Source organism: Mucilaginibacter sp. P1_D10 (assembly GCF_056406215.1).
Map to the genome: position 1 here is coordinate 1 of NZ_JBFUAP010000025.1, position 57,671 is coordinate 57,671.

Genomic DNA, 57,671 nt, shown 5'->3' on the forward strand with positions numbered 1-57,671 from the left:
TCGAACACCTATCCATATTGAATCGGATAAAAAACGTCTTGCTAAAGCTTGTATTCAAACTCATTCATTCGGACACACTGTTTAATCAAGAAATCTTCATGAAAAATAAACTATCATGGCAAAAACATTTGCATATGTCATAGTAATCAGCATGACGAGGTTGGTTTTTATTTCTTATCCCACAGCCTTTTAGATACCACCTGTTCTATCACCTGCTCGCGGTAGCTGCGGCTGATGGGGATGCGGCTACTGCCGATGAATATCTCGCCCGCTTCTATACCATCTATCTTCCCGATGGCTGCAATAAAAGATTTATGTACTCGTATAAATGCTGTTTCGGCTAGCTTCTCTTCCAGGCTTTTAAGCGAGAGCATGGTAACGTATTTGCCACGTGTGCTGTAAATGGTGACGTAATTCTGCATGCCCTCTACATACAGTATTTCATCAAAAAGTACCTTCTCGTATTTGCTGCCGCATTTAATGAAGAAGTAATCTTCGGCAGGTTTGGTCGGGTCACGGGCCAGCAGTTTCTGATAATCGCGGGCTTTGGCGGCGGCTTTAAAAAAGCGTTCGAAGGTGATGGGCTTCAGCAGGTAATCAAGTACGTTCAGTTGGAAACCTTCCAGCGCGTAGGAAGGATAGGCGGTAGTGATGACCACCATCGGCGGCTTTTGCAATATCTTCAAAAACTCGATGCCATTCATTTTGGGCATTTGTATATCCAGGAACACCAGGTCGGCCGCGCCGCGGTCTATCAGTGGCAGCAGCTCCAGCGGGTTTTCGCACACGCCGGCAAGGCTAAGGAAATCTACCTCCCTTACATAGTTAGCCAAACCTTCGCGGGCTAAGGGTTCATCGTCTATAATTACGCAATTGATCATATTAGCCGGCTATTAATTGTGCGGAGGGAACGGCATCCACCTGCCTTAGTTCCAATTCAAGTTTTATGCTGAAAGTTTCTGGCCCGTGGTCGATTTCTAAAAGGTATCCATCGGGGTAAATCAAATCCAGCCGGCGCTTTACATTCTGCAATCCTATGCCGCCGTAATTGATTACCTCGGCCGATGCATTTGCAGAGACGCTATTAATTACGCTGAAGTAGAGCTGCGTGCCTTTTACAGCCAGATTTATGCTGATGTGGTTTGGGCCGCCTTTATCCTTAGATACGTGTTTAAAAGCGTTTTCTACAAAGGTCATCAATATAAAAGGGGCTATGCCCGCATCGGGCGGGTAATTATCCCCAAGGCTCAGCTCTACCACCAAACTTTCATTTTGGCGAAGCTTTTCCAGCTCGATAAAGTTTTGGAGATAAGCCACCTCTTTGCTTAGATGGATGAGGTTGTCGTTGCACTCGTAAAGCTGGTGCCGCAGTAGCTCTGAGAATTTGGCCAGCGATGCCGAGGCCATATCCGGGTTTTTATGGATGAGGAAAAAGATGGAGTTGATGCTATTGAACAAAAAATGCGGGTTGAACTGGTATTTCAGGAATTTCAGTTCCGTTTCCAGCTTTTCTTTTTCCAGCGCCTGGTGCCGCCGCTGCGTTTCTATCCAGTTTTTAGTGAGCTTGATGCTCATGGCCAGCGTAATGGCGGCGATGGAAGATTTCAATGGGTCCGATTTCGCCTGGTGATAGAAGCCGTTCCAATCGCTGGTGATGCCAAACATTTTTTCGGCGCTGCTGCCGGCCAGCCGGGCGCTTATAAAATACCCCGGCACTATCAGGAACGAAGAGGCAATAATGGCCAATGCCAGGAAAAGCATGTACCAGCCATACCGCCCTTTTTGCAGGTAACGGGGGATGAGGAAATAGAGGTTGAAATAGACGGCGAACGCCGGAAAGATCATGTAAAAGAAAGACTTGACAACAAAGACAGAAAAAAACATATCCTGTGCCGCCCGGTAAGGGCTGTCGACCGCCAATGCCCATAGCACATAGTTGTACGCCATCCAAAAAGGGATGTGGTACAGCTTATACTTAATAAACCAGTTTTGCTGCGTGGTAATGGATGCCATGATGGTTAAAGTTACAGCAATTGTGTTAATAAACACAGCGTGGTAGTTTAACCGCCGGTTTTAATTGACGAGATGCATGCGGCAATGGATAAGCGGTTGGTTGGGCACTACAGCGCATCCAAACCGGCGCTTTGGGCTTATAAATGCCGGTGGTCAATTTGCTATGGCCGTTCATCAACCCGGTTCGTTTGGGGAGGCTGCAAAAATTTCTTTTGCAGCATGAAAACTTTATTCGCGTTGCTATTAGTAACAATATTAAGCTTCAGGGCTTATGGCCAGGTTGGCGGTAAGTTGGTTTCTGCGGATGGGAGTGCGGTGGGTTTCGCCACCGTGTCGGTTCTAAGGAGCCCGGATAGCGTGGCGGTCCGGTCGGTATTGTCTGATGATAAGGGGGCGTTTAGCCTTACGGCGATACCGAACGGCAGCTATATCCTAAAGGTTAACAGTCTTGGCCATATTACCTGGTCATCTAAGCCTTTTGTGCTTAGTGCTGCGCAACCGGGGTATGATGCCGGCACGGTGGTATTGGCAGCGGCCAGCAAGCAACTGGGCGAAGTAGTCATCCGCTCCAATAAGCCGCTGGTGCAGCAACAGCCCGGCGGATTGGTGGTCAACGTGCAAAACAGCCTGATGGCAAAAGGCAGCACGGTTTTACAGGTGCTGCAGCGTTCGCCGGGCGTGGTGTTAGATCCGCAGCACGGCGGCATCAGCCTGAACGGCAAAAGTGGGGTGATGGTGATGCTTGACGGCAAACTGCTGCGCCTTACTACTGAGCAGGTAACGACACTGCTTAACGGGATGACCGCCGACGACATAGATAAGATAGAGCTGCTAAGCACCCCACCTGCCCGCTACGATGCCGATGGCAACGCCGGCCTCATCAACATCGTAACCAAAAAGAATAAGAAACAGGGAACAAGCGGCTCGGTAACGGCATCCGCAGGCTACAGTAAAGGCCTGAAAGCTTCTGCCGACCTTAACCTGAATCATAACAGCGAAAAACTGAGCCTGCGCGGCTCTTATGATTATGCCCGCGACCGCGGCTACTCCCTGCTGCTGGCCGATGGCACCGAGATAGTGGGCATCCTTGGCGGGCCGGTCGCTTTTCAGTACAACGGTGAGGGCAAGCCCTTCGCTACTTACAACGGCATGGGCGCCGGGCTCGACTATCGGTCCACACCTACGCTTACCGTAGGCGGGGCATTGTATTACGCTATCAGCGCCAATGACAATAACAACCACAACTTTGGCAAATACACCCTGCCCGATACCGTCCTTATGTTCGATTCGCAGCTGGCCGGCAACAGCCGCACGCGCTACCTGCACCCCAGCCTTTACCTGGAGCAAACGATGGGAAAGGACCAAAAACTGAATATCGACCTGGATTATTTCGGCCATTATTACCGGGGACTGACGCAGGTACAAAGCAATTTCAGCAACAGCGTGTTTGGGCAAAGGCAACGCAATTTTGCAAATGCCGATATCAAAGTGGGGGTTGCTAAAATAGATTATACCAACGCGTTTAGCAAGCGGCTGCGGCTGGAGAGCGGCCTGAAAAGCACCTACACCCGAAGCCAAAGTATCGCCGGTATTGAAAAGCTGGTAGATGGCAACTGGTTAAACATCGGCGCCGGCACCTCAAACGATTTGGGGACGAAAGAATTCATCGGCGGGGCATACGCCATCCTTAATTGGCAAGCCGATAGCCTCATCAATATCTCGGCCGGGGCGCGATACGAGTATTCGCGCAACAGTACCGATCATTCGCTTAATGCGCAATACCTGATAGACCGCCGGCTTGGCAAACTGTTCCCCAGTATTTTCCTTACCCGCAAGCTTAACGCTAACGACGAGCTGCAGCTATCCTACACCGAACGGATCACCCGCCCCACCTTTGCCGATTTGGCCTCCTACGTTTCTTATAACGACCCGGTTTCGGTTTTTACGGGCAACCCTGCGTTGAAGCCCACTATAACCCATAACCTTAAGCTGGCTTATAACCGCAACGACTTATTATTCTCTATCCTATACAGCCGGGACATTAACTCCATACGGGGCGTGCAAATTATGACCGGCCCCACCCCCGGCCTGGTGTACCTTAGGCCCGAAAACGGCGATTGGCAAAACAACTTCCTTTTACAGGCCACCGTCCCAATAAAGCCCGCGGCCTGGTGGGAGATGAGCTATGGCTTCGTAGGCGGGCTGCACCAATATAAGGTTAGTTATTTCCCGCAACCCCTGCAGAAAACGTATTTTAGTTATAACATCAATTTTACGGAGAGTTTTAAACTACCGCGTAATTACGCTATCGAACTATCGGGCTATTACAACTCATCGGCTTATGACAGCAATTCCAATTCGAGCTCTAATGCCGCTATCAACCTGGGCTTCAAAAAAGAATTGCCCAATCAAAATGGTAGCTTCCAGCTGAGCATATCGGATGTATTCAGCTCCGTTATTTATCGCGCCAAAATCGGGCAGCTTACCACCGATGCTTTCAATACGGATGTGCGCGTGAGCTACCAGCCCGAATCGCGGTTTTTCCCTATCATCAAGCTGTCCTATTCGCGCTCCTTAGGCGCCAACAGTAAAGCATCCCGCAAAAATAAGGGAACAGACGATGAGCAGAAGCGGCTTTAATAGTATGGAATTATCAGCTCTTACTATATAGCCTTTTCCGCTATAAGGTATTTCCAAACAGGTATGGCCAGTGCCGCCCCCGCAACCGGCGCAACCATATAAATCCAAAAATGCTCTAAATGTCCCGATACAATTGCTGGTGCGATGGACCGTACCGGGTTCATGGATGCCCCGCAGATAGGCCCGGCAAACATAGCCTCCAGGCCAACTACAGCGCCAATGGCAATGCCCGCGAATTGCCCCTGCTCTTTGCTGCCATGCGCCACATTCATAATTACCAGCATCAAGAAGAAGGTAAGTAACAGTTCGAGGATGAATGATTGCATCTCGGTGCCAGCCGGCAGCGTTGCGCCTAATAAAGGAGAGGTGGGGAAAAGGTATTTAAGCGTGAGGCTGGCCAGTAAAGCACCGGCCAACTGGCTGATGATGTAGCCCGGCAGCAGCCGCGCCTTGAAACGCCCCGCTATGGCAAAAGCGATACTCACCGCCGGGTTAATATGGCAGCCGGATATATTGCCGATGCTGTAAATTAACGCCATTACCGTTAATCCCCAGGTGATTGCCACACCTACATGGCTAACCGCTCCGGCTGTTTGCTGGTCTATAACCATTGCGCCCGTGCCGCAAAAAATAAGTATGAATGTGCCAATCAGTTCGGCCACATATTTCTTCATGCCAGATGGGTTTGAACAAAGTTTGCTGCGTAAACCTTAACCATATCCCGCACCCGCCTAAACTCGTCCATCACTTCTTCGGGCGTGCCGCTTGCTTTGGCCGGGTCGGGAAAATTTTGGTGGAAGCGCTCCACTTTGCCCGGGAAGTATGGGCAGGCTTCGTTGGCATTATCGCATACGGTAATCACATAATCGAAAGGAATGTCCAGATACTCATCTACATTATTGGAGGTGTGTTTGGAGATATCGATATGGTCCTCGGCCATTACCTGTATGGCTTTAGGATTCACACCATGGGTTTCTATGCCCGCGCTGTAAATATTTGCTTTACCATCGGCGTAAAAACGCAGGTAACCGTGGGCAATCTGGCTGCGGCAGCTGTTGCCGGTACACAATACTAAAATATTCTTCATGTTATAAAATTGATTTCATCATTACTATTGCCGATGCTGGGCATGCAAGTTTTCCCGGAACCCCATATAATGTTAAATTTAAAAAGCTTTTCTCAACCTGTCTGCCAATTCATCCGGCAAAGGGCTGTCAATAATTGCCTTGGCTGCTTTTTCAACATCGTAATCAAAGCGGATAAATTCTATGTGAACGTTACCTTCCGTTGTAGCGGTACTGTTTTCGTTAATGGTTAGCAAGACGTAGCAGCCCTTTGGGTTACCATCTTTTGGCTTGCCTATAGAACCAACATTTATTGTGCGATAAATTCTATCGCCCGACTGAATAACCCGGCTATATGGCTTATGCGAATGGCCAACGCAAAGTATATCAGCATTTGCCCCCTTCATCATATCCCGTACATAAGTTTCATCAAGATTTTCTAAAACGTATTCATCAATGCTTCGTGGGCTGCCATGTGCCATCACAACATTCAGCTGGTTGTTGTTCAACTGAAACTCCAGCTTTATATGTGCCGGAAGCGTATTTAGGTATTGGCGGTTTTCAGGGGTAACCAATTCGTATGCATAGCCTTTGGATTTGCGGTCGTGGTTGCCCGCTAATGTGGCTATACCACGTTTACGGATTTCATTGATGACCTCGTTGGGCCAAATGTTATAACCAATCAAATCGCCTAAACAATAAACAGCATCGGGTTTACGGTTGTCAACGTCTACCAGAAATGCTTCGAATGCCGGTAGGTTGGCGTGTATATCCGAAAAAAGTGCAATCTTCATTTATGCAGCTGTTAAAGTTCTAGATGTATAGTATTTTTTTACGGAAGTGGAAAGTTGATTTTTTTTGAACCTTATAAAGCTTTTTCCATTACTATCGCCGATACAGGGCACATGTGGCTAAACTCCGATGAGGTTTTTATCTCTGCCGGGGCCTGGTCGCGGCTAATTTGTATAAAACCGTTATTTTTAAAATAATCAGCAGCGGTTTCTGTAAGCAGGTACAAGGCAGATAAGCCTTTGGATTTGCCTGCAGATTCAATTTGGCTGACGAGCCTCAGCGCTATTCCGCGGCCCCGGTAACCGGGGCTCACGGCCACAGAACGGAGCAAGCCGTAATTGCCGTAAACTTCCATGCCCGCCACGCCAATTATGTCTCCGCTTTCTGCTGCCACAAAAAAATCGTCGAGGCGCTCGGGCAAATCCTCCACCGGCAGGTTTTCGGCCCTTAATAGGGCTATCGCTTCGTCTCTATAAGAAGCTGCGGTTTCAATATCCATTTTATTTCGTTTAGCAGCAACCACCACCGGGAGTACAGCATGCTGCCTCCGGTGAAGCCAGGTTTATCAATTTAATTTTTGGTTTTTCGGCAACAGGGGCGCAGCATTCTTCGCCTTTATCATTGGTGCCGCAGCTTCCGCCACGTTCCTGGGCCTTGCATTGTACGGCATCGGGCCGTAAGTCGATAAGCAGATTCTCGCCATCTACGATGAGGTCGTTAGGGAACATTTGCCTGGTATCGAATTCCGAATTGCCGAATTCGATCTTCACCGTCCCATCCGCATCCAATGGCAGCATCTTCTCAACAATGCTTACGATAGAAAGGGCCTTGGCCACTTTCATTGGGCGGGCCTGTACCTCATTATCCGGCACCCATAATTGAACGATGATTTCCGTCCATTTATTCATCACGCCGCCACAATCTACCGATGTTATGGGCGCTTGTTTTATCTCGGTGATGTGATATGCCGCATCCACCAGTTTATCTTCGGCATAGCGAAACTGCAAATACGAATCGGGGTGCTGTACTAACACATCCTTGAAGGTTTTCCAGTTGATAGTTTTTGTCTTATCCATTGTAATATTGCGATTAATCTATTCAAATTTTTTTTAGCAGCAATTATTCTTTTCTCCGTACGAGGCAAACAGCCCGTTCAGCTCCGTTTGCAGCAGCTTCCAGGCTTTTGGTTCAATGCAATAGCAAACGCTTACGCCCTCTATGGTCCCTTGTATCAGGCCGGCATTCTTCAACTCTTTTAAATGCTGCGATATGGTTGCCTGTGCCAGGCCCAGTTCCGTTACCAAATCGCCGCATATACAGGCATTGGCCCTGATCAGTTCCTGCAAAATGGCAATGCGCGCCGGGTGCGCAATGGCTTTCAGCTGCAAGGCAAGGCTGTTTTGCTCTTCGGTATATATCTCTGATTTGGTAGCGCCCATTATTAATCGCAATATTACGATTAATAATAATGATATAAAAAAATAATTATACAATTTTTTGTAACAAGTGTAATTGCCCATCATCCAATTAAACGCTATACAGCCAAGGTCTCATAAAGCTGTAAGTTATTGTGAGGGCCCGCACCTTAAGGGTTCCGTTAATAAAAAAATCACTTAAATAAAATGTCTGACTCAATTCTCCAATTCTGGTGGGTGCTGCCGCTATGTGCCGCCCTTTTTGCGTACAAATTTGTACTGCAGGTGTTTTTTGGTATGATCATCGTTCCTGATGACCGCATTGGTTTAGTTGTTAAAAAATTTACCCTGTATGGCAGCGGGCGGCTGCCGGACGGCCGTATCATTGCCGTAAACGGCGAAGCGGGTATGCAGGGCAAGCCACTAGCCCCGGGTTTGTACTGGCGCATGTGGCCATGGCAGTATGCCATTACCATGGAGCAGTTTACCGTTATCCCGCAGGATAAGCTGGGCCTGGTAAAAGCCAAGGATGGTGCGCCGATGGATACCGGCCGTGTACTGGGTAAACCGGTACCTTGCGATAAGTTCCAGGATTCGCAGGCTTTCCTTGAGAATAACGGGCAAAAAGGCCCGCAAGCCGCGTTTCTGACGCCGGGTAGTTACCGTATCAACACCTTCCTGTTCGAGATTGTGATGGTGCCTATCACCCGTATACAGGAAAACAAGGTGGGTATCGTTACCACGCTGGATGGCGAGCCGTTGGAAAAAGGCGACATCGCCGGTGGCTCGGTTGCGGGGCACCGTAACTACCAGGACCCCATGGCCTTTATACAGGCAGGCGGCCGCAAAGGCTTGCAGGAAGACGTCATCCTGGCAGGTACGTACTACCTTAACCCATGGTTTGCCGTGGTAGAGCAGGTAGAGATGATACATATCCACATCGGTTATGTGGGCGTGGTGAACTCCTTCGTTGGCCCCGAAGGTAAGGATACCAGCGGTGTGGGCTTTACCCATGGTAACATTGTAAAGAAATACGATAAAGGTGTGTGGGACGAGCCTTTAGACCCGGGTAAGCACCCTGTGAATATTTACACCCACTCGGTAGAGATTGTGCCTACAACCAACATCGTGCTTAACTGGGCAAATAGCCGTACCGAATCGCACGAGCTGGATAAGCATCTGTGTACCATAAGCGTAAGATCGCACGATGGTTTTACGTTCAATTTGGACGTATCACAGATCATCCACATACCGCGTAACGATGCGCCAAAGGTGATTGCCCGTTTCGGTAACATGAAAAACCTGGTATCGCAGGTGCTGGAACCTACCATCGCCAACTACTTCCGTAACTCGGCACAAAAAAGTGGTGTGATAGAGTTCTTAACCAACCGGTCCGACAGGCAGGAAGATGCCCGTGCGCAGATTGGCAAGGTATTGGGCGAGTATAACGTAGAAGGCGTGGATACGCTGATAGGTGACATTGTGCCGCCGGAAGCGTTGATGCGTACCCTTACCGATCGTAAAATAGCCGAGCAGGAACGCGTTACTTACGAGATACAGAAAAGTGCCCAGATAGAGCGTAAGGAATTTGAAAGCGCCAAAGCCGGTGCCGATATGCAGCCTGAGGTTGTAAAATCGACCCGACAGGTAGAAATAAACACCCAGATGGCTGCTTCTAAAGTGGCTGCTGCAAGGGGTGATGCCGAATCGAGGGTGATTAACGCTAAAGCGGACGCGGAAAATAAAACCATTATTGCCCGTGCCGATGCCGAAGCCAAAACCATCAACGCCAAAGCCGATGCGGCCGCTACCGAAATGAACGGTAACGCCGATGCCGGTAAAATTAAGGCCATAGGTTTGGCCGAAGCCGAGGTTACCAAACAAAAAACCGAAGCCATGGGTACCGAACAATACGCCATAGTGCGCGTAGCCGAAACACTGGCTATGAACGGTATAAAACTGGTACCTGAGATATTGATAAACGGCCAGAATGGCGGCGGCAACGGTATGATAGATGCCCTGATAGGCAGCGAAATGCTGAAAAAGCTGCAACGCGAAGCAGGCGTAGTTGATATTAAACCAACTAACGATGCGGTGTAGTTAAAGCTGTAGGTTATTGACAAGCCCGAAATGTGGCGCGCAGGAAACTGTGCGCCACATTTCGTTTACCACCACGCCTTTGCCACTACGTCTTTGCGAGCCGCGGCGGGTAGGGGGCGTGCGGACTGGCGGCGTGGCAATCATCGGCACTAAGGTCAGACTTGCATAGCGGCCCTGCTCACCGAGGATTGCCACGCTATCGCTCGCAAGGACGTGGTGGTTTTACCCAAACAGCAACCCAAATTCCGCTACCGCGAGATTAGCGTAGCGTATCTCGTGGTGGGCATTGGGCAAGCTTCCAGCTTGCGTCAGCTGAAAGCTGACCATGTGCGCACCACGGGCTGGAAGCCCGCGGCAGCCAGGAATTTTACCCAAACAGCAACCCAAACACCTCCTCTATCCTACCCACTACCTTCACATCGATGGTGTAGCGCGATAGATCAAGCCGGTTTTTGTCTTTTGCGCCGGAGGGCATGTTGTATTTGGAAATGAATATCTGCTCGAAGCCGAGTTTCTGTGCTTCGGCAATGCGTTGTTCCACGCGGTTTACGGCGCGTATCTCGCCCGAGAGGCCAATCTCGCCCGCGAAGCAGGTTTTTGCAGGTATAGGGATATCCTCGTGTGAGGAGATAATAGCTGCTGCCAAGCCCAGGTCGATAGCCGGGTCTTCCACCCGGATGCCGCCGGTGATGTTGAGGAACACATCCTTTGCGCCCAGACGGAAACCGCAGCGTTTCTCCAGCACGGCCAGCAGCATGCTCATCCGTTTAGTGTCGAAGCCGGTTGCGGTACGTTGCGGCGTACCGTATGCCGACGTACTCACTAGTGCCTGGGTTTCTATCAGCATAGGGCGCATGCCTTCTAAGGTGGCTGATATGGTGATGCCGCTCAGTGGCTCATCGCGTTGCGACAATAATATTTCTGATGGGTTAGAAACCTCGCGCAGGCCCTCGCCTAGCATCTCATAAATCCCCAGCTCCGATGCCGAACCGAAACGGTTTTTGATGGTGCGCAATATGCGGTACACGTGGTGGCGGTCGCCCTCGAATTGCAGCACGGTATCCACCATGTGCTCCAGTATTTTGGGACCGGCTATCATACCATCTTTGGTGATATGGCCAATCAAAAACACAGGAGTTGACGTTTCCTTTGCAAAGCGCAGCAGCTCGGCTGTACATTCCCGCACCTGCGATACGCTCCCCGGCGTAGATTCTACATGCGCCGAGTGCAGCGTTTGGATGGAATCTATCACCACCAGGTCCGGTTGTAATTCCTCTATCTGCTTAAATATATTTTGGGTGGAGGTTTCGGTGAGGACGTAGCAAGTCTTTCCTGTCTCGAATTGATTGTCACTGCCGACTGCTAACTGCCCACTGCCTACTGTGCTCAACCTTTCCGCCCGCATTTTTATTTGGTGGTCGCTTTCCTCGCCCGATACGTAGAGTACTTTGATACCCGGCATATTCAGGGCCAACTGCAGCATCAGGGTAGATTTACCGATGCCCGGTTCGCCGCCTATCAGCACCAGCGAACCTGCGACGATGCCGCCGCCCAGCACGCGGTTGAATTCTTTATCGGGCGTAAGCAGGCGGTGCTCTTCTTTAAAGGTAATATCAGCCACCTGCACCGGCTTATTGGCCCGTACGGATGATGCCGGACTAGCCTTCCAGGCGGGTACGGATGCGTTGGCCTTCTCCAAAACCTCCTCAACCATGGTATTCCACGATTGGCAGGCAGGGCATTTGCCCAGCCACTTAGGCGATTCGTAGCCACAGCTCTGGCAGAAATATGCGATTTTGGTTTTAGCCATTGTTGTTCGGATGTGTCCCGAAGGTTCGGGATACAAATATGCAGATTATTATTGAATGCTAAAAAAAATAGCAATCAATTAAGGGTGTGCTGCGCTTATTTCGGCAGAAAAAAATTGATCCCTATGGGCCTTAGATGCGGTTGTTGGCAACGGCTAGTATCGATTCAATTAAAGCACCATAGAACTCTTCCATAAGCGCCTTTAAGGCAGCCGTGTTTTCTGGTTTACGGAACTTAATTTTCCATAAATCTTCTTCATGCCCAATAAAAGCAAGCAGAGTCGCATAAAGCACCTGCCTTACAGGTAGAGACGAGGCCTCATTTTTAAGTAATCCCTCTTTTAACACTGAATGTGGCTGCGGGCTATCGAGGGTGTTAAAAGCAATGCTAAAGATATCTGCCCACTTTAAGAAATCATTATCCGCGGCATACGAAATGCATCTTTTTAGCACATCGTGCAATCGCTTTTTGGCTCGTTGCAAGTCAACTTTTTCATCTATCGTCTCTTCAAGCCTGTAGGCGAGGAAGTATCTTACGTTCCAACTTTCCTCTCCTGATGAATTCTTTTGTTTAAACCACCTTTGAAACCAGAAATTGGAATAACTTTTATAGATGGCTTCGATAAATAAAGTCCCCCTCAGCGCAACCGGCGTTTGTATTTCGTTGGCTGGGGCGGCCTCGGGCAGCCGGTAATGCAACGATAATTTTATACAATCTTCTTTTTCCAGGAACTTAAACCATCTGATGGGGTTCGCAGCCGCGATTTCGCCATCGAGCCCCCCACGGTTAACGTAGTTCCTGAGCAAAATATATCCAACGGTTTCGCAGTTCTCAAATACCATACTATCGAGATAACCGGGAGGGATCGTCCCGCTTTTTCTATACTCGTTGTAGTTATAAATTAATGAAATGAGTTGTGCGGCGTGAAGGTTCATGGCTTCACAAATTTAAGATTTCAAACTTATAAATAAAGAGTCTGCATAGTGCACGGCGAACCGCGCATCGAGGCTACGCGCCTTTTGTGCCTTTACCGCTGCAATCCCGCGCTCGCCAAATCATCTACATTACCAAACATAAACACATTGCCGAAAATGCCCATGCCCACTACTTTGGAACGCTCCTGATAGCTCATTTTGGTGAGGGAAAAGAAAAGGTAGTTGTCGCTGCTTACCAGAGTGTCTACCGCGCGGCTTATCAAGGCGGTGCCAAACAGTGCGCCAAGGCCGCTGCTATCATCTTTCACTTTGTCGTTCACGTATGCGGTGAGCTTTTCTTTTACGGCCTCTTTGTGCCGCTGCGTATTGGGGTTGGTAAGGGCGGCGATAATCAATATCACGGCGATGATGGCAAGGATAATATGCGACTTCTTCATATAGCTTAGGTGGGTTTATTGCTGTAAGCTACAAAAATCTTTAATCTTTTAGCTTATTTAATCAATTCTTTCAGATAGGCATACTTATTAACCGGCAAATCCATTAGGACACAGCATTGTTCTACCGTATCATAAAGCTCTGCACTTATCGGGATAGAAAACTCATATAGCTGCTCCGCGATTTGCGCTAAAGCGAGGAGGAGTTCGCTATATTCGACATATTCTTCGGCACAAATAATGTCCTGCTTCGGCAATGCGGTTTCCCTTGCCATATCTATTAGCGCTCTTAATGCCCGATTAGTTTTTCTATAGCCCAACATAACATAAAGCTAACAAAAAGAGCAGATGCTAATTAAAACATCTGCTCTTTTTCATCTGCATATCTGCAAATCTATAATCTGCACATCTACAACTTAATCTCTTCGTCTTTGCCCGAGAAGAAGTGGAACTCGGTTATCTGGTAAGCAGGGTTGCTTTTTACCTTTATCCACTGGTTGTACTTAAAGTACCATTTCATCTGGCGGTTAAAGAGGCCTTTTTTGATGAATGCTTCAATGTACGGGTGTACGCAAAGGGTAATGTTTTTCTCGTTCTGCTCCTCCAGGATGAAGTTGAAATTGTTTTCAATATCATCCAGCAGCAATACCGTTGGGCGTATGGTGCCCGTTCCGTTACAGGCAGGGCAGACCTCGCTGGTAACGATGTTCATTTCGGGCCTTACGCGCTGGCGGGTGATCTGTATCAGCCCGAACTTGCTTGGCGGCAAAATGGTATGCTTGGCGCGGTCGTCGGCCATTTGGGCCTTCAGGTAATCGAACAGTTCCTTGCGGTTGTTCGGCTTGTGCATGTCTATAAAGTCGACAACTACGATGCCGCCCATATCACGCAGGCGCAGCTGGCGGGCAATTTCTTTGGCCGCTTCCTTGTTTACCTGGTAAGCGTTATCCTCCTGATTTTCTTTATTAGCCGTGCGATTGCCGCTGTTTACGTCGATAACGTGCAGGGCTTCGGTATGCTCTATAACCAGGTAAGCGCCGCCAGCCAGGTTAACCGTTTTACCGAATGCGCCTTTTATCTGCTTATCCACGCCGTGGTGCTCAAATATAGGCTCTTTGTGTTTGTGCAGGCGTACGATGCCTTCCATCTCTGGCGAGATTTCGTGGATATACGATTTTACATCATCGTACATGCTCTGCTCGTTCACATAAATGTGCTGAAAATCCGGGTTAAGGATATCTCTCAGGATAGTTGATGTACGGCCAATCTCGCCCAAAACCTTTTTAGAAGGCTCGGTGCCTTGCAGCTTGGTTACAAAGACTTCCCATTTGGATATCAGATCCAGCAGGTCCTTTTGCAACTCGTCAACACCTTTACTTTCGGACACGGTGCGTATAATTACGCCGAAATGCTTTGGTTTGATGCTCTCTACCACCTTGCGCAGGCGTGTGCGCTCGGTATTGCTCTTAATCTTTTTAGAGATGGATATCACCTCAGAAAAAGGCACCAAAACAACATAGCGGCCCGCAATAGACAGGTCGCTGCTAAGCCTGGGGCCCTTTGTTGAGATAGGCTCCTTGGCAATTTGTACTGGTACAAGCACTCCCTTCGATAAAACATCAGAGATTTTGCCTCCTTTGTTTATATCCGCCTCGAGCTTAAAGTTATCTAAAAGCTTCGATTGGTATCCCCCGCTACGTACTTGTTTGGTTAGCTTAAGCAGGCTTTGTACCTGCGGCCCCAAATCAAGATAATGCAAAAAGGCATCCTTCTCGTAACCAACATCCACAAAAGCAGCATTCAGGCTCGGCATAATTTTTTTAATGCGGCCTAAATACAAATCGCCAACAGTATAATTATTGGTGATGTGCTCTTTATGGAGTTCTACAAGTTGTTTGTCCTGTATTAATGCAATAGTAGCCCCGTTGGGGGATGAATCGATAATTAATTCTTTTATCAATTGCTACTCCATTTCTTAAAACGGCGCCATAGGCACCGCGGGTTGGGAAAAAATAAAACATAAATAGTCCCGCAGGTTTTGTGCGGGACTTCATAAGCTATCGCGATAGCTTATTTTTTCTTATGCCTGTTTTTTCTTAAACGCTTTTTGCGTTTGTGGGTAGCCATTTTATGTCTCTTACGTTTTTTACCGCTTGGCATGATAATAATTTTTAAGTGTGATTTATTTTTTTAATTCTTTTATAAATTCGTCGATACGCTGTGCCTCTACAGGGTCGCCTATCAATTCCTTGCATTTTTCATAAGCCGCAATAGCTTCTTTCTTTTGGCCCAGCTGTTTATAGCTTTCTGCCAGGTAAAAGTAGGGCTCAAGCTCTTCTTTTATGGCAATCATGGTTTTAAACCTTGCTACGGCCTTATCGTACTGCCCGCTCTTCATGGCAAACATGCCTAAGTTGAGCAACGCCGAGTGGTTCTTAGGGTCCTGCTTTACTACCTCGAGCAGTAAACCAATACCCTTCATTGGTGCGCCGCCGCCGTTTACGTAGGCAACGCCCAGGCCGGTTTTGGCTTCCAGATCGCTTGGCTTAAGCTTGGTGGCATTGGTGAACGCCGTTGCAGCTTTTGCGCTTAAAGCAATCTGTGCCTGTGCATCCTGCGATGCACGGGTAGCTTCGTTAAAGCGGTTGCCGGCGTTTACCCAATCATCAAACGCGTTTGTGCGCTGGGCAATGTCCTGGTAATAAAACGCCGCCGGTGCAGGTTGCCTTGCGGCATCCCAAAGGGCAGCAATTTCTAGCTGTAAGTTTGCTTTGTCTGCATCAGATGCTGTTTTCAGCTTTTCTTCCAGCGTGCTTATCTGCTGCGCCTGTTGTGCGCTTAAGGCGGGCCGGGCAATCTCCTCAACCGAAGCTAGTGTTACTTCGGTAGGAGGCTCTGCCGCACCGGCTGCAGCAGCCGGTTTGCTGCCCGCATCCTGGGTTTTTACCAAACCCTTAACGGGTTGCAGATACAAATAGCCCATAGTAAATACTACTATTGCGCATACGGCTATCTGCTTTTTATTCATTGCTTATTATTTGCTTGCTTTAGCAGTGGTTTTGTTGCCGGTGCGTACTTTCTCTACGAAAGTTTTTGCTGGCTTAAAGCTTGGCACGAAGTGCTCGGGGATAATAATGGCAGTGTTTTTTGAGATGTTGCGGGCGGTTTTCTTAGCCCTCTTTTTTACTACGAAACTTCCGAAGCCTCTAACGTAAACATTTTCGCCGCCTACCATCGAGCTTTTCACTACTTTGAAAAATGCTTCAACGGTTTCCTGCACATCAACCTTCTCGATACCTGTTTTAGAAGAGATTTCAGCTATAATTTCTGCCTTGGTCATATCCTGTTTTCTTTATTTAAAATGTATAAATACTTAACTGTTTTGGGGTTGCAAAAGTATCGCTTTAAATTTAAAGATTAAAATAATTGGTGCATTTTTTTTACAAGTGCCCAAAATGGGCGTTTTCGGGCTTAAATTATGATACTGAGATGGATAAAGTATCTTTGCAAAAGATGGATTTATCTACCCAATTGATTAGCTGGTACCAGCAAAACAAGCGCGATTTGCCATGGCGCAACACCACCGATGCCTACCTCATATGGCTATCTGAAATTATACTGCAGCAAACCCGCGTAGAGCAGGGAATGCCTTATTACTACCGCTTTGCAGAGAAATATCCAACCGTCATGCACTTCGCGGCCGCACCCGAAGACGACATTTTGAAGCTTTGGCAGGGCCTGGGTTATTACTCGCGGGGGCGCAATATGCTCAAGACGGCGCAACTGGTGCAGCAGCATTATAATGGCGTGTTCCCTATCGCCTATAACGAGCTGATTAAACTGAAGGGCATAGGCGAATATACCGCTGCGGCTATATCCTCTTTTTCGGCAAACGAGGCATGGGCAGTGGTAGATGGCAATGTTTATCGCGTGCTGGCGCGTTTTTTTGGTGTTGATGAGCCTATTAATTCGCCTAAAGGGAAGAAGCTTTTCCAGGCCTTGGCCGATGAAGCCCTGGACAGGCAGCGCCCTGCCCTACACAACCAGGCCATGATGGAGTTTGGGGCCATGCTGTGCAAGCCACGCAATCCGGCCTGCGGCATTTGCCCGGTGCGGTTGGGATGCGTAGCCTTTAAAAACAATGCTACCACTTATTTGCCGGTAAAATTGAAGACGGTTAAAGTGCGTAAACGGTTTTTTAACTATCTGTTAATTACCGATGGCCAAAACCTGCTGATGAACAAACGCGGGGAAGGCGATATATGGGCCAATATGTATGACCTGCCGCTTATAGAAACCGAGGAATTAATGGAGCCCGAACAGCTGCTGCAGATGCCCGAAGCAGTCGATTTTTTTGGCGCGGATGTTGCTGTCCGACAAAGTACTGCTGTTATAAAGCATGTGCTTACGCACCAGCAATTGTTTATCCGTTTTATCGTTTTAGATGGTGTACCCCTTAAGTTGAAAGAAACCTGGTTTTATACAACTGTTCTTAATATGGAAAATTTAGCTATGCCGAAGACTATTTTTATATTTATAAAAGATTTTTTTAATTTGTAAATAATTTTCCGTTATTTTATGGCATGTCTGGAATTAATAAAGTAATACTTGTAGGTCATTTAGGTAAGGACCCGGAGGTAAGGCATTTGGAGGGTGGCGTGGCCGTAGCGAGCTTTCCCTTAGCTACTTCTGAAACGTTTAACAAGGATGGCCGCAAAGTAGAGCAAACAGAGTGGCATAATATAGTAATGTGGCGGGGGCTGGCAGATGTAGCCGCCAAGTTCTTACAAAAAGGCAAGCTGGTTTACATAGAAGGCAAATTGCGCACCCGTTCTTTCGAAGATAAGGAAGGCATCAAAAAATACACCACCGAAGTGGTTGCCGAAAACTTTACCATGCTCGGCCGCAAAACCGATTTTGAGAATAATGACCATGGGCCCCGCAACGGCATAAAGCATAATGGTGATACCAACGAAAGCGTCGACATAAGCGATGCAGACGGACTCTCCTTTTAACCCCAATAAATTTAAACAACGAAGCCCTGCCGAGATAATCAGCAGGGCTTTTTTGATTGTTTAAACTCCCCCTTCAGGGGGCCGGGGGGCTATCTCGCTCCCGGCGGGCAGTACTGGCGTAAATAGTTGGTATACATGGTGCGCAGGTGTGTGGTGGTGCCTGCCCCCTCTGATATACCATGGGTACGGTTAGGGTACAGCATTAGTTGGAACTGTTTGTTGTATTTCACCAGTTCGTTTATCAGCTGCTCGGCATTGGTGTAATGCACGTTATCGTCGCCCGTGCCGTGTACATAAAGCAGGTTGCCCTTTAGGTTTTTAGCATAGGTAATGGGCGAGCCTTTGGTGAAAGCTTCGCGGCCTGCGGCATCTACAGGTACGCCGGTGTAGCGCTCCTGATAAATATTATCGTAGGTAAGCTGGTTGCCAACGGCTGCCACCGCGATGCCGGTTTTGAATATATCGCCGTATTGGAACATGAGGTTAAGGGTTGATGATCCGCCGCCGCTCCAGCCCCATACCGCTACGCGGCTGCTATCCAGGTAGCTGCGGTCTTTAAGCAATTGCTTGGTGCCCATGGCCAAATCGCGGATGTTTACGGTGCCGATGCCTTTGTAAATGGATTTGCGCCAGTCGCGGCCCTTAGGCACGGGTGTGCCACGGTTATCTATCGACATGTAGATGTAGCCATCTTTGGCCATATCGCCGGTGTACATAAAGTTGTAGGTAACGCCGAATTCATCTTTCACGTTCTGGCCCCATGGCTCGCCGTAAACGTATAGCACTACAGGATATTTCTTGCTCGGGTCGAAGTTATCGGGTTTTTGCATCCAACCGTCCATCGTAACGCCATCTTCGGTTTTCACCTGGAAGAACTCCACGTTCGATTTCGTTTTCGCATCGGCAGATGCGGTAAGCGCTTTCAGTACTTTTTCATCGCCGCTGAAGGTTTTGTGCGTAGGAAGGGCTACCACCTCGTTTACGCCTTCGGTATAATAGTTGGAGAAGGCATGGGTTGCCGCCTTCCCGTTTGGCGATACGTCGTATTCGTGCCAGCCGGCTTCGGTAAGCGGGCTAAGGCGTTCTGCTTTACCGCTGCCATCGAGCTTGGTGCGGTACAGGTATTTCTGCGTAGCGTTATCCGGCGAAGCCGAAAAATACACATAGCCCGATAGCTCGTCGATGGCATTTATCTGCATTACATCGTAATTGCCTTTGGTAATGAGTTTCTCCTTTTTGCCATCGCGGCTTATGCGGTACAGGTGGCGCCAGCCATCTTTCTCGCTGGCCCATAAAAACTCTTTGCCTTTGTTGAACCAGTCCCAGCCGCCGTAATAGTAATGCTCTTCCCACTCGGGCAAAATATCTATCCATGCGGTATCGGTTTCCTGGTAAATGGTGCTACCCTTGCCGGTGGCAACGTTCAGCATCATTACTTCGGTATGGTTTTGGGCTCGATTCATGTGTTCGACAATCAACTCGCTGCTGTTGGCGGCCCATTCCATACGCGGAACGTACGATTGCAGCACCGCGTCGGTTGGGATATCCATCCATTTGGTGGTGCCACCGGCTGCGCTGATAACGCCTATTTTAAACGGCGATGGCGGTTCGCCGGCAATGGGGTACTCTACCGGTTTTACGAAGGGGTATATCGAATCGGTAGTGTTCAGCATCAGATAATTTTTGGTTTTGCTGGCATCAATCTGCCAGTAGGCGATCTGCTTGCTATCGGGGCTCCAGCGGAAACCATCGCGGCAGAAAAACTCCTCCTCGTACACCCAATCGAACGTGCCGTTGATGAGTTTATCGGTACCATCGGTAGTGAGTTGCTTGATGTTGTTACCGGCCAAAGTCTCCACATAAATATTATGCCCGCTTACGTAGCCAACCTTGCTGCCATCGGGTGAAAGCTTGCCGAACATGAGCGACGACACCGGCAATTTGCCGCCGAGCTGGGTCAGCTTTTTGGCGGTTAGGTCGTACACCCAATAATCGCCACGGGTAGGATAGCGCCACACCTTTTTTGCGTTAGTGTATATCAGCACCTTTTGCCCATCGGCCGATAGGTAGAAATTGCGGGGCGCTATGGGCTTTCCTCCGGCCGGCGTAAGCATCTCCTTGCTCAGCAGCACGGTTTTTTTGGCAGCATCGCGGGCATCAAGCACAACGATTTCGCCGCTTTGTACTTTGTAATATTGGTAGCCATCGTTTGCCCAATGGGTTGACGGTATTTGCGCAAATGCAGCCCTCTGGGCCAGCATCATCAGTAAAAACATGACGAGGGCCAGGCCCCGGCGGTAAATTTTCATATCGAAATGAGGTTAAACGTTTGCGGGCATTATTTGTTAATAAACCATTGCCCCGGTAAATTTTGCGTTAAATTAGCATTTTAAAGCCTTGAATTAAATATCCGCCCGATGAAAAAAATATACCTGCTTGTTTTTGCGCTTTTTGCATTATCCACGGCCCATGCCCAAAACATCGACCGCAGCAAATTCATCAAAGACAGCCTCGTGAGTTACATTAACCGCGCTATTACCAATTGGCGCATACCCGGTGCAGCAGTGTGCATTGTTAAGGACGGCAAGATAGTGCTGATGAAAGGCTTCGGCGTAAAAGAGCTGGGCCTGATGAACAAGGTAGACGAGAATACCCTGTTTATGATAGGCAGTAACACCAAAGCCTTTACCGCTACCGCACTCGCCATGCTGCAGGCCGATAAAAAACTATCGCTGGATGATAGGGTGACCAAATACATCCCCGAGTTTAAGCTGGATAATAAAGCCGCCGGCGAACTGGCCATTATAAAAGACCTGCTTTGCCACCGCCTGGGTTTCCGCACCTTCCAGGGCGATTTTACTTTTTACAACACCAACCTGGCCCGGCACGACGTGATAGACAAGCTGGGGGTAATGAAAGCCACCTACCCTTTCCGCACCACCTGGGGCTACACCAATGCGGCATTTTTAACCGCCGGCGAAATTATCCCGAGGGTGATAGGTCGGCCATGGGAAGCATACGTGAAGGATAATATTTTTGCGCCGCTGGGCATGGGCAATACTTTGGCCCTCAGCGCCGATATGCCCAAAGCCATCAACCGCACCGTGCCGCATACGTTTGTAGATAACCGCCTTACGGCTATCCCCTACGCCGCTATCGACGGGTTGGCTCCTGCGGGTTCCATCAGTTCATCTGTAAACGATATGAGCAAGTGGGTACTGGCCCTGCTGAACGATGGTAAGGTGGGCGCGCGGCAGGTGATACCCGCCGCCGCCATACAGGCTACCCGCCAGCCGCAGGATATAGTAGGCAGCGTAAAGCACCTTAACGGCGAAACCAATTTTGAGCTATACGGACTGGGCTGGCAGATTGAGGATTATAGCGGCCACCGCATTTATATGCATACGGGCGGCGTTAACGGCTACCTTACTTCGGTAACGCTGGTGCCGCAGGATAAGCTGGGCATCATCGTACTTACCAATACCGACCAGAACGAGTTTTACGAAGCTCTGAAGTGGGAGGTGATGGATGCTTATTTTAAGCAGCGTTTCCGCAATTACAGCGAGGTGTACCTGGCCCAGTTTAAAGCCAACGCCACCCGCCAGCTACAGGCCGACCGCAAGCTGCGCGACAGCGTGGCCCTGATGCCGAAACCCAAACTATCCCTAAGCGAGTACATTGGCAAGTACACCAACGAGTTTTACGGCAATATGGAAATTACCGCCGGAGAGAACGGTATATTGGAAATGCGCTTTGAGCATCACCAAAAAATGTATGCCAAGCTACAGGCCCTGGGCGGCAACCGTTTCTACGTAACCTTTAGCGACCCAACCCTCGGCAAAGCCGTGTTCCCCTTTTTTACGATCAATAACAAGGTAACCGGCGTACGCGTAAAAGTGGCCGATTTTATTGAGTACAACCCTTACGATTTTAAGAAGGTGGATTAGAAAGATTTCGGAATTCGGATGTTCGAATTCGGATTTATAAAGCATACTTTCACCACGTCATGCTGATTTTTTTTAGCACCCCACACGGCAGGTCAACGGCATGCAAAGCGGGTTAGCATGGTGGCCACTTTTATGATGGGGTGCTGAAAAAATTTCGGCATCGACGGAGACAAGAGTTTACCCCAATATCTCCCGGATATCCTCCGCCGTGAGCGATTTGATGAAACTTTCCTCGGTGGTGATGAGCGATCGGGCCACACTTAGCTTGCGTTGCTGCAGTGCCAATATCTTCTCTTCCACAGTGTCTTTGGTAATGAATTTGTAAATGAATACGTTTTTGGTTTGGCCAATGCGATGCGTACGGTCTATGGCCTGCTGCTCAACGGCAGGGTTCCACCATGGGTCGAGGATGAAGACGTAATCGGCTTCGGTAAGATTAAGGCCTACGCCGCCGGCTTTTATCGATATCAGGAACACCCTGGTTTTTACATCCTCCTGAAACTGCTTCACCACATCGCCACGGTTCTGGGTGCTGCCATCCAGGTACACATACGGAATGTTTTGCTGCTCCATGTGCTCGCGGTAGATGTTGAGCTGTTTTACGAATTGTGAAAAGATAAGCACCTTATGCCCGCCATCCAACACGTTGGCCAGCGTATGCACCACGTTCTCGAACTTGCCCGAATCTCCCTCGTAATCCTTATCTATCATCAGCGGGTGGTTGGCTATCTGGCGCAGTTTTATCAAGCCTTGTAAAACCTGCATCTGCGTTTTGGCGTAGGTGCCGTCTTCAATGCTGCGCAGCAATTCGTTGCGGTATTCAGATTTTACCTTGTCGTAAACTTCGGCCTGCTCCTCGCTCATCTGGCAGTAGAAAAGGTTCTCGGTTTTCGGCGGCAACTCGGTAGCTACCTGCTCCTTGGTACGGCGCAATACGAATGGTTTGATGATGGCCTGCAGCTTGCGCGCCTTTTCCTCGTCCTTCTTTTTCTCTATCGGCGTTACGAATTCATTCTGGAAATAGATCTGCGCGCCCAGTAACCCGGGGTTGATGAAGCTCATCTGCGTCCACAAATCGTTAACGGAATTTTCAACCGGCGTACCGCTCAAAATCAATTTGAAGCGCGATTTCAATTGCCGCACCGCCTGGAACGATTTGGATGACGGGTTCTTGATGTTCTGGCTTTCGTCTAATATCACGTAATCGAAATAATAGGCCTTAAACATCTCTATGTCTATCCGGCTGATGCCATAGGTGGTAATCACCACATCGTAATTGGCAAACACCTCGGCCGATTTATAGCGGAACGCACCGGTGTGCACCATCAGCCGCAACTGTGGGGCAAATTTCTTCGCCTCGTTAAGCCAGTTGTATATCAACGAGGTTGGCATAATAACCAGCGAGGTGGCTTTGCTGCCTCCGGCCTCAATATCCTCTTTATGCTTTTGCAGCAATGCCAGCGTTTGGATGGTTTTGCCCAAACCCATATCATCGGCCAGGCAACCGCCAAAGTGATACTCCTTTAAAAAGTGGAACCAGTTGTAGCCAGCCTTTTGGTAAGGGCGCAGGCTGCCTGCAAAGTTTAGCGGCATGGGCACATCGGCGGTCTCCTCGTAATTGCTTAGCTTTTGCAATTTACGGCCCATAGCGGTTTCGGCCATTTCGCCTTCCAAATCGCTTACCAGGCCCAGGTGGTGGCGGCGCAGTTTCAGTTGGTCGCCGCCTTCAGAAAAATGCAGCAGGTTGCCGTATTGCGAAAACCATTGCTCGGGTATTACGGCAATCTCACCAGAGGGCAGTATGAATTCTTTTTTATGGTTGAGGATGTGGTTCTTCAGCTGGATAAACGGTATTCGGTAAGGGCCGAAGATTACCACCGCGTTGATATCGAACCAATCGTTATTCTCTTTTACTTCAAGGTCGATCTTGGTGGTGCCGAAAACGTAGCGTTTCTGGCCTTCGGGCTGCTCCAGCTCAAAGCCTTTTTCAATCAGTTCATCGTGATGTTGGTTCAGCCACTCAAAAACCGGGAAAGCCCTGTCGGTATCGTCGTCGGCATGCGCCACCTCCAGATTCTGGAACAGCGACGAGGTGATGGTTAAACCCATGGCCTCCAGTTGCGCCAATTTGCCTTTTTCCCAGGTAACAGAACGCTTGATGCGGTGGAAGAGGTAATCGTCGCCGTTGCGCTCCATCCGTACCGAAATATGCCGCCCATCGCCATACGGGAAAATATAGCCGGCGTATTTAAAGTAGAGCTGCAGTTGCGAGGTGCCGCCCTCTACGTATATGGGCTTCAGGAAGGCCGCCGCATCATACTTCTCGGTATTGATGGTAAAGCCCTCGGCATATACGTTATGCTTTTCTATCAGCGGGGCAACAAATTTTTCGAAGTACGATTGCTCGGAAGATTTGGGTATGGATATGAACCGTTTGTTTAAAAAAGGCTGCAATTTCTTGCCCTCTATCTCCTTATCGAAGTAATACAAGGTATCATCCAGCAGCATCCAGGCGGGGTGGTTGCAAATAACCTCGGCATCCCTAAACATAAATTCGATGCGCATCCCCTGGTATTTAATGGTTGGGAAGTAGCGGATCTCCTCCTCGTTCCGCCTGAAATGGAACAGCACCGAAGCCGCCTCCGCCGCAATATGCACCTTGCGCCCGGCGGGATAGCCCTCCTTGCTCATTAGGTATAGCTGCTTATTGGTACCGCCTATCAGGCCCAGGGCCTCTACTATCTTCTTTTCTATTTTGGGGCGGATAACCTCGAAAAGCTGGTCGTTGAATATTTTGGCGAAATATTCGAAAGGGCGGATGGGTTTTTTATAGAACCTCTTGATAACGTTCCCCTGTTCCATATCCTCCAGTATCTTGATGAGCTTGCGGTCGGTATCATCAATGCAATGGCTGAATTCAACAGCAGTATTGCTGAACAGGCGCTGATGGGTAAGGGAAAATTCACCGTTGGGGTTAAGCTGCACAATGTGCGGCTCTATCACGTACGACAGGTAATCGTGCCGGGCAATGGCATAAATAATTTGGCACGGTTTGCTGCTGTCTACGCGTAACATTAATTTGATAGGTAAAAAATTAATGAAAGCTACATCAACAAAAAATTCAAACGTAAACTAAAAAACCGAAAAGGAAAAATTTTCTAAGGAGATTTTATTAACACGACATTAAAATCGCGTCATTGCCAGGCACGAAGCAATCTCTACGTTGGACGGGCCACTTTGCAGGTCGCTCTGCTAATCGGGAGATTGCTTCGTTCCTCGCAATGACGATGTGGTTAGTTGGGTCGACAGCTATACCTCTATCTCGCCCTCAAACACCAGCTCCGCCGGTCCTTCTAAAAATATATTACTGAATTTTTCGCCGTTGTTATCAAAGCGGATATTGAGTTTGCCGCCCAGTACTTTTATGGGCGTGCTGATAGTGCCGAATTGCCCGTTATGCTTAGCCATGGCCAGCGCAACCGCCGTAACGCCGGTACCACAGGCGTAGGTTTCATTCTCCACGCCACGCTCAAAGGTGCGCACGAAATACCCTTCGCCATCTTTTTCTACAAAGTTTACGTTGATGCCATCGGCTTTGTATGTAGCGTTATTTCGGATGGCGTAGCCTTCGTTATAAACATCTTTTATGGCCAGGTCGGCAGCCTGTTTTACGTAATGCGGCGAACCCGTATTAAGTACGTACGCTTCGCCATCTTTGCTGATACTGGACACATCTATCATCTGCAGGCTCACCCAATTTCCTTCTTCTGAAATTTTGGCATAGTGCGGGCCGTCCGTTGCCAGAAAATTTGTCACATCGTGTATAATGCCCAGATGCTTTGCAAAAGCCACTATGCAGCGGCCGCCGTTGCCGCACATGCTGCCCTCGTTGCCGTCGGCATTATAATATACCATCTTAAAGTCGTGGCCGGGCAGGTTCTCCAGCAACATAAGGCCGTCGCCACCGATACCGAAACGACGGTCGCATAGCTTCGCGACCACCGCTTTACTTAACTGATTTACAACCCCTTCCCGGTTGTCTATCAATACAAAATCGTTACCCGCTCCCTGGTATTTATAAAACTGTATATTCACGTCGTAATCGAATTAAAGTGCTATCAGCCGGGTAATGCTAACCTAAACCAACAACTATCGGGTATTGTTATTTTTTATTTAACAATTTTTAACAAAATTGCACATAACTTACCATTGTTTATATCGTCTATATGGTATTAAATTTGATTTGCGGTTTTTATACCGATAAACATAAAAGAGAAATAGGATAAAAATATGAAAAAATATCTTTTAACATTAGTAACCGCCTTTGCCGGCGGTGCCTTAGCTTTAGGCGTTTACAAATACGCAGAGAACAAATACGACCAGGGCGTTAGTTTTGAGGACAAACAAAAAGTTTATTTCGCCAGCAATAAGCCCAATGCCCCCGCGGTATCATCGGCCGGCTCGGTTGACTTTACGCAGGCTGCTGCAGACGTTACGCCTGCCGTAGTTTACATACGCACCACCTACTCGGCAAAAAGCGGCGGTAGCCAGGACCAATTCGAGCAGATGTTCGGCCAGATGTTTGGCCAACGCATGCGCCCGCAGGGACCCCAGATGGCATCAGGCTCGGGCGTTATCATTTCGCCCGATGGCTATATCGTTACCAATAACCACGTGGTAGCTAAAGCCGATAAAATCACCATCACTACCAACGACCACCGCCAGTTTGATGCTAAGGTAATTGGTACAGACCCTAACACCGACCTTGCCCTCATCAAAATAAACGCCACCAACCTGCCCATTGTAAAACTGGGCAACTCGGATGCCGTGCGTGTAGGCGAATGGGTACTGGCTGTAGGCAATCCTTTTAAATTAACGTCTACCGTTACTGCAGGTATTGTAAGCGCAAAGGGCCGCAGCATCAACATCATCGGTAAAGATGATGATGACGACCAGGATTCGAACCCGTTCGGTCCGGTTAACCAGCAGTCGCCCACTTTGCGTAAAGGCATCGAATCGTTCATCCAGACTGATGCGGCCATTAACCCCGGTAACAGCGGTGGTGCATTGGTAAATACTGCCGGCGAGCTTATCGGCATCAATGCAGCTATTGCATCGCACACCGGTTCTTACGAAGGTTATGGCTTTGCTATCCCTGTGAATTTGGCTAAGAAAGTTTTGAACGACATTAAAAAATATGGCTCGGTTAAACGTGGTTACATCGGCATCAGTTTTGCAGATTTGAGCGACCCAGAAGCCGCACAAGGCTTAAAAACCGACAAAACCAACGGCCTCTACGTAAACTCATTAGTTGAAGGCGGTGGTGCAGAAGCCGCCGGTATAAAACCAGGCGACATCATTATCAAAGTTGAAGGCAACGTTGTTTACGAATCATCTGACCTACAGGAGCGCGTTGCACGTTTGCAGCCCGGCGATAAAATCAACATCACCGTATTGCGCAACGGTACCGAGAAAAGCTTCGACGTAACCCTTAAGGCAGAAGCGGTGACAAACAAAATGGCCAGCAATTCTAAAACAGCTTCAGAACTGTTCAACAAGTTGGGCGCAAGCTTCCAGCCATTAACCCAGGCTCAGAAGAATAAATTCCACGTAAACCAGGGCGTAATGGTAACGCAGGTACGCGCAGGTGGCATCTTCGACGATACCGAAATCCCTGTGGGCTCGGTTATTACTTCTATCAACAAACAGCCTATCAACAGCGTGGGCGATATGGACGACGTAATCACCAACCTTAAAAATGGAAGGCTGATCATCACCGGCTACTACCCTAACGGCGGTAGCTTCAGCAACGTTTTCGAAATACAATAATTAGAATAAGTGATTTAATAGGAAAACCCGGTCAAAAGCCGGGTTTTTTGTTTTATACCAAAGGCCGAAACTTCAAAACAAATCGGCCTATATTTACCGCATGAAGAAATTATTGTTGTTCGTATGTCTATTATCGGTAGCGGGCGTTACCGGTAAAACCAATCACCGTAACGATACCATCCCCGAGTTTATGCAAGGGAAATTCAAAGATGATTACGGCATTAAGTACGAGATAAACGACACGCTGTGGTTCCAATTGCCCAAAAGCAAGTTCCGCATCATTAAATGGAACCTGAAAGAGCAATACCTGGTTGCCCGCAACGGCGATGGCAACCCCGGCGATGGCGGCCTGTACACCCGTATAGATTTTATGGAATTCAAAAACATGTCGCCATGGAAATGGGGTTATTGCCTTACCGCCTATGATGCACCAACCGATATTGCTGCCGAAGCCATGGCCAAAGCCGACCGCAAGCATCCCAAAACCGGCTGCAATGGCTTCCCTTTTTCGAGAATGAAAATAAACGAGTGATTTTTTTACCACAAAGGGCGCAAAGATTTTCGCAAAGGACACAAGGCCCGGTCATTCCAGGCAAAGGCGTGATGATTTGCGATATTGACGCGTTTATAATACAAAGGGCACAAAGTAAAAATACTTTGTGCCCTTTGTGCTATTTCCTTAGTGTTCTTTGTGGTTAAATCACCACCGCCTACTGAAAACTTAATTCCCAGCTCTTTTCTGCAATTCTGCAACGGGCATAATCAATATGCGGCCAACCTGGGTTTTACCCTTGTAGGTAACCACCTTTAGCTGCGTGGCATCAATAGGCACGGGCAGCGTACTGGTGTATTTGGGGTAAAACCTATCGGGCGATGAATTATCGAAACTGTAATAAATATCCAGCCCCGGTACTTCCGGCGTGAGGGATACGCTCAGGCTTTTATCTGCATTGCGTATGGCCTTAAAGGTTGGGTCGTAAACGCTTGGTGAATACTTCGTTTCGCTCAGGTTGAAACGCTCGAACTGCCGCTCTACCTTCGGGAAGAAAGTAAGGAAGTTTTTCTTGCCCTTTGGCGACCATACCGATTCTGACACTGCCAAAGCCCTCGGCCATATCATATATTCCACCTGGCGAAAGTTGTACACCTGCTCCGTCCACAGGTTGGCTTGCCCGCCTTTTATCAGTTTGGCATCAACACTATCCGGTACCGGTTCAAACTCGTAAGTTTTGTTCAGGCGCAGGGTGGCGTACACCGGCGGCTCGGTAATACGGTCGCTTTGCATATAATCCAGGTACACATAGGTGGTAGGGCTCATCACCACTTCGTGGCCAAGTTTCGCAGCATCTATACCGCCTTGTATCCCGCGCCAGCTCATCAGAGCTGCATTGGGGCCAATGCCGCCCTCCAGTATCTCGTCCCAGCCCATAAAGCGCTTGCCTTTGCTTTCTACTATTTTTTCAAGGCGCTTTTCAAAATAGCTCTGCACCTCTTCCATCGTTTTGAGGCCTTCTTTCGCCATCAGTGCTTTTACATCGGGGCTTTGTTCCCAAAAATTCTTGGCGCATTCATCGCCGCCCAGGTGCATATAGGCAAAGGGGAACAGCTGTGCAATCTCGCCCACTACTTTATCCAAAAAGTCGTAAGTGTACTCGCTGGCGGGGTTCAGGGTATTATCTACCAACGCGGGGTGGCCCGGTTTAGACCAATCCATTATCTTCTCGCCAGATCGTACCATATATTTATCTGCTCCCGGCGTAGCCGACAGCTGCGGATAGGCAACTACAGCAGCAAGGCTATGGCCGGGCACATCCACCTCGGGCATAATATCTACAAACCTGTCTTTGGCGTATTTTACCAGTTCGCGTATATCATCTTGCGTGTAAAAGCCGCCATAAGTGCGGGGCTCATCGGGTTTTGGAGGGATAAAATCGCCGAAAGCACCCTCGCGTTTAACGTTAAATGCGCCCACGGTGGTTAAGCGGGGCAGGCTTTTTATCTCGATGCGCCAGCCTTCATCATCCGTAAGGTGCATGTGTAGCAGGTTGAATTTGTACTTCACCATATCATCGATAAAATGCTTCACTTCCTGTTTGGTAAAAAAATGAGGTGATACATCGAACATCAGGCCCCTCCACTCAAAACGCGGGTAATCGTATATATCTACCACGGGTACTGTCCAGGCAACGTTTTTGGCAACCTCCAGGCCCTCGATTTCCTTAGGCAGCAATTGCATCAACGTTTGCACGCCATAATACAAACCCGCCGGCTTGTTGGCGCGTATGGTTATGCCATTAGCTTTTACCGAAAGGGCATAACCCTCTTTGCCCAAAACGGTATCAGCTTTTTTATTGATCACCAGCTTAATGGCTGCATTGGTGCCCAAGGCTTTTACAACCACGGTTTTACCCGCAGCGGTGGATAGCTTGTTCTTCAACAAATCCAATATGGGATTAATTTCCGGCGAGGCCGTGGCTTGCACTACAACAATTTTGGGTAACGCAAATTGCCCTGCGTGCTTCGTAATTTTAACCGGTTCGGGGATAATGGCGATATCCGGCGAAGTTTGCTGCGCAAAACTTAAGGAGCCAATAAGGCAGGCGAATACCAATAACGAGATTTTTTTCATGTGAGATACTAATGGTTTACAAAAGGGGTAACAGCATGCAATTTATCACTTTTTAAATAATATTAATAAGTTTTTTATTCCCGTAGTTGTTAGTGTTTAAGTACTACATATTATTGCAAAATTAAATTCATGATTAGGCTTTTTTATTAACTTGCCTCCCATAAATCTAACGATTGCGCCTGCAATCCGAACAACCAATTTATTACGCTTAATTAATTACGCCATGTCGACAGACCGCAGAAAATTCCTTAAACACCTGGGCACCTCCGTGTTGCTTACTTCCGCTTCGCTTACCAGTTTTGCTGCGCGCGAGGAGCAGGAAATTCGCACCTTGCGCGCCCAAAAACGCGTTGGCCCCAACGATAAAATCCGTATTGCAACCATAGGTATGGGCATTATGGGGTTTAACGATACCAATGCCGCGCTAAGCGTGCCCGGCGTGGAACTGGTTGCGGCCYGCGATCTGTACAAGGGCAGGCTGGCGCGCGCCAAAGAGGTTTATGGTGCCGGATTATTTACCACAGAAGATTACCGCGACCTGATCATCGATCGTAAAGACATAGACGCGGTTATCATTGCCACCAGCGATAACTGGCACAGCCAGATCGCCATCGATTCGATGATTGCGGGCAAGGCGGTTTACAGTGAGAAACCCATGGTGCATCAGATAAGTCAGGGCCTTGCCGAGATAAAAACACAGCACGATACGAAGATGGTTTTCCAGGTGGGCAGCCAGCGGGTAAGCAGCATTGCGTATAAAAAAGCAAAAGAAATGTATGAGGCCGGAGCCATCGGCAAGATAAATTCCATTGAGGCATCCTTCAACCGGCAGGATGCCCTGGGCGCATGGCAGTACACCATCCCGCTGGATCAATCGGTGCAAAATGTAAATTGGGCGCGCTTCCAATCCAATGCTAAAGTTAAATACGATTACGACCCCAAGCGCTTTTTCCGCTGGAGGAATTACCGCGAATACGGCACAGGCGTGGCTGGCGACCTTTTTGTGCACCTGCTTAGTGGTATCCATTTCATCACCGGCTCTAAGGGGCCAGAAAAAATTTATTCCATCGGCGATCTCTCCTACTGGAAAGATGGACGCAACGTCCCCGATGTAATGAGCGCCGTTATCCACTACGGCGAAACCAAGGAGCACCCAGCTTTCCAGGTTACTTTACGCGTTAATTTTGCAAGCGGCGACGGCGGATCGAGCACCACAAAAATAACGGGGTCCGAAGGAGTGATTGACCTTGGCGGCGAGGGCGAAGGTTTCACCATCCGTAAAAACAAAATGACCCAGGCACCTGGCATAGGCGGATGGGATTCGTTATTCACCTATACCGAGGCGCAACAAAAAGCCTTAATGGACGATTACAATAAACGCTACACCGAGGCACAAAAAACACGGCAGAAATTCCCAGACGTTGTCTATCGTGCGCCCGATGGCTATAATGCCTCCAACGATCACTTTGCCAATTTTTTCGATTCTGTACGTAATGGTACTAAAGTTGTAGAAGATGCCGTGTTTGGTTTCAGGGCGGCTGCGCCGTGTTTGGCTTGCAACGATAGTTACTTCGAGAATAGGGTTATCCGTTGGGATGCAGAAAACATGAAGATAGTTTAACAGCCACTTTCCGTATCAACGAGGCTGTATCATAAAAACATTTTAGGCATTTTACTCAAAATTAAATTTGACTTTGTGTTCTTTGCGTTTCTCGCTTTGTGGACTTTGTGGTAAAATTTTAACCACAAAGAACGCTAAGATTGGCATATAGTTGAGCGCAAAGGGCACAAAGCCTATCTTGACCAAATTTAGTTTTGTTGTTTAACCCTTGGTTTTGTTTATGATACAGACTCGTTTTTTATTTCAGGATAGTTACCCAACCGGCCAAAACGCTGCGGAAGGTGTGCGTATCAACCATGTAGTAATACGTACCAGCAGGCAATGCGTTGCCCTGATAAGTGCCATCCCATGGTTTGCCATAACCAGTGCTTTGGTATAGCAGCTTTCCATTACGGTTAAATATCGATACGGTGCTGAAAGGGTAGTTTTTCAACACGGGTATCTGCCAGTAATCGTTTATGCCGTCTCCATTCGGCGTAAAAGTATTGGGAATAGTTACAGCGCAGTCACCATCGGACAATACACGAGCTATGAAGGGGTTCGATTTAGTAACAGGATTGATAACGCATTTGCCCCCACTGCTCATGAGGCAGGTAATTACATCGCCATCGGCCAGGTTGTTGGTGCTAAAAGTTGCGCTGTTGCCGCCCGCATTATTGCCGTTTACCTGCCATTGGTAACGCGGGCTGCCGGGACCAGGCTGCACATTTTGGGTTATAGCAGTAAAATCCAACCGGCTGCCCCGGCAAATCGGATCGGTATAGGAGGCAAATATGGTCGCCGCTGTAGTAACCGATGGAGCAGCCTTAATAGATACCGCTGCCGATGGGGCCGAAGTAATGGGCGCGCAACCATCGCTGTTGGTAACCGTGCAGGTTATCTTATCGCCGGTGGCAAGTTCTGCGCTGGTAAACTCCGCGCCCTCCCTATATTTCTCTACGCCATTTACATACCATGTATATACCGGGTTAAGGCCCCCGTTTTGTGCCACAGCAGTATAAGTAACCGGGAATCTTTCGCAGGTATCTATAAATCCTGGACTTACGACAACCGTTGGCGTGGGCAGTTTTTTGGCGGTGATGGTGAAAGTAATGCTGGCATCGTCATAAGGGCTCAGGTTATCATGCGCAGTAAGCACCAGGTTTACCGTTTGTCCATCGCTCAATACGGTGCCTGCAGCGGGCGTTTGCGTAAACGTAAAAGTGCTGGCGCAGCTGCTTTTTGCAGTGGCCACTTTGGTATAATCTGCAACTATGGCCGGGCAAATATCCAGATAGGGGATGACTACCGGATTGTAAGTGCTGGTTATAGTAATCGGGCTGGTTATAGCAACCGGGATGTTCTTTTTGGTTTTGTTACTGTAGCTGGTATTATCAAAGTATCCCGCCACGCCGCTGCCTGCAATCGTGCTGACCATACCGGCAGGGGTAATTTTGCGGATACGGTGGTTGTCCTGATCGGCAATGTAGAGGTTGTCCTGCGGATCTAGACCGATGCCCTGCGGGTTGTTGAACGATGCTATGGTTGGGCCATCGCCATCTACCGCGCCAATGCGGCTTGCGCTGCCTGCAAATATCGAGAGCGTGCCATCGGGCGTTATTTTATAAATCTTAGGTTCGGTAGATCCGACGAACGCATTGCCCTTGCTATCCACAACCACACGGGTAAAATGCAACAGCGGATCGGTTTTGCGGTAGATGGTGGTTACTGCCGCCGCCGGGGTTATCCTGCGCAGGGTGTTGATATCGTTACTGTCAAAACTGCTTGCGTAAAGGTCGCCGTTGGCTGCAAAATACAGGCCACTGATACCGTTAAAATCGGCACCGGCGCCAGTGCCATCCGTAATTTGCTCTTTTCCGCTTCCTGCAAAAACCCCAGCGCTGCTGCCATCGGGCGTTATTTTATAGATGCGGGTTTTATCTGATACGTATATATAGCCAGCCTTATCAACAGCCACGGCGGTGCTGTACACCGGGTCGAAATCGTTGAAGGGCAGCAACTGGTCGTACGCAAAGGTGCTCACTGTACCATCCGGTGTCACTTTCCTGATCAGCGCATTGCCCACATCGCATACGTACACATTGCCCTGCGCATCGGTTGTAATGGTGAGCAGTTCGCGGCTAAAGCCTGCTATTTTCGATTTCCCGTCGGCTTTGCCGGGTTGCCCGCTGCCTGCAAACGTACCAACACGGCCATCGGTACCGATGCTCCTGATGCGGTAATTCCCCTTATCGGGTATATACATCTTCCCTGATGCCGCATCGAATACAATATTCGATGGATAATTAAATTGCGCACTAAGCGGGTCGAACGGATCGGGGCCAAAACTGGATGTGATCACGGCCGTTTGCAGCCCTACATCGGCGCAGGAGTACGCATTTTTATCCAATGTGGATATGCTTTTTTGCAGGTTGTATTCGGGCGTGATATCGGCAAGCTGGTCCGGTGTTATCGTCAATTTCCCGGTCTCATCCAGCGGAATCATAACCGGGTTGGCTTTAGGTTTGATATCCGGGTACACTACTACGGGCGGCACCTCGGTAATTACCAGCTTTTGCGATGCCTGCGGCGCGTCGTAGAAAAACGGGTCGCCTTTTTGGTCGGCATAAATATAGACGGTACCCGGGCCAAGGATATGCACCTTACCATCGGCAATAGATGCTATGCTGATGTCGCTGGTGCTTAAAGTATAAGGTAATGAGGGGTTGCTGCGTGTTACGTTTACCAGGAAATCGGGATCGGTTTCTTTTTTAGTGGGAATCGGGTCCAGCGTTATGGTTTGCTGCCGGCGCGTAAATTCATTCACCTGGATGCTTACAGAATATTGCCCCTGCCCTTCGGTATTATAACCTACAACGGTGTAAAGGGTAAGCGGCGAGGGCTTGGTAGGTGTACCGCTAATGGCGCCGGTAGTGGCATCGAAAGTTAGGCCCGGTGGCAACGCCGGGAATATCTGGAAGCCGGTGGTGCACACCTTCCGTATCAGGTTGTTGCCTGCATCGGCCACGTATAAAAATCCTGCATCGTCAATACAAATACCCGATGGTTTATTGAATAATGCCGATTGCCCTACGCCATCTACCGGCCCGGTTTTGCCTTCGTTGCCTGCAAGCCAGGTTACGAAGTTCTCGCGCACGCCATACCTGCGGATTAGGTGGTTGCCCTGATCGGAGAGGAAAACCGTGCCCGCTTTAGCGATGGCGATCCCGAATAAATATTGGAACACCGCTGTTTTTGCATCCCCATTAAATGCCCCATGCGAGGTGTTAACCCCAAGATAAGTGCTTACGACGGCCGAGGGACTAATTTTCCTGACCAATTCACCATCTACCACATAAAAATTCTCGTCGGGGCCAACGGTAATGCCTGTTATTGCGCCAAATTTTGCTTCTTCGCCAGGTCCGTTAAAATCGGCCAGAGGGCCCCTGCCCTGGCCTCTGCCTGCAAAACTGGTAAGATACTGCCCCGGCAGCTGCCGCACACGCAGGTTGTAGCTATCAGTAATAAACAGGGTACCGTATTTATCTATGGTGATGCCGGTAGGGAAATTGACGATATTGTTAGACATGCCCGCAACCCCGGGGGTACCGGCGTAAACGCTGACTACCCCCGCAGGCGTAATCTTACGGATGAGCTGGTTTTGCTGATCTACCACGAATAAATTCCCCGCCGCATCCAGCACCAACCCCGTGGGGTATGCAAATTTTGCCGCCGCGCCTGTTCCATCAGTATAGCCCTCTGCACTGCCGCCGGCCAACGTGATAACTGTGCCGTCGGGCGCTATCTTACGAATGGCGTTATTGCCGGCATCGGCCACGTATAAATTACCCGCGGCATCCAATTTAATATCCATGGGCGAATTAAAGCTCGCCAGCTTTCCCTTGCCGTTTACCAAACCGGCATTGCCCGAGCCTGCAAAGGTGGTTACCTGCCCATAAACGTTTGGCGGCACCGGCCCGCTGGTTGGCCTGAAGTTGGGTGCTAACGGCGTTATGGGCGTGCCCATATAATACTGCTGATCGGGCAGATCCCTAAACCGTGGCAATTGGCCAAAAGCATGCCCCGCCGCTAAAAAGGCAGCAACGCAACAGCTCATGTGTTTTATCCATCTCACCAGCCTGTTTTAAGCATTTTATGAATCGCCCCGCATTTATCTCAGTATCGTTATCGGGCCGCTAAGGGGTGGGCGGCCGGTCTTTAGGTTTATCATGTAATAGTAGGTGCCGGCTGCCAGCTTTTTGCCGTTAAAGGCCCCGTCCCACATTTTGGTGTAACCAATAGAGTGGTAAACCAATTTGCCGTAACGGTTAAAAATCGAAAAATCACAATCGGGGAAGCTGCTTAGCTCGGGTATTTCCCATAAATCGTTTACGCCATCGCCATTCGGCGTAAAGGCAGTAGGTATTTTTATGGCGCATTCAGCATCTGTTTTTACCCTTATGATGATAGGCGCCGATGATACCACCGGGTTGATGGCGCATTTGATGTTGCTGGTCATCTCACAAACAACCTCGTCGCGGTCAACCAGGTTGTTGGCGGTAAATACAGCACTATTGCTGCCCTTCGGCTCTCCGTTTACTTTCCACTGGTAATTTGGCACATTGCCCAAAACCTGGGCATCGTTGCCCGGGCTTGCCGTAAAGGTAACCGCCACGCCGGGGCATATGGCATCAGTAAGCGATGCCGAAACCGTTACCGAAGTAAGCACCGATGGGTCGGTAGAAACTGTGTAAGTCGCAGACGGGTCTGAGTCTACCGGTTCGCAATAATCATGGTTGGTTACTACGCAGGTTACTCTATCACCGGTTTTGAGGCTGCTTGATGTAAAATCTTTACCGCCGGTATAAGCGGTTGTACCATTTACCTGCCAGTTATAAGTGGCGTGCGTGCCTTCGCCCTGTGTTGTTGCAGTAAACGATATAGGGCCGCCATCGCAACGGGCGGCTGTGGTTGGTACAATAGCTATAGTTGGTTTAGGCAGTGCGATGGCGGTAACGGTAAAGGGCATTTCGGTTGTTTGGCCAAGGTTATCCTGCGCAATCAATTTTACCGCAACCGTCTGGCCTATGGCTAGTGGCGTGCCTGCTGCCGGCGTTTGGGTTATGGTTATTTTGTTGGCGCAGGTGCTTAGGGCTACGGCATTGGTACTGTAATCGGGCAGGTAGGCCGGGCACCTTAACGCAGCCGGAATCTCTACGTTATTCTGCACGCTGGTAAACGCCAATGCGCTTATTATGGTTACCGGTACCGTAACCTTGGCGGCATTACTCTTGTTGGTATTATCCTTCGGCCCGGGTTTGCCGCTGCCGGCAATAGTGGTTACTTTACCGGCCGGCGTAATTTTGCGTATGCGGTGATTGTCAGAATCGGCAATGTAAAGGTTATCTGATGGGTCGATACCGATGCCCTGGGGGTTATGAAACCTGGCTTTCTGTAAGTTGCCATCTGCGAATCCTTCCGAGGAGCCGCCGGCATAAATTGAAAATTGCCCATCCTGCGTAATTTTATAAATAACTGCGCCGGAGGAACCTACAAAGATATTGCCCTTGCTATCAACCACAAGGCGGGCAAAACCGGCAGCAGAGGGCACGATATAAATAGGTGTGACTACGCGATTTGGCGTTATTTTATAAACACCGTTGCCGTTATTATAAGCGTTGGTGCTTACGAACATGTTGCCGCTTTTATCGAAAGTGAGGCCCGTTATCCCGGCAAAACCGCTTGCAAATGGGGTAACGGTGCTGCCATCAAGCGATACCTTGAATATGTTTGTTTTATCGGCAATGAAAATATTGTTTGATGCATCAATGGCTATCGACTCGGGCGTGAACGTATTGCCGCCGTTTGCGGCCCTTAGCGCAGGCCCGGCAAAAGTGATGGTAAGGCCTTCGGGGGTTATGCGCCTTACGGCGTTGTTGAATACGTCGCACACGTAGGTGTTTCCCTGCGCATCGTTGGCCAAAGAGAGCAGATTGGCGCTAAAGCCAACGTTTGCCCCAATTCCCTCGCGGTATCCGTTTACGCCGCCGGCGAGGGTGGTAACGCGGGTATCGGTGCCGTACTTCCTTATCTTGGTAAAGGCCTGGTCTGATACATACAGCGCCCCCGACGAAGCATCGTAAGAGATAGCGCTTGGTTCATCAAACTCGGCGTTCAGTGGGTCGGCAGGGTCGGGGCCGTAGCCTGCGCCAATGGTTATCATTTGCTGGCCCAAATCCTCGCAGGTAAACTCGGCGGTTGGCCTTATGGTAATGGTTAATGGCGGTGTTTGGGGGCCGGGCGTAATTTTGGCCAGCTGCTCTGCCGTTACGATGTAGTTGCCAAACTGATCTAAAGCAAAGGTAAAGGGCCCGGGCTGGGCTTCAACGGTTGGCTTGGCAAAATCGGGTTCGGGGGCAACTTTTATCTCCTGCGGAACCGGCGGGGCCGCATCATAGTCGGTATTGCCGGCTTGCATGGCAGTAATGATAGCTGTGCCGGGGCCGGTTAAATGTATTTTGCCATTGGCAATGGTGGCTACCGCAAAATCGCTGCTGGTATAGGTAATGGGTATGGTTGGGTTGGTGCTGGTAGCGCCGGGGATGATATCCTGGTCGCCCACGGTAGCATCGGCCAGCGGGCCAAAAGTAATCACCTGTGGTTTCAACTGCGCCTCGCGCACCTCCAGCGTGAACGTGTAGGCGCCTTTGCCCGAAGTATTATAGGCCAAAACCGAATAGTTGGACGTCTGTATCTTCGACAACGGGGTGCCGCTTATCTCACCGGTAGCACTATTGAAGGTGAGGCCAGGCGGCAAAGCGGGCGAAATGGTATAGCCGGTTGTGGTTATTTTTCGTATTACGTTATTGCGTTCGTCGGCAACGTATAAGTTGCCCAGGTTATCTATTTCAATGCCTGCCGGGCCGTTGAGGGGGCCGCTGGCAATATTTTCTACGATATTGTCTGTACCCAGCCGCCTGATAATGCCGCTGCCATAATCGGCTACGAATATCGTCCCCGCAGCATCACGTACGATACCCGAAGGCAGGCTGAACCTTGCGCTGAGGAAAAGGCCATCGAAAGTGCCACTGAAGAAACTACCCGCTACGGTGTTTACGTTATTGTCATCGTCCAGCCCGCGGATATGCGAATCGTCGCCAATATAAAAAAGGCCATTACTGCCAAAATGTATAGCAATCGGCGCGTTCAGCTTTGCTGCTGGCCCCTGCCCGTCTACCCAGCCGGCCGTACTGCCTGCTATCTCAGCCGCCGTGCCATCCAGCCCAAGGTGGCGTATGCGGTTGTTTCCGTAATCGGCAACAAAAAGCCCGCCTGTTTTATCAACCGCAAGGCCGGTTGGCTGGTTGAATCGCGCAAACGAGCCTTGCGAATTTACCAGGCCCGACGCGCCGGGTAAACCGGCCAAGGTGCTAACCGTACCCGTCGGGGTAATCATCCTGATGGTGTGGTTGTTCCGGTCGGCAACAAACACGTTGCCCAACTTATCAATAGTTATACCGGTTGGCGCGTTAAATGTGGCAATAAGATAGGCCCCATCCGCAGAACCTACGGCCCCCGTGCCCGCAAAGGTAGATACGTCGCCCGCAGGGGTTATCTTCCGTATCTTGTTGTTGCCTACATCGGCCACATACAAATTGCTCGCAGCATCAAATTTAAGGCCGAAGGGGGCTCTAAAACTGGCTTGCAGTCCATTTGCATCGGTAGCGCCGGGCGAACCGCTGCCGGCAAAGGTAGTTATCTGCCCAAAAATGGTTGCAGGCACCGCGCCGCCCAACTGGGTTGGTATCAGCGGGGTTATGGGCGTGCCCACTTTAAAGGAGTTTACGTCGGGGTAGCTTATTTTGGGTGCCTGCCCATAGCTCTTACTTACGGCCATAAGGGCCATTATGCAGATAGCGATATGGGATATCCGTTTCAGCACGGCTTATGCATCATTTTATCTTTCTGGGTGTTACGCCTTGGTTGGTGATTTTTACAGGCTGTATAAGCCCATTGGCATCAAACACCAGTTTATCTATACAGGTTACGCGGTGGTTGCCATCGGTTTCGGTTAAAGGGCGGCGGTGGTAAATAATATACCAATCATCGGTACCCGGTACGTTAATTACCGAGTGATGGCCCGCGCCGGTTGCCACGCTGGGGTCCTGCTTTAAAATCACATCTATTTTTTTGAAGGGGCCGTTGATGTTATCGCCCACGGCGTAAGCTACGCGGTAATCGGGGCCGGTCCAGCCACCTTCAGACCACATGAAATAGTATTTGCCCTTGCGCGTAAACATTACAGGACCCTCTACATAGCCTTCCGGCGTAATCTCGCGGAAAAGGGTACCATCGGCAAGAGGTACAATGGCTGTAAAATCATTGTTCAGCTTCGCGATGTTGCAATGCCGCCAGCCGCCGTAAATGATGTAGTACTGCCCATCAGTATCCTTAAACACAAATTGGTCTATCGGCTGCGCCCCGTTGTAGAATTTATCTATTAAAGGCTTGCCCAAATAATCTTTAAAAGGCCCCTCGGGCTTATCGGCAACGGCAACGCCTATGCCGCCCAGGGTCTGGTCATTCTGGATATCGTTGGCACCGAAAAAGAAATAATATTTGCCGTCTTTTTTAACGATGGCGGGTGCCCACATGGCGCGTTTTGCCCATTTTACATTGGAGGAATCGAGCACATTGGCGTGCTTGGTCCAGTTCACCAGATCGGGCGAGGAGAAGGCATCGAAATGTACTTGTTGCTCATACTTATCAGAGTAGGTAGGGTACACCCAATATTCCTTGCCGAATATGGTAGCTTCCGGGTCGGCATACCAGCCTTGTACGATTGGGTTGCCCGACGTTTTTTTCTTAGCAGATTTTTGTGCCGATGCAAATTGCAGGCAAAGAGCAGAAAATAGTGATATAGTTATAAGTATTCGTTTCATGCTTATTTTAACGAGGCTACGATGTAGCCAATTAATTCTTTAATATAGGTGTTCCATTTGCCAAMCACGCCGGTATCGGGCCATATATCCATAAAAGATATGCTGCCTCGGTTTGTCTTATCATAATCGCAAGGGTAAGCCACAACCGGTATGCCCGCTTTTTTGAAGATGAGTAGTGCCCGCCGCATATGGAAAGCTGAGGTTACCAGCAGGTAGGGCGGCTTTAATCCTGATTTTTGCAGGAGGGGTTTTGAGAGCGACGCATTTTCGAAAGTATTGCGGGCATGGCTCTCAATCAATACAGCACTGTCGGGGATGTTAAGCTTACGTAGCTCGGCCTGCACGAAAAGCCCTTCCTGGAACCCATCGGGGTTGAGGTTGCCATTACCGCCCGTAAACAACAGGTGCGATGCGGTGCCGTTTTTCAACAGTTTAACGGCCTCGGTGTAGCGGTCATCAGCATCGTTGAAAAAGCCGTGCTTGTTTTCGTCCTCTGATACGAATCCGCCCAATAAAATAATGCTGCTGAATTTGGTATTGTCGGGGTTATAAGCCTTTACATCCCACAGGTTTGAGTAAAACTTAATCAGCAATGGATTGCCGAAAACGTAGATGATAGCCACCGCAGCAATCAACAGCTTGCGCCGCCTTTTAGGGTTTTTGGTAATGATGGCATACACCAACAAACCAAAAGCCCATATAAAAGGCAGTATAAGGATATATAATACTTTGGAAAGGATAAAATACATGGTATTAAATGGCGGTACAATTTAACTCATTTTTATGTTAAATGGGTTGTAACCTGTAATTTATTATACGCGTCTGATAACTTAAACGAAACAGTTTAAAAAACGCAGGAGGCAAAAAGGGCAAATGCGTTCGCGCAAGGATGGTGAGTGATGACAGGCCCGTGGCGTTTAATTACGCCCGGGCTTTGTTGTATAAATTGTGGGCGTACTCACCCGGCCGCACCCTTCTTATCAATGTCATTAAAGGGTTTTCCAAAGCTGGAATTTCCTGGAAAGTTATAGCTAAAACGGGCGCGGTTTACTGGAAAAAGCTGGAAATAATTCCGGGGGCCGAACAGGTATCATTTAGCCAAAAACGGCCACTCCAGCTTGGAATGGCCGTTTTTGCGTTTTTGCAGAAATAAGGTCAAAAACACCCAAAAAGCTAAGAAAAACTCCGAAAAACACAGATTTTTTACGGCTTTTTGGGTAAATTCAGGCTTGTAGAAGGAGGAAAAACGGCAGGCTGAGCTTTCCTCGGTAGGCTTAAGTTTGCCTGATTTATCCAACATTTTCTATAAAATACAACCGGACAAAAGGGCTCTGCCCGCTTACCTATACTACCACGTTCTCCATCCCGTATTGCTTCAATACATCGGCAGGCACGCCTTCCCATTTGTTGGGCGAGTTTCCCGCGAAGCCGAGGTCTTGTATCCCCATTTTGGTGGTAAAGAAGCCTGTAGCCGTTAAATCGCGCATGCGGTTAAAGAATGCTACACCCTGCTGCATTTCGGGTTTGGCTTTTGCAGGGTAGGCAATCTGGTCTACCAATTGTATTTGCTGCGCCGATGTACTAGCCACGAAAGTTTTGCCGAAGCGGTTGAGGCTCTGCACATCCAGCCAGCGTAAGCCGCCGCGCATAGGCAGTTGGTGCTCGGGTATATCTTTTACGATGAATTCGATGAATTCCGGCACCTTCGCATCCGTGGCACTGCCCGATTTATCGTCCTTAGGGATGATGATATCTGCCAGTATTGCAACGGTGGCCATCTCGTGGTCGGTAAAGAATTTATCGGCTAACAGCTTCTTTTCCCGTTCAACCTCTGCGGGTTGGCGACCGGGTGTGCCCTCCGCGCCATCAGTCACGGTTGCCGCCGTATTATTATTATCGGGCGTTTTGCAGGCTTCCAGCAATACCGTTGCCGATAGCGTGCCCAGGCCAAGTGCCTTTAGTGAGTCGCGTCTGTTCATGATGCGTTATACGTTGAGTTTTTTACGTTGAGCCAAAATATATTCTGCGGTGCGCATGCTTAGGGCCAATATGGTCCAGGTGGCGTTTTTATCGCCCTGCTGTACAAAGGGTGCGGCATCTACCACGAACAGGTTGCGGCAATCATGCGCCTGGCAATACTTGTTCAGTGCCGATTTGGATGGGTCGTTACCCATGCGGATAGTGCCAACCTCGTGGATGATCTTGCCGGGTGCTTCCAGCCCATAATTGGTGTCGGCACCTTGTTTAGGGCCGTGTATGGCACCCATGTTATGCAGTACTTCTTCAAAGGTATCCTGCATGTGCTTTGCCTGGTTTATTTCGTCGTTGGTCCAGGTGTAGTTAAAGCGCAAAACCGGGATACCGAATTTATCAACCACATTAGGGTCTATCTCGCAATAGTTCTCGGCACGGGCAATAGCGGTACCACGACCGGCCATGCCCACCTGGGTGCCAAAAAAGCGGCGGTAATCATCTTTAAGCGATGCGCCGTAGCCGCCGGCTTCTTTAGGTTTGCCATCCCTATCGGGCACCAGCCCGTTCATTTTATGCATGTTGAAGCCAAAGCCGTACGATGGCATGTGCAAGCCGCCGCCGTATTCGATATGATACCCGCGCGGGAAGTTGAGTTTCTTATTATCCAGCCACCATGGCGAGTAGATGTGTACGCTGCCCACGCCGTCTTCGTTGTAGCGTTTGCGATCCAGCAATTGGGGCAAAAAGCCGCCCGCGCTTGAGCCTGTAGAATCGTGCAGGTATTTGCCTACCACACCGCTGCTGTTGGCCAAACCACCCGGATGGGCAGATGATTTGGAGTTGAGCAATATACGCGCCGATTCGCCTGCGCTGGCACCCAATATCACCGTTTTGGCGTTTACCTGGTACTCCTGCATATCGTCTTTACTTACATAGGATACGCCGGTGGCCAGGCCATCCTTATCCGTCAATACCTCGCGTACCATGGCGTTGGGTATAACCTTCAGGTTACCGGTTTTGATGGCCGGTATAACCAGGCACGATGATGCCGAAAAATCGCCGTAAATTTTGCAGCTGCGACCGCATTGCCCGCAAAAGAAACAGGCGCCACGGTCTTTATTGCCAGGCAAGGCTTCGGTAAGTACCGATCCGCGGCCTGGGATGACCTTTACGCCCGCTTTGCGCGCACCCTGCGTTATAAACAGTTCGTTCAAACGCGGCTTTGGCGGTGGCAAAAAGATGCCATCCGGTTCGCTTTCTATATTTTCTTTGGTGCCGTAGATGCCTATCAGGCGGTCTACCTTGTCGTAAAAGGGTTTTACGTCGTCGTAGGTAATCGGCCAGGGATCGGTGAGCCCGTCTGTCGGCTGGAAATCCTGCGGCCCCATCCTGAGGCTTATGCGGCCCCAATGGTTGGTGCGCCCGCCCAGCATACGCGAGCGGAACCAGTAGAACTCTGTTTTATCTTTAGTGGTATATGGTTCGCCCTCTATCTCCCAGCCGCCGAACGCCGCATCGAAGTCGCCGAAGGGCCGGGTACTGCTTGCGCCCCTGCGTGCCGATTCCCATGGCCATTTCAATTGCATCGAATCTTTCTGCGGATCGAAGAACGGACCGGCCTCAAGCATCAATACTTTAACGCCTGCATTGGCCAGTACATAGGCAGCCATGCCACCGCCCGCGCCCGAGCCTACCACCACCACATCGTACGTGGTGCCCGATTTTTTTATCTGTAAATCTTCCATTAGAAAATATCCCGGTTGAGGGTCGTGCCTAAAGTTGTTTTATGGAGATGTTTTTGTAGCAAACTACCGCGCCGTGGCCCTGTAAAGCAATATGGCCTTTAGGATATTTGGCAAAACCTTCCCATGTTTTGAATTTGCTTGCGTTCAGCATTTCGGTCCACTCGGGGCTGCCTATGGTTACATCAACGGTTTGCACGCCATTTAGCCAAAAGGTAAGATGGCCGTTCTGTTTACGTAACTTTACCTTGTTCCATTCGCCGGCTGGTTTTGCAGCGGTGGCAGGTGCGCCCTTCATATCATATAAGCTACCAGCCAGGTGGGTAGGATTTTTATTATCTTCAGCTTCCTTATTGTCCAAAACCTGCATTTCGATACCGGTTAAGTAAGTAGCGTCTAATGATGGGTCTTCGTGCACGCCGAAGATGATACCGCTATTGCCGCCTTCGGCAATCTTCCAATCTATGCTCAGCTCAAAGTTTTCGTATTCGGCATCGGTAAGCAAGTCTGCTGCCTCTGTAGATTTCGGGTCGAGCTGTAAAGCGCCATCAACTACCGACCACGCGCCCGCGCCTGTTTTGTTGTATGAGTGCCAGCCGGTGGTGGTTTTGCCATCGAATATTTTCGTTGTTTTTTGGGCAGATGCCGTGTAACCGATTGCCGATAACGCCAAAGCGCTTAAGATTAATTTTTTCATGCTGTTTCGTTTTAGCAGCACGAGCGGGCTGCGTTTTTGTTTAGTTTGGTAGTAAAAGTAGTATTTATTTTATTGGATGCTACGTTAACGTGCGATCATTCTAAAAAAGTATAAACCCTAATAAAGGTAAGAGCCGGGAAAGGTGCCATATGACTTATCGAGTCGCCTTTCCCGGTATCTTGTTGTCGTTATAGCTTGGGTATCCTGGTAGGCGCATCCTTGCCGGCTACTATAGAGCGCGAACTCAAGGCTATTGCCCTTATGGTTGCCACGATGTTGCTTACATCCATGCTGCTGAACTCATCTTTAACCGAATGGTATAGTTTATCGGTATCAATCTGGTCGGTACTGATAGTGTGCGCGGGCACGCCCAGGGCGGCCAGCGTTGCGTTATCGCTGCGGTAGAATAGATTCTGTTGCGGGTAAGGATCCGGGTAGAATTTGAATGCCGTGCCCTCCAGATTGCTTTGCAGTATCTTGCCAAAATCCGACCGCTCATAGCCGGTGATGAATGCCGAATTCTCGCCGAATTTGGAGGCCTTGCCAATCATTTCGATGTTGAACATGGCTACCACTTTATCTGGGTCCATTTGTTTAGAGAAGTATTGCGAGCCGTAACCTCCAATTTCTTCTGCGGTAAATGCCACGAAGATGAGCGTGCGCTCGTTATTGTTCAATTTTTTGTAATACTTGGCCAGCTCGATAACAGCGGTTGTACCCGATGCATCATCGTCGGCCCCGTTGGCAATGCTATCGCCCTCCATTGGTTTAAGGATGCCCAGGTGATCGTAGTGGCCCGAGAATACCACGTATTCATCCGGCTTTGATTTGCCGGAAATCATCCCCGCAACGTTGAACAAAGGTTTCTCTTCGGTTTTGGCTTCGTAGTTAACGGTAAGTGATTTTACATCGTCCATACCGGCCATCACAAAAACAATAGGATTATCTGCACCGGCAACACCTTTAAAAGATGTGCCTCCGCGTTTTGCGCGCGCAACCAACCTTTTAAACATGGCCGAGTAGCTGGTATCTACCAGTACGATACTCGTCTTGCTGTTTTTTAATATTGCCTGGTATTCGGCTATCAGGTTTTTACCAGCGGCAATTTTCACCACCTCCACACCATCAAGACTGGCCCAGTTGAACGAGCCTGATGCGTTAACTGCAAACTTATCAGCCGACACATCGCTACCGTTCAGGGTAACCTTGGCGCTTACAGGCGTGGTGCGCAGCATGCTGAAGTTTTGCCTGAAGCCCTTTGCGCCCGCAAGCGGTTTTATGCCCGCTGCCTTAAATTCGCCCTCGATAAAGGTTGCCGCTTTATCAATGCCCGGCGTAAAGGTACCGCGGCCTTGCATATCGTCGGCACTGAGCGTTTTGATGATGCGTTCTACGTCATCCTGTTTTATCAGTTTGTCTACGTCCTGCCCAAAGCTGTATGCCGATGTTGCCACCAGGGCAAGGGCTGCTATAAATTTTTTCATGCTTATTTTACTTTTGATGATAACCAGTTGTTGCGGAAATCCTGTTGTTCTTTAGTCAATTCGCGGCCTGCTTTTTCAAACAGTACCACTTCGTAGGCCGGGTTTTCTTCCAACGTGATGACGGTTTCGTGTATGCCTGCGCGGTTTTTAAAGGTAACGGCAATCTTATCGCCTGGCTTTTTGCCAGCCAATACCTCGGTAAAGGCGGCAGCGTCCTTAATATCCTTGCCATCGGCTTTGGTTATCACGTCGCCTGCATCTATGCCGGCCTTGTATATAGGCGTACCCGCAGTGGTGTTGGATATGATGGCAAAACCATCGGCATCGCTCACACGCGCCTGCCCCGAGCGGCCACGGCCACCGGCTCCTCCTAAGGGGCCAACCCAGCCTTTACCCGGCTGCGCACGGCGCAATAGCATACCTGCCTTGGCCAGCAAAGCTTCGTAATCGTTCTTCTCAATACCGTTTATATAGCGTTTAAAGAAATCGGCAGCAAATTTGGGGTTCTTGGTGAGGCTGCCTAAATCTGATTGTAAGTCGGCAATGGTATAAGGGCGCATGGTTTTGCCCCTTGCCAGCCATACCTGGCGCATATAATCGTCCAGCGTGAGATGGAACTCGCTGCGGAGGCGCAAATCGAGCGCGAGGGCCGTTGCACCGCCATAGGTATAATAGCTGGTGAACATATTGGTTTGGTTGTTCGGGTCGATAGATACGCCCGCATCGGCAAACACAGCGTAGCGGCTGGCATCAGCAGGAGAATACTTCGCTGCGCCCTGGGTGTTTAACGCCTGGTTCACCAAACCGGCTATGGTGCGGGTATAATCTTCAACGGAGTTGATACCGGCCCTGGCCAAAACCAATTCGCCGTAGTATTGGGTAAAGCCCTCGGCAAACCAAAGTTCCGCGCTGATATTGGCGTGGGTAAAGTTGAATGGCTCCAACGACTTGGGGCGGATGCGCTTTACGTTCCAGCTGTGGAAGTATTCATGCGAGAACGTACCTATGAGCCTGGTCTCAAAACCCTCTACCTTTGGCGCAGGCTGTACGATGATTGTAGAGTTGCGGTGCTCCATGCCATCGCCCGATGTATTTGGATGTACGTCCTGCAAAAAAGTGTACTCGCCATTATCGTAAACAGGCAGTTCGCCAAAAACGGCTTTTTCTTCCAGCACCATCTTCTGCACCATTTTGGCAAAATTATCAATCACGGCCTGGCTATCGTCTGAGTGGGTGGTAAGGTTTATCTTCTCGGGCTTGCCGTTGTTATCAACCGTCCAGCTGTTTATTTTGTAGGCCGATAGCTCAGTAGGGCTATCCATCAGGTATTGCAGGTCGGGCGCGCTGTAAACGTTATCGCCTTCGGGTTTCAGCTGGGTGGCTACTTTCCAGCCATACTTGTCAGCATCATTGAACTGTATTTTGATGGGCCTTTCGGTTTGGCCTTCTGCCCACATCAGGGTGGCTGGCATGTTGAGGTGGGCGTGGCTGGCATCAACACTGGCGTAGGTACCGTCGGTCCAGTTGGCAAAAAGTGTATAGCTTATTTTTACGGTTTCGGTAGTGCCTTGTATCTCGTAAAAATCGCCCTCTATTTGTTTGATAATCAGCGGCACGTTATCGGCACCTGTAGCTTTTAAGTTATAGATATTCTTGCCGAATTCGTGCGTCGCGTAACGACCGGGAGAGGAACGGCTCATGTGTATCTTGAGCGCACCGCCGGGCGCCTGCGGAATGGTAAGCAGTACTTCGGCTTCGTGGTGTACCGCGTTAGGGAATGAGATGGTATAGTAAATGGCCTTTTGCTTTTGGGCCATAGCCGATGCAGCCAGCATAGTAGCTGCCGCAAGCGTAAATAGTTTCTTCATGAAATGGGTAAATTACGGCGTTGAAGTTAACATTTAATAGCTAAACGTTTTCTATCAATTTTATTACAGGAAGGAGAATGGTGAGTAGGGAGTGGTTGATGGAGGTATGCGCTTACCTTTCATAGATAAGCACTTTGTCTTTCTCTATAAAGGGATACAAGTGAGCAGAAACACCGTTTGACGATACAAGGTCAACATTTTTATGAAGTTTGTCTTGTAAATCGGCCTGCATGGTTACGAAACCAAGCCCTATGTGCGTAGAATAATCAAGGTCTACCAGGATATCCACATCGCTATAAGCATCAGCTTCATTGCGCGAATACGAGCCAAAAAGATATGCCTTTAAAACCGGTTGGGTTTCAAAATAATCTTTTACAATGGCTATATCGCTGGCTGATAACTGCATATCCAAATATAACAAAATTTAATATTTGATTTACTTATATACATCAATCATAACTCTGCCGCCCGAAATCGAATTCGGATTGCGCCGTGATAACCCGCTTTCGCCGGTCAATATCGGTATCAAGGTTATGGTCGTATGTGCCATCGGTAACAGCTATCTCGCGGTCTTTATCCTTATCGGCAAAATGCACGTTCGCCTCGGCAATTTTGGCGATGGCGGTATCGTACGGGCCCTTTGGCGACATTAGTTTCACGAACACCGGCAAACATTCGAACAGGATAAACAGGTAACCGATAAAAGATATAGCCAGATAAGTATCCAGATCGCGCGAGCCGTCTACGTTGTACGAAAGCTGCCCAAGCGCCCAGTTACGATCGGCAAAGCCGGCCACGTTCGACAGGCTATCCAGCTGGTGCTCATTGAAAAGGCGGGTGGCGTTCACACCTTCATAATCTTTGCGCCGGCTTAGGTAAGTATCCATCTGCCCCAGGTTATCAGTCACCGTTTTCAGGCGGTCTTCTTTCTCTTTAAGCACCTGCTCTTTTTGCTTGGCGTAGGTGCCATACCCGGTGATGCCAGATGTTTGGTTGGTTTTATCGCCAAAAACCTCCTGGTTTAGCTGGTAGCGCGAGCGATTGATGTCGCGTTCCAGTGAATCTTTTTCCTTTTTCAGGTCGGTATTCTTGCCCAGCTCCTGTGCATATTTCTGAGAGTAGGTTTTCTGCAGCGAATCTATCTTGCTGTGCTGCCCTTTTAGGTAAGCCGTCTTAAGTTTCTGGCGTATTTCTTTGTCGAAAATCTTCAGTTCCAGCGGGCGCGAGATAACCACGCCTATCATAATGGCCAATAATATCCGCGGCGAGGCCTGCAATATCTGCTGGTTGGTACTGCCCTCTTTGTTTATGCTGGATACGATGTACCTATCCATATTAAAGATTGCCGTGCCCCACAACAGGCCGAAAAGTATAGCGAAGCCAACGGCAAAAGCATCGCCGCTGAATACGAAATACATAGCATAACCGCCTGATAACGAAGCAAACAGGGCCGTGAAAAATATAGTAGCCCCAATGCCTACGTATTTATTATGCTCTATGGGGTATTTCTTTAAAGTATCTATATGCGCTCCGGAACAGAACCAAAAAAACCGGTTAATCTTCTTCATTTAAACTAGCAATTGTACTATATACAATTACCTATGAAACGCACTTAGCCTCTTATTGTTACAAAAACCGGCCAATTATTTGATTGAGAAAAAACATACCTTTGGCTAATAATAATAATTACGATGAAAGAAATTAGCGTACAGGAACTAAAAGAGAAATTAGATAGCGGCGAAGATTTTCAACTGATTGATGTTCGCGAGGATTTTGAATACGAAACCTCTAACCTTGGCGGCAAGCATATCCCGCTGGGCGGCATACTGATAGAAGCCGACCAGGTTGAGAAAGACAAGCCGGTGGTAATCATGTGCCGCAGTGGCAAACGCAGCTCGGTAGCTTTGCACCAGCTTGAAGCGCAGGGATATACCAATCTTTATAATTTAAAAGGCGGCATTTTAGCCTGGCAGGCCGAAATTGACCCAACCATAAGCGTTTATTAATATGGGCAAGAAATTAGCGCTAAACGTACTGTATAACGTATGCATATTTGTTGCCCTGGCAATTGCATACGAGGGCGTTATACGCGGGCAGTACGCTTACCTGTTGGCCTCAGTTTTTATAGTAGCCGTAGTTATCGCCCTTAAAATGAAGCTATTAAAAGAGGTGAAGGAAACCACCCGGAAGCCTTAAAATCACCCTCTCCAAAATAAAGCGGCGCGTTGGTAACAATGCGCCGTTGTTATATTCTAATACCTAAATACCTTTCTATTTAAACTCACCCCCACCCCACCCCACCATGTTTTTAGCAATAGTTGGCATCATTATTCTTTTTGTAGGCGTACTGGTAAAACGTTCTCCCGAGCCTGCCGGTAAATTTGGCGGCATTGTGGCCGTTGTTGGCGGGCTTATAACCGTATTGGGACTAGGGCTATCGTCTGTAACAGTGATAGATTCCGGTCGTGTTGGCGTGCAGGTGCTGTTTGGCAAGGTACAACCGGATGTTTTGGAGAGCGGGCTGCACTTTGTCAATCCGCTGGTAAAGGTTACTAATTTTGATGTGCGCACCCAGAACTACACCATGAGCGCCCAGCATAACGAGGGCGATATAGCCGGCGATGACGCCATACGTGTGCTATCGTCTGACGGGTTGGAAGTTACGGTTGACCTTACGGTGTTGTTCAATGTACGCTCCACTAAAGCTCCTTTTATTTTACAAAGCATCGGGCCTGATTATGTTAATAACATCGTGCGTGCGGTAGCAAGGACCGCCATACGCGATAACGCTGTTAACTACGCAGCGGTAGACTTATACTCGGTAAAAAGGCAGGAATTCCAGAACAGGATAAACCGTACCATTGCCGCCAGCTTTACTAAACGCGGACTTGAACTTGAGCAGATATTGATACGTAACATCTCCTTACCATCATCTGTTAAAGCCAGTATCGAATCGAAGATAAACGCCGAGCAGGAGGCTCAGAAGATGACCTTCGTGCTGCAAAAAGAACGCCAGGAAGCCGACCGCAAACGCGTTGAGGCACAGGGCATTGCTGATTATCAAAAGATACTTTCTACCGGTTTGTCTGACAGGCAATTACAATACGAAAGCATCATAGCGCAGAAGGCGATTGCACTATCACCGAATGCTAAGGTTATCATCATCGGCAACAACAAGGGGACGCCAATATTGCTGAGTGACAGGTAATGATTTATTGCTGCTTAAATAGCTCGAATCGATAGGTTATGGAGTATTCTATTTTTAAATTTTCGGATATCTTCAGTCTGAAACTTCCATCTGACTGGGCCGAATACGATGATGGGGATGACCTCGCCGCATTTTTCAACACAGTAAAATGGAGCGGAAATTTAAGAATAACTCCGATAGTTGTGGAATCTTCAAAAACAGCTTCGTTAGTAAACTCTCAGCTGATAAATAAACCAAGTGCGACTATGGTTACATTGGGAAAATGGCAAATGGTTTTTTACAGCAGCATCTCTAGTGATGCAGAGAACTTGATTTATTATTGGATTGCCGGTAAAAAGAGCACATTGTTCGTGTGTTCTTTTACCGTAGACACATCAACATGCAACTCCGAAGAAAGTCATAAAGAATTATCTGTTGTAAAAACTATTTTGTCAAGTATAGCACTTGAATATTAATAGGTCAATTCTTATTAAAGGCTAAACTTCAGCAACACCCTCTACCTAAAATATCCCGCATACTCCGCCGGTATCTCTTTTATAGGCTTGATTATGATATCTTTATAGTAAACTTCCGCGGCTTCGCTTTGTAGTTGCAGCTTGCCATGGGTGAGGGGTTTTATCACGTCGCCATCTTTGTAGCGGGAGTTTTTTAGGGCCATTACTACTTTGCCATTTACGATGTGCAGGCTTTTATCGCCGTAGGTAATCAGCTCAATTTCATTCCATTGGCCTATGGGTTTATCCATTTTGGTGCCGGCCTCGCAAAAGCCGCCGTTGCCTGTAGAGCCGCCCAGGGATGTCCACTGCCCGTTCGGGTTGAATTTGTAGCTGCTGTCTTTCAGCGCTTTAGCATCCGCCATGGAGCTTGACTGCGACCAGTAATCGCCGGTGCTGTTCTCTACCACCTGGAACTCCTGGCTCAGCATCCAGGTGCGGAACCATTCTACCCCGCATTTGCCCTGCGAGTGGTATAGTAAACCGCTGTCTTTCAACTCGTTCAACCTTGGCACCCATTTTTTAGCGCCCCAACGGAATTTCAGTTTCAGGTGATAATTGGCAAAATCCTGCTTGGTAAAAAGACAGCCGTATATCTCGCCGGTAATTTTCAAAACAGGCTGTCCATCCTCCATTACTATCGAGAACACATTGTTTTTGTTTACGTTGTACCCTATCGGTTTGATTTCCACACCATTACTATCTACCGGGGGCTTGCCATTGTAGCCCACTTTGTGGTAAAAGCTTTGGTAAGTTTCCCATTTGCTGAGGGTTTTATCCAGCAGCGGGGTCCATTCAGAAGGAATTTGAAAGGAGGTGCCCGAGAGCAGCAGCACCATGAGGCAAAAGCAGGCTGATAACTTTTTCATATGATAATTTATGGTTACTAATTTCCTGAAATTAAACCGTTGCGCCTAATGCAAAAACACCCAAAAATGCGCAAAATTACTGTCGAAAATCTCCGTGTTTTTATAACAATGGGCCATAAAAAGGGATGTTTTTATCAAAAATTGAGCATCAAAGCGCCCGATAGTTTAAACCCCTTCCTGTCCACCCCGTTTAGTTGGGTTTTTTCGGTTTGGCCCGCGGTCAAAAACAACTCGTCTACCCCCTCGCCGGTTTGCCAGGTAAAATATCCCGCACCGATATTCACCCCGATATTTTTGGTGATGGCGTATTGCAGGGCTGCGCCGGCATCCAGTCCGTAGCCATTGGCAGTATGCCGGTAGCTCACCGGGTGTTGGAACGATGGGATAAGGTTCCAGTCGGCTTTGGCTTTATAGTCGGCCTGGGTATAACTAACCGTGGCGGTGGCACTCAGCTTTTTTGTGAGCCGGAGTTGCGCCAGGGCTTTCACGAAGGGACCTTTCCAATCGGTATCGTACATGCTATTCAAATCGGGGTATTGGCCGCTGCGGTCGTACAGATGCAGGGATTGCTTACCGGCATAATAGCCAGCATAAGGCGTAAGCGAGAATCCATCGGTATGGATTAACTTATAGCCGATCCCTGCGTAAATATCCCGTGTGAAGCCTTTGTCCGCATCGAACAATTGGTCGTACGCCGGGTTGGTACGGTTATCGCCGTTATAGTCGTTATCCCGTACGGTGCCCGATTTTATCGCCGTGCGTTCGTACCCACCCGTGAGAAGCAACTTGCCCCCAAAATTCCATTGCAGGGATGCCGCTAACGATTGCCCGCCCAGCTTCTTCCATTGCAGCTCCGAATAGATATTGGGATTCTGCCCATCCTGGTTCCCAGCGATCGACCATTTGACGTCCTCGCGCTGGTAATCTGTAGACAGACTAACCTGCAGCTTATCCGGCTGGCTTTGCGCGTGGAGCACCCCGGCAAACGCCAGGGCATAAATAAGGGCAATAAGATGTTTCCTCATCAGGTAAATAATACAATGGTATTGGTTCGGCCTTGGCAAGCCATAAATGCAAGCTAAAGCTAAGGCATTTTTTTGGGATTGCAATTTATAGGATATCGATGGGGTTGAAACTTTGGGTGTCCGAAAGATTTTTTCAATTCCTCTCTTGAGAGGGGGCGCGGTGGATGGTGTTGTGGCAGGGGTGTGTTCGCCACCATGCAACGGCGCAATGCATAGCGTAAAACACACCCCTTCACCCCTCTCAAGAGGGGAATCGCACATCCCCCGCTTTGGAAATCCCCCCCCCCAACCCGCTAACCCCCTCTTTTTTCCCCCACAAATACCTATATTTAAAAAAATTACCAACGCTTCCCACATGAAAAAACTACTACTGCTTGCCTTAACCGTCATATCCTTATCTGCATCGGCCCAAAACGCCGCTACCCGTAAACTCATCAGTGCCAAAGCCGATGCATTGCAGGCTAAGATTGTAGCCTGGCGGCGCGATTTCCACGAGCACCCCGAGCTGGGCAACCGCGAGGTGCGCACGGCAGGCATTATTGCAGCCCATTTAAAGTCGCTGGGGATAGAGGTGCAAACCGGCGTGGCCACAACCGGCGTAGTAGGTATCTTGAAGGGCAGCAAACCCGGCCCGGTGGTGGCCCTGCGTGCCGATATGGACGCCTTGCCCGTTACCGAGCGGGTAGACCTCCCTTTCGCATCCAAAGTAAAAACGCAATATAACGGCAACGAAGTGGGCGTAATGCATGCCTGCGGGCACGATTCGCATATGGCCATACTGATGGCCGTTGCCGAAATATTATCGGGCATGAAGAATGATTTGCACGGCACCGTGAAATTCATCTTTCAGCCGGCAGAAGAGGGGGCGCCCTTCGGCGAGAAAGGCGGCGCCGAGCAGATGGTAAAAGAGGGCGTGATGGATAACCCGCATGTGGATGTGATCTTCGGCCTGCATATCAACTCGCAAACCGAGGTGGGCAAACTCGTATATCGCCCGGGCGGCATTATGGCCGGTGTAAGCGACCTGCAGATCATCGTTAAAGGCCGCTCGGCACATGGCGCATACCCATGGAGCAGCGTTGACCCGATGGTGGTATCGGCCCAGATCATTACCGGCTTGCAAACTATTGTAAGCCGTAACGTGAATATCACGGAGAACCCGGCCGTGGTTACCATAGGGGCCATTACGGGTGGTACGCGGTTCAACATCATCGCCGAAAGCGTGAAGATGCAGGGGACCGTGCGCTACTTTACCCAAAGCGACGAGAAGCTGATAACCGATAATGTGCGCCGTATTGCCACCAAAACCGCCGAGGCTTACGGCGCAACCGCCGAGGTACTGCTACCCTACAGCAACCATTACCCCGTTACCTTTAACGACCCTGCTCTAACCGCCATGATGCTGCCCACACTGGAAGGCACTGCCGGTAAGGACAATGTGAGCCTGCGCCCACCCGTAACCGGTGCCGAAGATTTTAGCTTTTTCCAGCAGAAGGTACCGGGCATTTTCTTCTTTTTAGGCGGCATGCCCAAAGGCAGTAACGCGCTGATAGCACCATCGCACCACACGCCAGATTTTTACATCGACGAAAGCGGTTTCGGCCTGGGCGTAAAAACCTTGTGCAATTTAACACTGGAGTATATGGCCATGAAAAAATAAGGCGGCTGATGGATAGAGCGTATAACGCAATGATATTTAAGTTAACGAAAAGAATGAGCTCATTTTTGATAGGGGCAATGTTAATAGTGTCGGGATGCACGAACCCGGATACGATAGTAGATAAATCTACCATACTGGGTAACGATTACAGGCTGTGGCAACAAACACCCGCCTGGGAGTTGGCCAAGGCGGTTAAAAACAATGATTTGGAAGATATTAAAAGCCTTTCCAAACAAGATGCCCGCTTAGTCAATTACCAGGAGCCTGTTTACGGGCAAACCCTCCTTCAGCTAGCTGTTTATAACGAGCAATACGAAACGGCCAAAAGTTTATTGGATAATGGAGCAGACCCCAATTTAGCCGATAAAAATTATGCATCCACGCCGCTGATGGAAGCAGCAAACATCGGTAGCGGCACTTATCATTCTGATGCCCGCTTTATAAAGCTATTGCTTGAGCGGGGTGCCGACCCGAACATTGTGCAGCATGGCGGAAAACGGAAAACAAGGGATAATGCGCTGCTGGTGGCTTGCACTAGGGGAAATATAGAATATATCAGTTTATTGATAGCGGCAGGTTCTAAGTCTAATTTTACGAATGAATATGGCGATAGCCCCTTGCATCGCGCTGCTCTTGCGGTGTCATTAAATGGCGACCCGGAAATCGTGTCTTTCCTGATTAGCAAGGGTGCGGATGTGCATGCGGTTATGTACGTAACAAAGCCCGAAGGCGTAAAAAAATACCTGACGGACGAATTGAGGTACTGGCGATTTGAAATAGGCTCTAAACAGCACCAAAAAAAGATGGAAATTGTTAAGTATCTCCAACAGCAAGGCATGGATTATTGGAAAACGCCCATACCGGAAGAGTACATCCCAGATGAATCTGCCGATTATCTAAAGCACTATTAACCTTGAAACGCATTACACTCCCTTGCCTTTTAGTATTGGCCATGGCCATAGGCTGCGGTCCCTGCGGCGGCGTTAAGGTGAGCGTTGAATTACCGCCGCCGCCACCACTCAGCAAGGTTCCACCGCCGATGCCGATAGCACCGGATAGCGAGTACCTGGCTTTTGACAGCTTAATGCTTAACGGCAAGTTGCCGATGGAAAGTGAGCTGCCGGAGGCTACACGCCTACTGGGGACTCAATATAAATTAGCCAAAGCTACCCGGTACCAAATTGATAATGCGTATTACGAAGACCTGTTTACCTCTTGCACGTTTAAGGGCCTGGAGTTTGAAAAGTATGGCGATACGCTTATCCTGAGGAATATCGATTTCGATAAGAACCCGGCTTTATCTTTATCTTCGGCCAGGCTGTCGTTAAACGGCACTACAACTATTCAAACTTTGCAAAAGGTATTCCCAAAAGCTTTTGCCAACGAATTGAGTGGTACCGATATGGACAAAACCATGGCGGTGAGCATATCGGCCATGGGTATTGCGCTACAGGATGACTGGATATTATATTTCGACAGGCGCAGT

47 protein-coding genes (1 of these 47 running past the window's edge) are annotated in these 57,671 nt (G+C 49.0%); 15 read left to right on the top strand and 32 right to left on the bottom strand.

Annotated features, from left to right (window positions below; translation table 11 throughout):
- Positions 1-167: 167 nt before the first annotated feature.
- Together AC1DYT_RS25475 and AC1DYT_RS25480 are read right to left on the bottom strand one after the other, a co-directional pair.
- The gene (locus AC1DYT_RS25475; protein WP_477472309.1) at positions 168-881 is read right to left on the bottom strand and encodes a LytR/AlgR family response regulator transcription factor; all 714 of its coding nucleotides are present in this window, start codon (positions 879-881) and stop codon (positions 168-170) included.
- A 1-nt stretch (position 882) separates the two neighbouring features.
- A complete protein-coding gene (locus tag AC1DYT_RS25480) occupies positions 883-2,013 on the bottom strand; it encodes a sensor histidine kinase (RefSeq protein ID WP_477472310.1) in 1,131 nt (376 codons plus the stop codon).
- 219 nt (positions 2,014-2,232) lie between these two features.
- Between AC1DYT_RS25480 and AC1DYT_RS25485 the strand changes: the two genes are divergently transcribed.
- Positions 2,233-4,653, top strand: coding sequence for a TonB-dependent receptor domain-containing protein (locus AC1DYT_RS25485; protein WP_477472311.1), 2,421 nt, complete (start codon positions 2,233-2,235; stop codon positions 4,651-4,653).
- 23 nt (positions 4,654-4,676) lie between these two features.
- Here AC1DYT_RS25485 and AC1DYT_RS25490 read toward each other — a convergent pair whose 3' ends face one another.
- The 6 genes from AC1DYT_RS25490 to AC1DYT_RS25515 all read right to left on the bottom strand — a co-directional run bounded on the left by AC1DYT_RS25490 (position 4,677) and on the right by AC1DYT_RS25515 (position 7,948).
- Positions 4,677-5,327: an MIP/aquaporin family protein gene (locus tag AC1DYT_RS25490; RefSeq protein WP_477472312.1), complete on the bottom strand. Its 651-nt coding sequence runs from the start codon at positions 5,325-5,327 to the stop codon at positions 4,677-4,679.
- The gene (locus AC1DYT_RS25495; protein WP_477457651.1) at positions 5,324-5,740 is read right to left on the bottom strand and encodes an arsenate reductase ArsC; all 417 of its coding nucleotides are present in this window, start codon (positions 5,738-5,740) and stop codon (positions 5,324-5,326) included. The genes AC1DYT_RS25490 and AC1DYT_RS25495 overlap by 4 nt, the downstream gene beginning before the upstream one ends.
- A 78-nt stretch (positions 5,741-5,818) precedes the next feature.
- Entirely contained in the window at positions 5,819-6,511 is a 693-nt protein-coding gene (locus AC1DYT_RS25500) for a metallophosphoesterase family protein (RefSeq protein ID WP_477472313.1), read from the bottom strand.
- Between the two features lie 71 nt (positions 6,512-6,582).
- A complete protein-coding gene (gene arsN2, locus AC1DYT_RS25505; RefSeq protein WP_477472314.1) occupies positions 6,583-7,008 on the bottom strand; it encodes an arsenic resistance N-acetyltransferase ArsN2 in 426 nt (141 codons plus the stop codon).
- Between the two features lie 10 nt (positions 7,009-7,018).
- Positions 7,019-7,585 (bottom strand): DUF6428 family protein, encoded by a 567-nt coding sequence (locus tag AC1DYT_RS25510; protein WP_477472315.1) that lies wholly within the window; start codon positions 7,583-7,585, stop codon positions 7,019-7,021.
- 33 nt (positions 7,586-7,618) lie between these two features.
- A complete protein-coding gene (locus AC1DYT_RS25515; RefSeq protein ID WP_477457647.1) occupies positions 7,619-7,948 on the bottom strand; it encodes an ArsR/SmtB family transcription factor in 330 nt (109 codons plus the stop codon).
- Between the two features lie 183 nt (positions 7,949-8,131).
- On the opposite strand from AC1DYT_RS25515, the gene AC1DYT_RS25520 reads away from it, so the two are divergent.
- Entirely contained in the window at positions 8,132-10,024 is a 1,893-nt protein-coding gene (locus tag AC1DYT_RS25520) for an SPFH domain-containing protein (protein ID WP_477472316.1), read from the top strand.
- Positions 10,025-10,391: 367 nt separating this feature from the next.
- Here AC1DYT_RS25520 and radA read toward each other — a convergent pair whose 3' ends face one another.
- The 7 genes from radA to AC1DYT_RS25555 form a co-directional block, all read right to left on the bottom strand.
- Complete coding sequence (radA, locus tag AC1DYT_RS25525; protein WP_477457645.1) at positions 10,392-11,834, bottom strand: DNA repair protein RadA; 1,443 nt, start codon at positions 11,832-11,834, stop codon at positions 10,392-10,394.
- 130 nt (positions 11,835-11,964) lie between these two features.
- Complete coding sequence (locus AC1DYT_RS25530; protein WP_477472317.1) at positions 11,965-12,768, bottom strand: hypothetical protein; 804 nt, start codon at positions 12,766-12,768, stop codon at positions 11,965-11,967.
- Positions 12,769-12,860: 92 nt separating this feature from the next.
- A complete protein-coding gene (locus tag AC1DYT_RS25535; RefSeq protein WP_477472318.1) occupies positions 12,861-13,205 on the bottom strand; it encodes a hypothetical protein in 345 nt (114 codons plus the stop codon).
- A gap of 53 nt (positions 13,206-13,258) precedes the next feature.
- Positions 13,259-13,477 carry a MafI family immunity protein gene (locus AC1DYT_RS25540; RefSeq protein WP_477472319.1) on the bottom strand — a complete coding sequence of 73 codons (219 nt, stop codon included), beginning with the start codon at positions 13,475-13,477 and terminating at the stop codon, positions 13,259-13,261.
- Between the two features lie 134 nt (positions 13,478-13,611).
- The gene (locus AC1DYT_RS25545) at positions 13,612-15,162 is read right to left on the bottom strand and encodes an Rne/Rng family ribonuclease (protein WP_477457642.1); all 1,551 of its coding nucleotides are present in this window, start codon (positions 15,160-15,162) and stop codon (positions 13,612-13,614) included.
- A 222-nt stretch (positions 15,163-15,384) separates the two neighbouring features.
- A complete protein-coding gene (locus tag AC1DYT_RS25550) occupies positions 15,385-16,230 on the bottom strand; it encodes a tetratricopeptide repeat protein (RefSeq protein ID WP_477472320.1) in 846 nt (281 codons plus the stop codon).
- Between the two features lie 6 nt (positions 16,231-16,236).
- The gene (locus AC1DYT_RS25555; protein ID WP_133226759.1) at positions 16,237-16,542 is read right to left on the bottom strand and encodes an HU family DNA-binding protein; all 306 of its coding nucleotides are present in this window, start codon (positions 16,540-16,542) and stop codon (positions 16,237-16,239) included.
- A gap of 149 nt (positions 16,543-16,691) precedes the next feature.
- Here AC1DYT_RS25555 and mutY point away from each other — a divergent pair, with 149 nt between their 5' ends.
- Positions 16,692-17,762, top strand: coding sequence for an A/G-specific adenine glycosylase (gene mutY, locus AC1DYT_RS25560; RefSeq protein ID WP_477472321.1), 1,071 nt, complete (start codon positions 16,692-16,694; stop codon positions 17,760-17,762).
- Between the two features lie 23 nt (positions 17,763-17,785).
- On the top strand, positions 17,786-18,217 hold the full coding sequence (locus AC1DYT_RS25565; protein WP_477472322.1) for a single-stranded DNA-binding protein: 432 nt from the start codon (positions 17,786-17,788) through the stop codon (positions 18,215-18,217).
- Between the two features lie 89 nt (positions 18,218-18,306).
- On the opposite strand, the gene AC1DYT_RS25570 is transcribed toward AC1DYT_RS25565, so the two are convergent.
- Positions 18,307-20,526, bottom strand: a complete 2,220-nt coding sequence (locus AC1DYT_RS25570; protein WP_477472323.1) for a S9 family peptidase — start codon at positions 20,524-20,526, stop codon at positions 18,307-18,309.
- A gap of 108 nt (positions 20,527-20,634) precedes the next feature.
- Here AC1DYT_RS25570 and AC1DYT_RS25575 point away from each other — a divergent pair, with 108 nt between their 5' ends.
- Positions 20,635-22,164, top strand: coding sequence for a serine hydrolase (locus AC1DYT_RS25575; RefSeq protein ID WP_477472324.1), 1,530 nt, complete (start codon positions 20,635-20,637; stop codon positions 22,162-22,164).
- A gap of 177 nt (positions 22,165-22,341) precedes the next feature.
- On the opposite strand, the gene AC1DYT_RS25580 is transcribed toward AC1DYT_RS25575, so the two are convergent.
- Positions 22,342-25,239, bottom strand: coding sequence for a DEAD/DEAH box helicase (locus AC1DYT_RS25580; protein ID WP_477472325.1), 2,898 nt, complete (start codon positions 25,237-25,239; stop codon positions 22,342-22,344).
- Positions 25,240-25,473: 234 nt separating this feature from the next.
- On the bottom strand, positions 25,474-26,259 hold the full coding sequence (dapF, locus tag AC1DYT_RS25585; RefSeq protein ID WP_477472326.1) for a diaminopimelate epimerase: 786 nt from the start codon (positions 26,257-26,259) through the stop codon (positions 25,474-25,476).
- A gap of 195 nt (positions 26,260-26,454) precedes the next feature.
- On the opposite strand from dapF, the gene AC1DYT_RS25590 reads away from it, so the two are divergent.
- Positions 26,455-27,993 (top strand): Do family serine endopeptidase, encoded by a 1,539-nt coding sequence (locus AC1DYT_RS25590; protein ID WP_477472327.1) that lies wholly within the window; start codon positions 26,455-26,457, stop codon positions 27,991-27,993.
- A gap of 100 nt (positions 27,994-28,093) precedes the next feature.
- A complete protein-coding gene (locus AC1DYT_RS25595) occupies positions 28,094-28,525 on the top strand; it encodes a hypothetical protein (protein WP_477472328.1) in 432 nt (143 codons plus the stop codon).
- Between the two features lie 189 nt (positions 28,526-28,714).
- Here the strand turns inward: AC1DYT_RS25595 and AC1DYT_RS25600 are convergent, their stop codons facing one another.
- Entirely contained in the window at positions 28,715-30,622 is a 1,908-nt protein-coding gene (locus AC1DYT_RS25600; protein WP_477472329.1) for a beta-N-acetylhexosaminidase, read from the bottom strand.
- Between the two features lie 223 nt (positions 30,623-30,845).
- Here AC1DYT_RS25600 and AC1DYT_RS25605 point away from each other — a divergent pair, with 223 nt between their 5' ends.
- Positions 30,846-32,243 (top strand): Gfo/Idh/MocA family oxidoreductase, encoded by a 1,398-nt coding sequence (locus AC1DYT_RS25605; protein ID WP_477472330.1) that lies wholly within the window; start codon positions 30,846-30,848, stop codon positions 32,241-32,243.
- A gap of 238 nt (positions 32,244-32,481) precedes the next feature.
- On the opposite strand, the gene AC1DYT_RS25610 is transcribed toward AC1DYT_RS25605, so the two are convergent.
- The 11 genes from AC1DYT_RS25610 to AC1DYT_RS25660 all read right to left on the bottom strand — a co-directional run bounded on the left by AC1DYT_RS25610 (position 32,482) and on the right by AC1DYT_RS25660 (position 50,497).
- Complete coding sequence (locus AC1DYT_RS25610) at positions 32,482-36,357, bottom strand: T9SS type B sorting domain-containing protein (protein ID WP_477472331.1); 3,876 nt, start codon at positions 36,355-36,357, stop codon at positions 32,482-32,484.
- Between the two features lie 36 nt (positions 36,358-36,393).
- Positions 36,394-40,128: a T9SS type B sorting domain-containing protein gene (locus tag AC1DYT_RS25615; protein WP_477472332.1), complete on the bottom strand. Its 3,735-nt coding sequence runs from the start codon at positions 40,126-40,128 to the stop codon at positions 36,394-36,396.
- Positions 40,129-40,174: 46 nt separating this feature from the next.
- Positions 40,175-41,164, bottom strand: coding sequence for a glycoside hydrolase family 43 protein (locus AC1DYT_RS25620; protein WP_477472333.1), 990 nt, complete (start codon positions 41,162-41,164; stop codon positions 40,175-40,177).
- Positions 41,165-41,166: 2 nt separating this feature from the next.
- Complete coding sequence (locus AC1DYT_RS25625) at positions 41,167-41,913, bottom strand: YdcF family protein (protein WP_477472334.1); 747 nt, start codon at positions 41,911-41,913, stop codon at positions 41,167-41,169.
- A gap of 594 nt (positions 41,914-42,507) precedes the next feature.
- The gene (locus AC1DYT_RS25630) at positions 42,508-43,143 is read right to left on the bottom strand and encodes a gluconate 2-dehydrogenase subunit 3 family protein (protein ID WP_477472335.1); all 636 of its coding nucleotides are present in this window, start codon (positions 43,141-43,143) and stop codon (positions 42,508-42,510) included.
- 6 nt (positions 43,144-43,149) lie between these two features.
- Positions 43,150-44,883, bottom strand: coding sequence for a GMC family oxidoreductase (locus tag AC1DYT_RS25635; RefSeq protein ID WP_477472336.1), 1,734 nt, complete (start codon positions 44,881-44,883; stop codon positions 43,150-43,152).
- Positions 44,884-44,911: 28 nt separating this feature from the next.
- The gene (locus AC1DYT_RS25640) at positions 44,912-45,577 is read right to left on the bottom strand and encodes a 3-keto-disaccharide hydrolase (RefSeq protein WP_477472337.1); all 666 of its coding nucleotides are present in this window, start codon (positions 45,575-45,577) and stop codon (positions 44,912-44,914) included.
- 188 nt (positions 45,578-45,765) lie between these two features.
- The gene (locus tag AC1DYT_RS25645) at positions 45,766-47,061 is read right to left on the bottom strand and encodes a M20/M25/M40 family metallo-hydrolase (protein WP_477472338.1); all 1,296 of its coding nucleotides are present in this window, start codon (positions 47,059-47,061) and stop codon (positions 45,766-45,768) included.
- 2 nt (positions 47,062-47,063) lie between these two features.
- On the bottom strand, positions 47,064-48,929 hold the full coding sequence (locus tag AC1DYT_RS25650; protein ID WP_477472339.1) for a M61 family metallopeptidase: 1,866 nt from the start codon (positions 48,927-48,929) through the stop codon (positions 47,064-47,066).
- 112 nt (positions 48,930-49,041) lie between these two features.
- Positions 49,042-49,335 (bottom strand): nucleotidyltransferase family protein, encoded by a 294-nt coding sequence (locus AC1DYT_RS25655; RefSeq protein WP_477472340.1) that lies wholly within the window; start codon positions 49,333-49,335, stop codon positions 49,042-49,044.
- Positions 49,336-49,378: 43 nt separating this feature from the next.
- The gene (locus AC1DYT_RS25660; protein ID WP_477472341.1) at positions 49,379-50,497 is read right to left on the bottom strand and encodes a DUF4407 domain-containing protein; all 1,119 of its coding nucleotides are present in this window, start codon (positions 50,495-50,497) and stop codon (positions 49,379-49,381) included.
- Positions 50,498-50,620: 123 nt separating this feature from the next.
- On the opposite strand from AC1DYT_RS25660, the gene AC1DYT_RS25665 reads away from it, so the two are divergent.
- The 4 genes from AC1DYT_RS25665 (at position 50,621) to AC1DYT_RS25680 (ending at position 52,592) form a co-directional block, all read left to right on the top strand.
- On the top strand, positions 50,621-50,935 hold the full coding sequence (locus tag AC1DYT_RS25665; protein ID WP_477462223.1) for a rhodanese-like domain-containing protein: 315 nt from the start codon (positions 50,621-50,623) through the stop codon (positions 50,933-50,935).
- A 1-nt stretch (position 50,936) separates the two neighbouring features.
- Positions 50,937-51,125: a DUF6358 family protein gene (locus AC1DYT_RS25670; protein ID WP_477462222.1), complete on the top strand. Its 189-nt coding sequence runs from the start codon at positions 50,937-50,939 to the stop codon at positions 51,123-51,125.
- A 106-nt stretch (positions 51,126-51,231) separates the two neighbouring features.
- Positions 51,232-52,137 carry a prohibitin family protein gene (locus AC1DYT_RS25675; RefSeq protein WP_477472342.1) on the top strand — a complete coding sequence of 302 codons (906 nt, stop codon included), beginning with the start codon at positions 51,232-51,234 and terminating at the stop codon, positions 52,135-52,137.
- A 38-nt stretch (positions 52,138-52,175) separates the two neighbouring features.
- Entirely contained in the window at positions 52,176-52,592 is a 417-nt protein-coding gene (locus tag AC1DYT_RS25680) for a DUF3805 domain-containing protein (protein ID WP_477472343.1), read from the top strand.
- 41 nt (positions 52,593-52,633) lie between these two features.
- Here the strand turns inward: AC1DYT_RS25680 and AC1DYT_RS25685 are convergent, their stop codons facing one another.
- Positions 52,634-53,500, bottom strand: a complete 867-nt coding sequence (locus tag AC1DYT_RS25685) for a 3-keto-disaccharide hydrolase (RefSeq protein WP_477472344.1) — start codon at positions 53,498-53,500, stop codon at positions 52,634-52,636.
- Between the two features lie 134 nt (positions 53,501-53,634).
- Positions 53,635-54,525 carry a hypothetical protein gene (locus AC1DYT_RS25690; protein WP_477472345.1) on the bottom strand — a complete coding sequence of 297 codons (891 nt, stop codon included), beginning with the start codon at positions 54,523-54,525 and terminating at the stop codon, positions 53,635-53,637.
- A 355-nt stretch (positions 54,526-54,880) separates the two neighbouring features.
- Here AC1DYT_RS25690 and AC1DYT_RS25695 point away from each other — a divergent pair, with 355 nt between their 5' ends.
- The 3 genes from AC1DYT_RS25695 to AC1DYT_RS25705 all read left to right on the top strand — a co-directional run.
- On the top strand, positions 54,881-56,185 hold the full coding sequence (locus AC1DYT_RS25695; RefSeq protein ID WP_477472346.1) for an amidohydrolase: 1,305 nt from the start codon (positions 54,881-54,883) through the stop codon (positions 56,183-56,185).
- Positions 56,186-56,271: 86 nt separating this feature from the next.
- The gene (locus tag AC1DYT_RS25700; RefSeq protein ID WP_477472347.1) at positions 56,272-57,096 is read left to right on the top strand and encodes an ankyrin repeat domain-containing protein; all 825 of its coding nucleotides are present in this window, start codon (positions 56,272-56,274) and stop codon (positions 57,094-57,096) included.
- 2 nt (positions 57,097-57,098) lie between these two features.
- Positions 57,099-57,671 carry the 5' portion of a hypothetical protein gene (locus tag AC1DYT_RS25705; RefSeq protein ID WP_477472348.1) on the top strand. 69 nt of this gene lie beyond the right edge of the window, so 573 of the gene's 642 nt are visible here — the first part of the coding sequence; the start codon lies at positions 57,099-57,101; its stop codon lies off the right edge, out of view.

Bases quoted from the DNA above. Each gene is read 5' to 3' on its own strand.
- AC1DYT_RS25475 (WP_477472309.1), bottom strand. From the start codon at position 881: ATGATCAATTGCGTAATTATAGACGATGAACCCTTAGCCCGCGAAGGT.
- AC1DYT_RS25600 (WP_477472329.1), bottom strand. From the start codon at position 30,622: ATGAAAAAAATCTCGTTATTGGTATTCGCCTGCCTTATTGGCTCCTTA.
- AC1DYT_RS25635 (WP_477472336.1), bottom strand. From the start codon at position 44,883: ATGGAAGATTTACAGATAAAAAAATCGGGCACCACGTACGATGTGGTG.
- AC1DYT_RS25515 (WP_477457647.1), bottom strand. From the start codon at position 7,948: ATGGGCGCTACCAAATCAGAGATATATACCGAAGAGCAAAACAGCCTT.
- AC1DYT_RS25530 (WP_477472317.1), bottom strand. From the start codon at position 12,768: ATGAACCTTCACGCCGCACAACTCATTTCATTAATTTATAACTACAAC.
- AC1DYT_RS25690 (WP_477472345.1), bottom strand. From the start codon at position 54,525: ATGAGGAAACATCTTATTGCCCTTATTTATGCCCTGGCGTTTGCCGGG.
- mutY (WP_477472321.1), top strand. From the start codon at position 16,692: ATGGATAAAGTATCTTTGCAAAAGATGGATTTATCTACCCAATTGATT.
- AC1DYT_RS25575 (WP_477472324.1), top strand. From the start codon at position 20,635: ATGAAAAAAATATACCTGCTTGTTTTTGCGCTTTTTGCATTATCCACG.
- AC1DYT_RS25520 (WP_477472316.1), top strand. From the start codon at position 8,132: ATGTCTGACTCAATTCTCCAATTCTGGTGGGTGCTGCCGCTATGTGCC.
- AC1DYT_RS25480 (WP_477472310.1), bottom strand. From the start codon at position 2,013: ATGGCATCCATTACCACGCAGCAAAACTGGTTTATTAAGTATAAGCTG.
- AC1DYT_RS25510 (WP_477472315.1), bottom strand. From the start codon at position 7,585: ATGGATAAGACAAAAACTATCAACTGGAAAACCTTCAAGGATGTGTTA.
- AC1DYT_RS25665 (WP_477462223.1), top strand. From the start codon at position 50,621: ATGAAAGAAATTAGCGTACAGGAACTAAAAGAGAAATTAGATAGCGGC.
- arsN2 (WP_477472314.1), bottom strand. From the start codon at position 7,008: ATGGATATTGAAACCGCAGCTTCTTATAGAGACGAAGCGATAGCCCTA.
- AC1DYT_RS25555 (WP_133226759.1), bottom strand. From the start codon at position 16,542: ATGACCAAGGCAGAAATTATAGCTGAAATCTCTTCTAAAACAGGTATC.
- AC1DYT_RS25495 (WP_477457651.1), bottom strand. From the start codon at position 5,740: ATGAAGAATATTTTAGTATTGTGTACCGGCAACAGCTGCCGCAGCCAG.
- AC1DYT_RS25660 (WP_477472341.1), bottom strand. From the start codon at position 50,497: ATGAAGAAGATTAACCGGTTTTTTTGGTTCTGTTCCGGAGCGCATATA.
- AC1DYT_RS25580 (WP_477472325.1), bottom strand. From the start codon at position 25,239: ATGTTACGCGTAGACAGCAGCAAACCGTGCCAAATTATTTATGCCATT.
- AC1DYT_RS25655 (WP_477472340.1), bottom strand. From the start codon at position 49,335: ATGCAGTTATCAGCCAGCGATATAGCCATTGTAAAAGATTATTTTGAA.
- AC1DYT_RS25550 (WP_477472320.1), bottom strand. From the start codon at position 16,230: ATGAATAAAAAGCAGATAGCCGTATGCGCAATAGTAGTATTTACTATG.
- AC1DYT_RS25650 (WP_477472339.1), bottom strand. From the start codon at position 48,929: ATGAAGAAACTATTTACGCTTGCGGCAGCTACTATGCTGGCTGCATCG.
- AC1DYT_RS25490 (WP_477472312.1), bottom strand. From the start codon at position 5,327: ATGAAGAAATATGTGGCCGAACTGATTGGCACATTCATACTTATTTTT.
- AC1DYT_RS25670 (WP_477462222.1), top strand. From the start codon at position 50,937: ATGGGCAAGAAATTAGCGCTAAACGTACTGTATAACGTATGCATATTT.
- AC1DYT_RS25590 (WP_477472327.1), top strand. From the start codon at position 26,455: ATGAAAAAATATCTTTTAACATTAGTAACCGCCTTTGCCGGCGGTGCC.
- AC1DYT_RS25620 (WP_477472333.1), bottom strand. From the start codon at position 41,164: ATGAAACGAATACTTATAACTATATCACTATTTTCTGCTCTTTGCCTG.
- AC1DYT_RS25540 (WP_477472319.1), bottom strand. From the start codon at position 13,477: ATGGCAAGGGAAACCGCATTGCCGAAGCAGGACATTATTTGTGCCGAA.
- AC1DYT_RS25615 (WP_477472332.1), bottom strand. From the start codon at position 40,128: ATGGCCCTTATGGCCGTAAGTAAGAGCTATGGGCAGGCACCCAAAATA.
- AC1DYT_RS25630 (WP_477472335.1), bottom strand. From the start codon at position 43,143: ATGAACAGACGCGACTCACTAAAGGCACTTGGCCTGGGCACGCTATCG.
- AC1DYT_RS25640 (WP_477472337.1), bottom strand. From the start codon at position 45,577: ATGAAAAAATTAATCTTAAGCGCTTTGGCGTTATCGGCAATCGGTTAC.
- AC1DYT_RS25535 (WP_477472318.1), bottom strand. From the start codon at position 13,205: ATGAAGAAGTCGCATATTATCCTTGCCATCATCGCCGTGATATTGATT.
- AC1DYT_RS25695 (WP_477472346.1), top strand. From the start codon at position 54,881: ATGAAAAAACTACTACTGCTTGCCTTAACCGTCATATCCTTATCTGCA.
- AC1DYT_RS25680 (WP_477472343.1), top strand. From the start codon at position 52,176: ATGGAGTATTCTATTTTTAAATTTTCGGATATCTTCAGTCTGAAACTT.
- AC1DYT_RS25500 (WP_477472313.1), bottom strand. From the start codon at position 6,511: ATGAAGATTGCACTTTTTTCGGATATACACGCCAACCTACCGGCATTC.
- AC1DYT_RS25570 (WP_477472323.1), bottom strand. From the start codon at position 20,526: ATGAAAATTTACCGCCGGGGCCTGGCCCTCGTCATGTTTTTACTGATG.
- AC1DYT_RS25645 (WP_477472338.1), bottom strand. From the start codon at position 47,061: ATGAAAAAATTTATAGCAGCCCTTGCCCTGGTGGCAACATCGGCATAC.
- AC1DYT_RS25675 (WP_477472342.1), top strand. From the start codon at position 51,232: ATGTTTTTAGCAATAGTTGGCATCATTATTCTTTTTGTAGGCGTACTG.
- AC1DYT_RS25565 (WP_477472322.1), top strand. From the start codon at position 17,786: ATGTCTGGAATTAATAAAGTAATACTTGTAGGTCATTTAGGTAAGGAC.
- radA (WP_477457645.1), bottom strand. From the start codon at position 11,834: ATGGCTAAAACCAAAATCGCATATTTCTGCCAGAGCTGTGGCTACGAA.
- AC1DYT_RS25595 (WP_477472328.1), top strand. From the start codon at position 28,094: ATGAAGAAATTATTGTTGTTCGTATGTCTATTATCGGTAGCGGGCGTT.
- AC1DYT_RS25685 (WP_477472344.1), bottom strand. From the start codon at position 53,500: ATGAAAAAGTTATCAGCCTGCTTTTGCCTCATGGTGCTGCTGCTCTCG.
- AC1DYT_RS25485 (WP_477472311.1), top strand. From the start codon at position 2,233: ATGAAAACTTTATTCGCGTTGCTATTAGTAACAATATTAAGCTTCAGG.